40 protein-coding genes are annotated in these 44,627 nt (G+C 37.2%); 33 read left to right on the forward strand and 7 right to left on the reverse strand.

The genetic code is table 11. The annotated features are described in order from the left end of the window. On the forward strand, positions 1–89 hold an 89-nt coding region (locus ACNSTQ_RS19995; RefSeq protein WP_418201559.1), incomplete at its 5' end, for an IS3 family transposase. A 59-nt stretch (positions 90–148) separates the two neighbouring features. Here ACNSTQ_RS19995 and ACNSTQ_RS20000 read toward each other — a convergent pair. Beyond that, positions 149–1,732 carry a bifunctional metallophosphatase/5'-nucleotidase gene (locus ACNSTQ_RS20000; protein ID WP_418201522.1) on the reverse strand — a complete coding sequence of 528 codons (1,584 nt, stop codon included), beginning with the start codon at positions 1,730–1,732 and terminating at the stop codon, positions 149–151. A 207-nt stretch (positions 1,733–1,939) separates the two neighbouring features. On the opposite strand from ACNSTQ_RS20000, the gene ACNSTQ_RS20005 reads away from it, so the two are divergent. Continuing rightward, complete coding sequence (locus tag ACNSTQ_RS20005) at positions 1,940–2,437, forward strand: hypothetical protein (RefSeq protein WP_418201523.1); 498 nt, start codon at positions 1,940–1,942, stop codon at positions 2,435–2,437. A 96-nt stretch (positions 2,438–2,533) separates the two neighbouring features. On the opposite strand, the gene ACNSTQ_RS20010 is transcribed toward ACNSTQ_RS20005, so the two are convergent. Next, positions 2,534–2,959, reverse strand: a complete 426-nt coding sequence (locus ACNSTQ_RS20010; RefSeq protein WP_418201524.1) for a hypothetical protein — start codon at positions 2,957–2,959, stop codon at positions 2,534–2,536. Positions 2,960–3,340: 381 nt separating this feature from the next. Between ACNSTQ_RS20010 and ACNSTQ_RS20015 the strand changes: the two genes are divergently transcribed. The 20 genes from ACNSTQ_RS20015 to ACNSTQ_RS20110 all read left to right on the forward strand — a co-directional run bounded on the left by ACNSTQ_RS20015 (position 3,341) and on the right by ACNSTQ_RS20110 (position 23,816). Then, positions 3,341–3,526, forward strand: a complete 186-nt coding sequence (locus tag ACNSTQ_RS20015; RefSeq protein WP_418201525.1) for a hypothetical protein — start codon at positions 3,341–3,343, stop codon at positions 3,524–3,526. Positions 3,527–3,600: 74 nt separating this feature from the next. Then, complete coding sequence (locus ACNSTQ_RS20020; RefSeq protein ID WP_418201526.1) at positions 3,601–3,891, forward strand: DUF6509 family protein; 291 nt, start codon at positions 3,601–3,603, stop codon at positions 3,889–3,891. 271 nt (positions 3,892–4,162) lie between these two features. After that, positions 4,163–5,212, forward strand: a complete 1,050-nt coding sequence (locus ACNSTQ_RS20025; protein ID WP_418201527.1) for a fatty acid desaturase — start codon at positions 4,163–4,165, stop codon at positions 5,210–5,212. Positions 5,213–5,610: 398 nt separating this feature from the next. Next, a complete protein-coding gene (locus ACNSTQ_RS20030; protein WP_418201528.1) occupies positions 5,611–6,747 on the forward strand; it encodes a histidine kinase in 1,137 nt (378 codons plus the stop codon). Next, complete coding sequence (locus ACNSTQ_RS20035) at positions 6,744–7,343, forward strand: response regulator (protein WP_418201529.1); 600 nt, start codon at positions 6,744–6,746, stop codon at positions 7,341–7,343. The genes ACNSTQ_RS20030 and ACNSTQ_RS20035 overlap by 4 nt, the downstream gene beginning before the upstream one ends. 207 nt (positions 7,344–7,550) lie before the next feature. Further along, positions 7,551–9,635, forward strand: a complete 2,085-nt coding sequence (locus ACNSTQ_RS20040; protein WP_418201530.1) for a sigma 54-interacting transcriptional regulator — start codon at positions 7,551–7,553, stop codon at positions 9,633–9,635. Between the two features lie 299 nt (positions 9,636–9,934). After that, entirely contained in the window at positions 9,935–11,083 is a 1,149-nt protein-coding gene (locus ACNSTQ_RS20045; protein WP_418201531.1) for a thiolase family protein, read from the forward strand. A 65-nt stretch (positions 11,084–11,148) separates the two neighbouring features. Further along, positions 11,149–11,916 carry a 3-hydroxyacyl-CoA dehydrogenase gene (locus tag ACNSTQ_RS20050; RefSeq protein ID WP_418201532.1) on the forward strand — a complete coding sequence of 256 codons (768 nt, stop codon included), beginning with the start codon at positions 11,149–11,151 and terminating at the stop codon, positions 11,914–11,916. 90 nt (positions 11,917–12,006) lie between these two features. Next, a complete protein-coding gene (locus tag ACNSTQ_RS20055; protein ID WP_418201533.1) occupies positions 12,007–13,161 on the forward strand; it encodes an acyl-CoA dehydrogenase family protein in 1,155 nt (384 codons plus the stop codon). 221 nt (positions 13,162–13,382) lie between these two features. Next, entirely contained in the window at positions 13,383–14,792 is a 1,410-nt protein-coding gene (locus tag ACNSTQ_RS20060) for an MFS transporter (protein ID WP_418201534.1), read from the forward strand. Positions 14,793–14,967: 175 nt separating this feature from the next. Continuing rightward, complete coding sequence (locus tag ACNSTQ_RS20065; protein ID WP_418201535.1) at positions 14,968–15,141, forward strand: hypothetical protein; 174 nt, start codon at positions 14,968–14,970, stop codon at positions 15,139–15,141. Between the two features lie 224 nt (positions 15,142–15,365). Continuing rightward, positions 15,366–16,811, forward strand: coding sequence for a DEAD/DEAH box helicase (locus ACNSTQ_RS20070; RefSeq protein WP_418201536.1), 1,446 nt, complete (start codon positions 15,366–15,368; stop codon positions 16,809–16,811). A gap of 95 nt (positions 16,812–16,906) precedes the next feature. Next, complete coding sequence (locus ACNSTQ_RS20075) at positions 16,907–17,302, forward strand: DUF2203 domain-containing protein (RefSeq protein WP_418201537.1); 396 nt, start codon at positions 16,907–16,909, stop codon at positions 17,300–17,302. A gap of 136 nt (positions 17,303–17,438) precedes the next feature. Next, positions 17,439–17,621 (forward strand): hypothetical protein, encoded by a 183-nt coding sequence (locus ACNSTQ_RS20080; RefSeq protein ID WP_418201538.1) that lies wholly within the window; start codon positions 17,439–17,441, stop codon positions 17,619–17,621. 146 nt (positions 17,622–17,767) lie between these two features. Continuing rightward, positions 17,768–18,790 (forward strand): zinc-binding dehydrogenase, encoded by a 1,023-nt coding sequence (locus ACNSTQ_RS20085; RefSeq protein ID WP_418201539.1) that lies wholly within the window; start codon positions 17,768–17,770, stop codon positions 18,788–18,790. An 11-nt stretch (positions 18,791–18,801) separates the two neighbouring features. Then, positions 18,802–19,203 carry a MerR family DNA-binding protein gene (locus tag ACNSTQ_RS20090; RefSeq protein WP_418201540.1) on the forward strand — a complete coding sequence of 134 codons (402 nt, stop codon included), beginning with the start codon at positions 18,802–18,804 and terminating at the stop codon, positions 19,201–19,203. A 344-nt stretch (positions 19,204–19,547) separates the two neighbouring features. After that, positions 19,548–21,287, forward strand: coding sequence for an acyl-CoA dehydrogenase family protein (locus ACNSTQ_RS20095; RefSeq protein WP_418201541.1), 1,740 nt, complete (start codon positions 19,548–19,550; stop codon positions 21,285–21,287). A gap of 297 nt (positions 21,288–21,584) precedes the next feature. Then, positions 21,585–22,313, forward strand: coding sequence for a gamma-glutamyl-gamma-aminobutyrate hydrolase family protein (locus tag ACNSTQ_RS20100; protein WP_418201542.1), 729 nt, complete (start codon positions 21,585–21,587; stop codon positions 22,311–22,313). A gap of 60 nt (positions 22,314–22,373) precedes the next feature. Further along, on the forward strand, positions 22,374–23,000 hold the full coding sequence (locus tag ACNSTQ_RS20105; protein WP_418201543.1) for a hypothetical protein: 627 nt from the start codon (positions 22,374–22,376) through the stop codon (positions 22,998–23,000). 153 nt (positions 23,001–23,153) lie between these two features. Next, on the forward strand, positions 23,154–23,816 hold the full coding sequence (locus ACNSTQ_RS20110) for an NUDIX hydrolase (RefSeq protein WP_418201544.1): 663 nt from the start codon (positions 23,154–23,156) through the stop codon (positions 23,814–23,816). Between the two features lie 13 nt (positions 23,817–23,829). On the opposite strand, the gene ACNSTQ_RS20115 is transcribed toward ACNSTQ_RS20110, so the two are convergent. Further along, positions 23,830–24,660 carry an MBL fold metallo-hydrolase gene (locus tag ACNSTQ_RS20115; protein ID WP_418201545.1) on the reverse strand — a complete coding sequence of 277 codons (831 nt, stop codon included), beginning with the start codon at positions 24,658–24,660 and terminating at the stop codon, positions 23,830–23,832. Between the two features lie 144 nt (positions 24,661–24,804). On the opposite strand from ACNSTQ_RS20115, the gene ACNSTQ_RS20120 reads away from it, so the two are divergent. Further along, positions 24,805–25,239, forward strand: coding sequence for a hypothetical protein (locus ACNSTQ_RS20120; RefSeq protein ID WP_418201546.1), 435 nt, complete (start codon positions 24,805–24,807; stop codon positions 25,237–25,239). A gap of 108 nt (positions 25,240–25,347) precedes the next feature. Here the strand turns inward: ACNSTQ_RS20120 and ACNSTQ_RS20125 are convergent, their stop codons facing one another. Continuing rightward, entirely contained in the window at positions 25,348–25,497 is a 150-nt protein-coding gene (locus tag ACNSTQ_RS20125) for a hypothetical protein (protein WP_418201547.1), read from the reverse strand. Positions 25,498–25,675: 178 nt separating this feature from the next. On the opposite strand from ACNSTQ_RS20125, the gene ACNSTQ_RS20130 reads away from it, so the two are divergent. After that, positions 25,676–27,223 (forward strand): NAD(P)H-hydrate dehydratase, encoded by a 1,548-nt coding sequence (locus ACNSTQ_RS20130; protein ID WP_418201560.1) that lies wholly within the window; start codon positions 25,676–25,678, stop codon positions 27,221–27,223. Further along, positions 27,220–27,609 carry a VOC family protein gene (locus tag ACNSTQ_RS20135; RefSeq protein ID WP_418201548.1) on the forward strand — a complete coding sequence of 130 codons (390 nt, stop codon included), beginning with the start codon at positions 27,220–27,222 and terminating at the stop codon, positions 27,607–27,609. The genes ACNSTQ_RS20130 and ACNSTQ_RS20135 overlap by 4 nt, the downstream gene beginning before the upstream one ends. 365 nt (positions 27,610–27,974) lie before the next feature. On the opposite strand, the gene ACNSTQ_RS20140 is transcribed toward ACNSTQ_RS20135, so the two are convergent. Together ACNSTQ_RS20140 and ACNSTQ_RS20145 are read right to left on the reverse strand one after the other, a co-directional pair. Beyond that, complete coding sequence (locus tag ACNSTQ_RS20140) at positions 27,975–29,048, reverse strand: serine hydrolase domain-containing protein (RefSeq protein ID WP_418201549.1); 1,074 nt, start codon at positions 29,046–29,048, stop codon at positions 27,975–27,977. A gap of 136 nt (positions 29,049–29,184) precedes the next feature. Beyond that, complete coding sequence (locus ACNSTQ_RS20145; RefSeq protein ID WP_418201550.1) at positions 29,185–30,306, reverse strand: acyltransferase family protein; 1,122 nt, start codon at positions 30,304–30,306, stop codon at positions 29,185–29,187. A 361-nt stretch (positions 30,307–30,667) separates the two neighbouring features. On the opposite strand from ACNSTQ_RS20145, the gene ACNSTQ_RS20150 reads away from it, so the two are divergent. The 6 genes from ACNSTQ_RS20150 (at position 30,668) to ACNSTQ_RS20175 (ending at position 40,203) form a co-directional block, all read left to right on the forward strand. After that, positions 30,668–32,089 carry an efflux RND transporter periplasmic adaptor subunit gene (locus ACNSTQ_RS20150; protein ID WP_418201551.1) on the forward strand — a complete coding sequence of 474 codons (1,422 nt, stop codon included), beginning with the start codon at positions 30,668–30,670 and terminating at the stop codon, positions 32,087–32,089. A 19-nt stretch (positions 32,090–32,108) separates the two neighbouring features. Next, complete coding sequence (locus ACNSTQ_RS20155; protein WP_418201552.1) at positions 32,109–35,213, forward strand: efflux RND transporter permease subunit; 3,105 nt, start codon at positions 32,109–32,111, stop codon at positions 35,211–35,213. 296 nt (positions 35,214–35,509) lie between these two features. After that, a complete protein-coding gene (locus tag ACNSTQ_RS20160; protein WP_418201553.1) occupies positions 35,510–36,178 on the forward strand; it encodes a response regulator transcription factor in 669 nt (222 codons plus the stop codon). Between the two features lie 9 nt (positions 36,179–36,187). Continuing rightward, entirely contained in the window at positions 36,188–37,540 is a 1,353-nt protein-coding gene (locus tag ACNSTQ_RS20165; RefSeq protein WP_418201561.1) for a sensor histidine kinase, read from the forward strand. Between the two features lie 208 nt (positions 37,541–37,748). Then, positions 37,749–39,233 (forward strand): phospholipase D-like domain-containing protein, encoded by a 1,485-nt coding sequence (locus ACNSTQ_RS20170; RefSeq protein WP_418201554.1) that lies wholly within the window; start codon positions 37,749–37,751, stop codon positions 39,231–39,233. Between the two features lie 37 nt (positions 39,234–39,270). Then, a complete protein-coding gene (locus tag ACNSTQ_RS20175) occupies positions 39,271–40,203 on the forward strand; it encodes a D-2-hydroxyacid dehydrogenase (protein ID WP_418201555.1) in 933 nt (310 codons plus the stop codon). A gap of 181 nt (positions 40,204–40,384) precedes the next feature. Here the strand turns inward: ACNSTQ_RS20175 and ltaE are convergent, their stop codons facing one another. Further along, entirely contained in the window at positions 40,385–41,413 is a 1,029-nt protein-coding gene (ltaE, locus tag ACNSTQ_RS20180) for a low-specificity L-threonine aldolase (RefSeq protein WP_418201556.1), read from the reverse strand. 148 nt (positions 41,414–41,561) lie between these two features. Between ltaE and ACNSTQ_RS20185 the strand changes: the two genes are divergently transcribed. Further along, positions 41,562–42,503: an ABC transporter ATP-binding protein gene (locus tag ACNSTQ_RS20185; protein WP_418201557.1), complete on the forward strand. Its 942-nt coding sequence runs from the start codon at positions 41,562–41,564 to the stop codon at positions 42,501–42,503. A gap of 15 nt (positions 42,504–42,518) precedes the next feature. Beyond that, positions 42,519–43,964: an ABC transporter permease gene (locus ACNSTQ_RS20190; RefSeq protein WP_418201558.1), complete on the forward strand. Its 1,446-nt coding sequence runs from the start codon at positions 42,519–42,521 to the stop codon at positions 43,962–43,964. The last annotated feature ends 663 nt before the right edge of the window (positions 43,965–44,627 follow it).

Consider the following 44,627-nt stretch of genomic DNA (forward strand, 5'->3'; position numbering starts at 1 on the left):
TGACTTACCACAACAATCATAGATATCAATGGGGCTTAAAAAAGATGACTCCTGTTCAATACAGAAATCATCTTCTTGTAGCTGCCTAGTCTTTTTTAAAATGTCCTTGACAAGGGGTACAGTTTAATATAGGAGCCAGCCATTTCATTTAATCGTGAACCACTTTCCAGTTATGGTTTACAGTTGCGTCGATAACCTTGCGCTCTAAAATATAGTTGGCAAGAAGTTCAGAAACATCAAGTGGGATGTCTTGAACGACTTCTTTTCCTTGGAACATAATATAATCCCCACCTCCGCCGGCACGGTAATTATTCATGACAACATGATATTCTTGATCTAACTCAATTGGCTTACCTTGATAATCAAGTCGAACAATTCTTTCGCCAAATGGTTTAGAAATATTAATTTCGTAGTCAATCCCTTCCCACATATCGTAATTATAATGTTGAGGTTTCGGTGTTGTGAATTCAGGGTTAACCTCAATTTTTTTTCCATTATAAGTGGCAAAGTAGGCTGCAGAACGCTCTAGTGCATCTTTCATGTCTTGGCCTGTTATTTTTAGAACTTTTAACGTGTTTGGATAAATATAATTTGAGACGATATCTCGCATCGTTACATCGGAATGTAAGCCAGGTGCATCATCATTAAAGAGAGCGGTGTTAGAAATATCGACTTTGGCAACGTCCATTTGTACTTTATTGATAAACTCAATTAATGCATTGTCGCGTGTGCGAATTTTCAAAGGGTCGTCAACTAGCATATTGCCGTTAATTTTACCGATCGGTTGATCTAACCATTGTTGGGTTTGATCTTCGAATGACTTAATTAATTCAATGATACGTGAATCGGCCTCAACTGATTCATCGACTTTTATAAGTTCGGCGCATTTTTCAACGATTTGCCATTTATCCGTTTGTTTTTCCAAAGTGACAGATACGTGTCCTAATGCTTGCCCTTTATCACTCGGTTGAACGATTGCAACGTTGTTCACCTCACCCGCTAGTGAACGGTGTTGATGCCCTGTTAATAATACATCGATCCCTTCAACTTCTTTGCAGAGTGCAAAGCCTTGATTTTCCCCTGTTAAGTGTTCTGTAACTTCACCTGACGCAAGGTCACGCTCAAAACCACCATGATACGATACGATGACGACATCAACTTTTTCCTCATGACGTAATATAGGCACCCATTTTTTGGCTGTTTCTAATGCATCATCAAACTTTAACCCTTTAATATGATTTGGATTTTCCCAATTAGGTATGTAATGTGTTGTTAACCCTAAAATCCCTACTTTTATTTGATCATCAAGTTCTTTGACGATATAAGGCTTTCCGTAATAAGGTTCATTTGTTTCATTGTTTATTATATTAGCCGAAAGCCACGGAAAGTTAGAGTCGTTTATCGATTTTTGCAGTATGTCCTGCCCGTAATTAAATTCGTGGTTACCTAGTACGGCAGCATCATAACCAATATCGTTTAAGACAGAAATAATAGGATTTACTCCTTCACTATTAACGCGAGCATAGTAATAAGTTAGAGGTGTACCTTGGATCACATCACCGTTATCAATGAGAAGTGTATGAGACTTATTGGTCGATTTGTATTTTTTAATTAAAGTTGTTAATTTTGCTAATCCGACTTGGCTAGTTTCGTTATTACCATAGTTAATAGGAAGAATATTACCGTGTATATCACTGGTTTCGAGAATAGAGAGAGTAACTTTTTTGGACATTATCATACTTCCTTTCTTTATTGTGAAATCTCATGGTAATGAATAAAATCTAATCGCGCTAATCCTCATATTAAAACTGAGTTTTAGGATAGTGAAAAAATTAGGCTAAATTTATTTTCTTCTTATACCTTTTTCTGATCACTACAACTTTTACATTTAATAAAATGGAGGGAGATTATGTTTTAATAATTAACTAGAGGTTGTATTATGTCTATTCCCTGTAGTGGAGCAACGGCATCGAAACAAATTGACTTCGTGCTCTTACCGCTACCGATATATGTGTTAGTACATGATAATGAGACTCCAGGTGGATTCAGCAATCTTTACGTTATGGTTTTGAAAATTATGGACAATGGGAAGGTGAGCTCGTTGACTATTATAACTCAATGGTGGTCGGAAGAGAAGATGCGAATGGAAGATCTAGTAGGTAAAACGAATGGAGCGGAAAATGTTAATTTATCCGCTGGATATAAAGCCTTTCAAGAGCATAAGACACGTGAGATTGATCGGGAACAAGGTAAACATATACAAGGTTTAACGTATAGAGGCTATGACAAGGTGAATATTTCATTAATTAATGATGATGTATATGAGGTTGCTGTTTCCAATCCTCAAGAAACACAGTTGATAAGATCTTTACCAATCGTTTCAATCATACTTGCGAAGCCCTCTTTTCGGAATCTTGTTAGTAATAAAACAAGATGAGATGCGGAAATACACGCAAAATGAGGGCTTTTTTACTTTTAGTTATGAAGTGAATTCCTTGTGAAAAGAAGAGAGATAGTAACGTTTGTTTCATAATTAATTAATAGTTGGTTTATTTTCATTTCTTTCAATAAGGTCCTTTAAAATTTCAGTGTGTAAGGACGCCCATGCTTGTTCACGGTAGTGAAGTAAAATGAAAACAATCGCAAAGCATGTAAAGAAAGTAAGAAATATAAATATAAAAAATAAGTTTCCTTCAGCAGTTTCTTGGATTTGTTTTGAGAAGATTAATCCGAGCCAAGGTAAAATGGATATGAGTAAAGGAAATGTACCACTTCCGTTTTGTTCTTTGACCATTCGGTAGTGGATCATCTTTAATTCGTTGACGGGAAGGGTTTCGTAAAATTTTTGTATTGAATAAATTTCATCGATTTCTCTTATGTCCTTAACTTCGTATTGCTGATCGGTTGCTTTCTTAATCTTTTTATAAAATTTATGAGCATCTCCTCGGAACTGTTCCATCAGTACTCCCTCCTCATAACCTCTAGAACGTATTGCCTATTTAGGCAGAGTACAATAAATTGTTTCATGCTTCTGTCCCATTAGTCTTTTGTAAAGTAGTTATTTTATGCTTATTTATTTTGACTTTGTTAAAGCATTGTTGGAATTGTTGTGTTTTGTCTCTTTTTAGGATTGTTGAAGATTGCATAGAAGTTATAGTGTTTACCATTAGACTTAAATCTACATTTCTAAACTGAACATTACGACAAGAAAATTCAAGTTTTTATTATAAAACATTAGGCAAAAGGGAATGCTTCGTATAAAATAACAGATAGATATCATCTAGCTAGCGGTTGATAGCAAAGGGATTAGACTTGCAGAATTGGAATGGAGGGCGTAAAGTTGAGTGAAGAAAGTCGGGTTCAATTAAATGTTAGAATTAGTAGTGAAACAGCGAAACAGTTTGAAGAAATTGTCGAGTATTATCAAGAAAACACAAAATTAGGTAGAGTGTACAAAGGAGATGTTTTAACAGATATCATTGAAAAATCTTATCAAATTATGAAAAAACAAAAAGCATTAAAATAATTGAAAAGGCACACATTAAGGACTGGGCAACGATTGAAAACTAAGTTCGCTTGTTAAGAAGAAAGGTAGGATGAATGATGGAGATTACTGGGCATTCAGTTGAAAAGATTAATGATACGACAGGAATACTAGTCGGGGATCGCTATGAATTTACTATAGATATTGCCGTACCAGAGGACGATGATTTACATAGGGAAAACGGTCTGTATGTAAGGGTGATTTTCTCTCTTCATGAAAATGAGGGGCGGATAGTACAATACCATTTTTACGAAAAAACAACAGATGAATCTCTTGACTTCGCTTTAGAAGAAGATGAAGAAGCGCTAATTATTGATTATTGTAAACAAGTTGTATTGAGTGTATAACCATACTTCAATTAATAAAGATGCATTGAAATTCAGGCTGAATATAAATCGGTCTGTTTTTTTTTTTTTTTTTGGAGTGGTGAAATAAAGTGGTTTCAGTTCACTGGAGATTATATAAGTGGAAGTTGGAGATAATACCCAAAGTTGCCATCTGCCTCCTCAAACTATATGACATTTATCATGTTTTAACTATGACATGTATGACTACAATTGTTCTTTGAAAACGTTTATTCTAAATTTATAAAGAACCAATGAGGAAGTGAGTAAAAACATGTCAAAACAAAATCATAATCAATTACGGAAACAAATTGCTCCATATGAAAAATCAAGTACGAAGGAAAGTGTATGGCAAGTTGTTAATACGCTAGTTCCTTTCTTTGTGTTGTGGTTCCTGGCTTATCTTAGTCTTTCAGTTTCTTATGTGATAACGCTTGCCATTTCTGTAATAGCTGCAGGGTTTTTAGTACGAATTTTTATTATCTTTCATGACTGTTGTCATCAATCGTTTTTTAAGAACCGAAGGGCGAATCAAATCCTTGGAACAATCACTGGAATTATGACATTTGTTCCGTATGAACAGTGGAAGCATAGTCATTCTGTCCATCATGCGACGAGTGGTAACTTGAATAAACGAGGTACAGGTGATGTTTGGGTACTAACTGTCGATGAATATATGAATTCATCTTTTTGGCGTAAGTTGGCTTATCGATTGTATCGAAACCCGTTTGTTATGTTTGTTTTAGGTCCGATTTATATCTTCCTTATTGAATATCGTTTTAACGAAAAAAATGCTCGGATGAAAGAACGCATCAACACGTATATAACCAATTTTTCAATCGTAGCGGTCGTAGCGCTATTATGTTGGGCGATTGGTTGGCAGGCTTTTCTTCTAATTCAAGGTCCGATCTTTTTAATATCTGGTTCTTTAGGTATTTGGTTATTTTATGTTCAGCATCAGTTTGAAGACTCTTATTTCGAACATGAAGAACAGTGGGACTATGTAAAGGCAGCGTTAGAGGGTAGTTCTTATTATAAGTTACCTAAAGTGTTGCAGTGGTTAACAGGAAACATTGGGTTTCATCATATTCACCACCTTAGTCCACGTGTTCCTAATTATAAGCTTGAAGAAGTTCATAATAATCATCAAGTATTACAAGATGTTCAAACGATTACAATCCGTTCGAGTTTGAAATCGATTCACTTCCGCCTATGGGATGAAAAGAATAAGGCGTTCATTGGATTTAAAGAACTTAAAAGTATCCAAGCAAAACCGAAAGTTAAAACATCAAAGATTTCGTCGTCTGTTAAGTCAGAGTTATAAGATAATATATATTACGCCTCTCTTTTTTACTCGTTTATAATTTAGTAAAAAAGAAGAGGCTGCTTTTTTATCTTTTTAGCGCTGTTAAAGAGTATTGTTGATTTTGGGCTCATTCCTGAAAGAATAACCTGAAATTTTTTGAGGAAATGCATTTTCTCGTTCATTTCATGTTATTTTTTCAACCTTTCAGTTTCTGAAAGGCGTGTGAAAATAATAAAACTTCACACGATGAGCCCAAAATCAACGGATATCAACAGCAATATTTAACATAGCTATCTTTTTATTAGTGGAATAAGGAAGTATTAAAGGGGCTAGTTTTCATTAAATACTGAACGAGCGCCTACACTACTCTTATGATAAGATAGCGAGTAAGAGAATATATAAATGAGGTTACTACTATGTTAAAAAAGCTTAAAAGCTTTCAGAAGAATTCAGCTATTTCTCCCTATATTTGGAGTAGTTTCAGTATTCTACCGTTCTATTTTATTTTTCAATCTTCGTCCACTCCTGAGATTATTACTGGTATTACGCTGACGATTTTGTTTTTTCTTGCTTTACGGTTTGCATTTATGTCGAATGAATGGCCAGTTTATGTTTGGACATGTATTTTAATTGCAATTTCCATTACGATGACGATATTGTTCCAGTTCATTTATTTTGCATTCTATATCGCTTATTACAATGGCAACATAAAAAATCGAATGGCATTTTTAACGTTGTACATTATTCATCTAGTATTTACGACCATCTCAATCAATTACTCGATCCTCATGAAAGGTGATTTATTTTTAAAGCAATTGCCCTTTATCATTATCGTTTGGATTAGTGTGATTCTCCTACCATTCAATCTATATAATAGAAAGAAACAAGATCAGCTTGAAGAAAAGTTAGAAGATGCAAATAACCGAATTGCCGAGTTAGTTAAACAAGAAGAGCGTCAACGTATCGCTCGAGATCTGCACGATACGTTAGGTCAAAAGCTTTCTCTTATTGGACTAAAAAGTGATTTAGCAAGGAAGTTAATTTATAAAGACCCTGATCAAGCAAGAGTAGAGATCAAGGATGTACAACAAACAGCTCGGACGGCATTAAATGAAGTACGAAAGATGGTTTCGCAAATGCGTGGAATCCGAGTTAAAGAAGAAATTGTTCATGTTAAACAAATTCTTAAAGCGGCTCAAATTGAATTAGTTGTAGATGATGAGGTTCAATTAACGAATGTGTCTCTATTTATAGAAAACATTTTAAGTATGTGTATGAAAGAGGCAGTGACCAATGTTGTTAAGCATAGCCAAGCTTCCACTTGTCATATCTCAATTGAACAATTCTTTAATGGAATTTGTATTACTGTAAAAGATGATGGAATTGGTATAAAAAAAGACGAGGATCTCTATAAAGGTAGTGGTTTGCAAGGGATGAGGGAACGTCTAGAGTTTGTCAATGGCAGTTTAGAAATTGAAGCGATTGATGGAACGATGATTAAGATGAAAGTACCGAATGTAATTAAGTTGGCTGACAAGGGGGAATCGCTATGATACGCATTGTCATTGCTGAAGATCAGCAAATGTTATTAGGTGCACTAGGTTCATTGTTAAATTTAGAAGATGATATGGAAGTTGTTGGGAAAGCTTCAAACGGTAATGAAGCGGTTTCTCTCGTCTATAAACTAAACCCAGATGTTTGTATTATGGATATTGAAATGCCAGAAAAAAGTGGTCTAGAAGCAGCAGAAGAGTTGAAGGAATTCGATTGCAAAGTTATTATTCTTACTACATTTGCACGTTCTGGTTATTTTCAACGTGCGCTTAAAGCAGGGGTTAGTGGTTACTTGTTAAAGGATAGTCCAAGTGAGGAGTTAGCGGATTCGATTCGTGGTGTGATAGCCGGAAGAAGAATGTATGCTCCGGAATTAATGGATGACTTATATAGTGAGGAAAACCCCTTAACAGAAAGAGAAAAGGCTGTACTTGAGCTGATTGCTGATGGTAAAACGACAAAAGAAATTGCTCAAGAATTAAGTATAAAAACAGGGACGGTTCGAAATTACATTTCTACTATTCTAGATAAATTAGAAGTAAAAAACCGAATTGAAGCGATCACGCAATCGAAGGCCAAGGGATGGTTTAAATAATCTAAGCAAAAAGGAGAGGGGGTTCCCTCTCCTTTTATAATTCCCATCCAATTAACAACTAATGGTCATTGTTTGATTTCCGAACACTTTATAGTGTAGAAGTTAGCATAGTTATGTGATTATTCTTACAATTTTATGTTAATATGAAGGAAAGTGTAATCGTTACGGAGTATACATAGCACAAAATTGTTGAAGGGGAAGATTTATTTGAATTCAGTAGAAAACATCATGATTCCAGTCGAAGAGTGTTTGACTCCGGATCATTCGTTGAATGAAGCAATTAAGTTGATGAAAAAAACAAAATGGAATACGGTTCCTGTTGCTGATGAAAAGGGGAAATTAATTGGAGTTTTTACGCGTAGTGCTCTTTACCAGATGTTGCTATTACAGTTAGAGCAAAGGACACGAATTGAAAACTATATAAAAAAAGATATAGGGACGATTACTCTAGATACAACGTTTGAACAATTAGAAGAATTTATTCAAATTAGTGAAGTAAGTACAGGGGTGGTCGTTGATGATGACGGTAAGCCAATTGGTCTCATTACAACACCTTCAGCGGTATTAAGTTTTTTACATCGTACACAATTACTAAAAGGCCAATTAGAAACGATTTTACAAACATCGAACTTAGGGGCATTAATGACCGATGAAAGAGGAAAAATTATTTTTGTGAATGAAAAACTAAATGAAATGCTTCAAGAAACAGCAGAACGTTTGTTGTTTCAAGATGTACAACAGTTTATTCCTAATTGGGAACGCTCCAATCTGGATAAAGAAATTCACTTTCGAATAAATTTCGGATCTGACTACTTTGTCGTTCGCCTATCTACATATCTCATGTCGAACGGAAAAAAAGGATCAATAGCCCTTTTCCAGAACGTTTCAGAAGTAGAGAACATGGCTCAAGAATTACAATCTGTTAAAAAGTGGAAAAGTATTTTACAAACGGTCATTGATAACGCCTACGATGGAGTAGTCATGGTGAATGAGGCTGGTCATGTTATTTTTATTAGTCCCTCACTTATCGAATTATTCGAGCTTGATGGACAAATGATCGAACACTCTCCGGTCGATACAGTTTTACCACATCTTGAACTTACCCCAACACTCAAAACAGGTGTAGCGGATATTAGTGAATTTATGGAGATTAAAGGAATTAATTATATGGTCCACCGTATTCCGGTCTATCAAGACGATCAAATAATCGGTGTTATCGGAAAAATCGTGTATCGCCAATTACATGAGGTGCGGGAGCGTTTTAGAAGATATGAAGATATTGAAAGAAGAATGCAAGTTTCTAATAGAAGAACGGAAACATCTAGATTTACGTTTAAAGAGATCTTATCGCAAGACCCGCAAATGGAGAAATTAATGCGCAGTGGTATTAAAGCTGCTAAAGGACGTACGACCCTATTAATTCGCGGTGAAAGTGGAACTGGAAAAGAGCTTTTTGCACATGCCATTCATAGTTCTAGTTCTTTCGGACAAGGTCCTTTCATTACCGTTAATTGTGCAGCGATACCTGAGCATTTGCTCGAGTCAGAGTTTTTCGGATACGAAGAAGGTGCTTTTACGGGAGCTAAACAAAAAGGGAAGATGGGCAAGTTTGACCTAGCTAATGGTGGTACACTATTTTTGGATGAAGTTGGTGATATGTCGTTACAGCTTCAAGCCAAACTACTACGCGTTTTACAAGAAAAAGAGTTCTATAGAGTCGGGGGGACCGAACGAATTGAAGTAAATGTGCGAATTATTGCTGCAACGAATCGACCGCTTGAAGAAATGGTTGAAGCAGGTGAATTTCGTGAAGATCTATTTTATCGACTCAACGTCATTTCATTTGAAATACCCCCACTTCGGAAGAGGAAAAAAGATATTCTATTATTAAGTGAATCGTTCATTGAGGCATTAAATAAACAAAATGGGACAAGCATTATTGGATGGGACCCAATTGTACAACAAGTGATGATGGAATATGATTGGCCAGGTAACATAAGAGAATTGCGAAACGTCTGGGAACGAGCGATGGTTTTCTCAGAAAGTGGGAACGTGCAACTTGTGGATTTACCTGATTATTTATTGAAAAAGGTAGGATATGATTTATTAATAGATGAAGAGGAAACAACATCTCCTGAACACACTTTATTGGAAAAGGCTGAACAAATGGCGATACAAAAAGCGCTCATAAGCGCAAACGGTAATAAGAGTCAGGCCTGTAAGATGTTAGGGATTAGCCGGTCAGTCCTATATGATAAGTTAAAAAAATATGAATTCAACAAAGTGAAATAAGCTCTATAAATCTACTTCTATAAACGAGGAGGTAAACACAAACTAACGACTGAAAATGTTAGATTTTGTGCTTAGCTCTTTTTTTCTTTCATAAAATATTACAGTGCCTAGTAAATGGTAGAGGGTAAAAAAGTGATTTATATTGAGACACTCTAGCCATGTCTAGTGTACAGATTTCAGACACCGTTAATAGGTGTTACTAAAAAAAGACATCAATAGAGCGTAGTTAAACATGGCATGATTTTTGCATGTGGGAAATGAGTATACAATTGTATTTAGACCATTTAGGGGGAATGAAAATGCGTGAAGTAGTCATTGTTGAAGCAGTGCGAACACCTGTTGGAAAACGTAAAGGGCTTTTGAGTAATGTGCGCCCTGATGATATGGCAGCGAAAGTATTAAAAGAATTAGTCAATCGGATTGGAATTGATCCAGCACTTGTTGAAGACGTGGTGATGGGATGTGTATCACAAGTGGAAGAACAAGGAATTAATATTGCTCGAACAGCTGTTTTACAGGCTGATTTTCCAATTAACGTTCCAGGTACAACGATTGATCGGCAATGTGGTTCAGGCCAACAAGCTGTACATTTTGCAGCACAAGCGATTGCAAGTGGCGATATGGATATTGTCATTGCTGGCGGCGTGGAAAGTATGTCACGTGTTCCGATGGGTGCGACTCGACAAAAATCAGATTGGAGCGAGGAGCTCACTTCACGTTATGAGATGATTCATCAAGGACTTTCAGCAGAACGTATTAGTGAGAAGTGGGGATATACGCGTACCCAGTTAGACGAATTCTCATTAGAAAGTCATCGTCGCGCAATTCAAGCTCAAGAAGAAGGACGCTTTGATCGCGAAATAATGCCATTTGAAGTAACACTTGAGGATGGGACAAAAACGATAGTTACACAAGATGAAGGACCGCGAAAAGGCACATCTTTAGAAAAATTAGCTACGTTAAAACCAGCATTTTCTGAAAACGGTGTTATTCATGCGGGAAATGCGAGTCAAATGAGCGATGGTTCTGCCGCTATTCTTTTAATGTCTAAAGATAAAGCAATTGAGCTAGGTTTAACCCCTCGATTTCGTATCGTTGCTCGAAAGGTAGTCGGATCTGATCCAACTTTAATGTTAACAGGTCCAATTGAAGCTACCAAACAAGTACTTGATAAGGCAGGTCTTACGATTGAAGATATAGACCTTTATGAAGTTAATGAAGCTTTTGCCCCAGTTCCGATGTGTTGGTTAGATGAAGTAAAAGCAGACCCAGCAAAGCTTAATGTCAACGGTGGTGCGATTGCATTAGGCCACCCGCTAGGAGCAAGTGGAGCACGTGTCATGATTACTCTTATGCACGAACTAGAAAGAACAGGTGGAAGATATGGACTGCAAGCGATTTGTGAAGGTGGCGGCATGGCTAACGCAACAATTATTGAACGAATTTAATATTGAACGAAACCATTTAAATAAGAAAGTTCTATGATTTAAAACATTTTCAGGAGGTATGTTGTATGAAGATGCAAGAAACAATTGCAATTGTAACTGGGGGCGCTTCAGGTTTAGGTGAAGCAACGGTAAGAAATATTGTAGCCAATGGTGGTAAGGCGGCCATTCTTGATTTATCGGCAGAAAACGGTAACCGTCTCGTTGAAGAACTAGGTGGAAATGTGATGTTCGTCAAAACAAATGTAACACATGAAGAAAGTGTCCAAAATGCCCTGAATGAAGCGACTCAAGCATTTGGTAATTACAATACAGTAGTTAACTGTGCAGGAATCGGTCTAGCACAAAAAACAGTGAGTCGAGGGCAAGCTCATGATTTAGATAGCTTTGTCAAAGTAATTAATGTCAATCTAATTGGTACATTTAACGTTATTCGTTTAGCAGCAAAACAAATGACGGAAAATGAAACAAATAAGCAAGGTGAGCGCGGAGTGATCATTAATACTGCTTCTGTAGCAGCTTTTGATGGCCAAATCGGGCAAGTAGCTTATAGTGCATCAAAGGGCGGTATTGTCGGGATGACCTTACCAATTGCTCGTGATCTAGCGAAAAGCGGGATCCGCGTAGTCACTATTGCTCCAGGACTTTTTGAAACACCTTTATTTAACGGATTACCTGAAGAAGCAAAAACTGCATTAGGTAAGCAGGTTCCATTCCCGTCAAGATTAGGAACACCTGCTGAATATGGTCAATTAGCTCAGGCTATTATTGAGAACCCGATGTTGAATGGAGAAACGATCCGCTTAGATGGTGCGATCCGTATGCAACCTAAATAATAGCAGCAAAGCTAGTTATAACGAGGGTCTTGCTATTAAACAAGTATAAGGTCAAATAGCGACTCTATCCTATTAAAAAGGGGTGTCATAATGTCAAGAGCATATTTAACAGAAGAGCATGAAATCTTTAGAAAAGCATTACGAAAATATTTAGATAAAGAGGTAGCCCCTCACTTTGATGAGTGGGAAGAGGCGAGACAAGTTCCGAAAACATTTTGGAAGCAGTTAGGCGAACAAGGTTTTTTATGTCCATGGCTGGATGAAGAATACGGTGGTATGAATGCGGACTTTGCTTATTCTGTAGTGTTTACAGAAGAACTTGAAAAAATAGGAGCTGGAATTGGTGGTCCAGGTCTTCATAATGATATTGTAATGCCATACATCGATTCCTATGGATCCAAGGAGCAAAAGCAAAGATGGTTACCGCGAAGTGTAACTGGAGAAGTGATCTCTTCTATTGCGATGACAGAACCAGGGACAGGGTCGGATTTAGCTGCGATCAAAACGACAGCTGTACGAGACGGAGATCATTACGTTATCAATGGTGAAAAGATATTTATCACAAATGGTTATTCAACGAATTTCATCGTCGTTGTTTGTAAGACCGATACGAAAGCGAACCCTCCGCATAAAGGGATAAGCCTTATTGTTGTAGATACGATTGATGGGGAGGTGCCAGGATTTAAAAAAGGGAAAAAGTTAAAAAAGGTAGGTCAACATACGTCTGACACAGCTGAATTAATTTTTGAAGATGTAAGAGTTCCTGTTGAAAACCTACTTGGAGAAGAAGGAAAAGGATTTTACTACCTCATGGATAAATTACAACAAGAAAGATTAATGGTTGCGATTGGAGCGATCACTTCAGCTGAAAGAATGCTAGAAATTACGATTGATTATGTTAAACAACGTAAAGCTTTTGGTAGACCTATTAGCCAATTTCAAAATACACAATTTAAGCTAGCAGAAATGGCTACAGAAGTTGAAATCGGGCGAACGTTTGTTGATAACTTAATTGTTAAACATATGGCTGGAGAAGATGTTGTTACAGAAGTTTCCATGGCCAAATGGTGGGTGACAGATTTGGCGAAAAAGATGGCTGGAGAGTGTATGCAGCTACATGGCGGATACGGTTATATGGAAGAATACGAAATTGCTAGAAGATACCGTGATATACCAGTTTCGACGATTTATGCTGGGACGAATGAGATTATGAAACAAATTATTGCTAAAAATATGGGGCTATAATAAAAAGCGATAACAATTACTGAAATTATTTGCTGCTTTAACACATTAACTGAAATGTTTGCTTTCGGAGAAGGAATTCGTAGTTAAGGCAGCAAATACTACTAAAAGAGAATAATATATTGGTACAATATTCTATCTGATTGCTATCAATATGCTATAATCTGTCTAGTTATTATCTAGCAGATTATTAAAGGAGATGTTTGATAGCAATGGAGAACGAAATGAAATACTCATATTCGATATCTGACTCAGACAAGAAAAAACTCATGAGTATGTTGTTTATACTTGTTTTATTTTCGATTATGAATTCCACAATGTTTATGGTTTCTGTCCCTGATATCGCAGAGTACTTTGGCCTTTTACCTTCACAAGTAAGTTGGGTCGTTACTGGTTACATTATTTTGTATTCGATCGGTGCATTATTATACGGGAAGTTAGTCGATATTTTTCCAATCAAAAACCTATTAACGTTTGGAATTAGTCTGTTTGTCATCGGGTCCATCTTCGGGTTTCTAGCTCCAAGTTATTTGCTCGTTGTCCTTTCGAGAATGGTCCAAGCTTGTGGTGCTGCCGCTGTTATTGCGATTGTTTTTGTAATTCCGTCGCGCTACTTTCCACAAGAAAAAGGGAAAATGCTCGGAATTTTGTCTTCTGCAATGGCGTTTGGTGCAGGATTAGGTCCAGTGCTCGGAGGATTTATTGCGGGTTTTTTAGACTGGCACTATATCTTTTTGTTTTCTTTTTTTGTTGGTTTAACTTTGCCTTTTATTCGGGTACTATTACCGAAAGAAGAAAAGAAAAATGGTAAGCCTGACGTTATTGGAGCTTTACTTATGGCTGCTGGTGTTGCCTTATTTATACTATTTATTACAACTTTTTATTGGCCGTATTTATTGTTCGGTACAATTATTAGTGCAACGTTCTTTTGGTGGATTTACTATTGTAAGGATCCATTAATTTTACCTGAAATGTTTAAAAATAATGTTTATCGGATAACGGTCTCCACCTCTTTTTTCGGTACATTAATAATGTTTAGTAATCTATTCATTTTGCCACTTCTATTAAGGGATGTGCATGGACTTAGTACAGTTCAAATTGGGTTGGTTCTGTTTCCTGGAGCGGTACTCGGAGCTTTTGTTGGACGTCTTGCTGGAGGGTTTACAGATCGGTTTGGAAGTCAAATGGTCTGTTATTTTGCAATCATATTAATTTTCTTTGGATCAACGTTTCTTTCTAGCTTTATTGGCTTTGCTCCTTGGGTAATAAGTTTAATTTTTAGTATTAATTTCATTGCGTTTCCGATCTTTCAAACGTCCATGGCCAATTTAATCTCGACTGTGTTGCCAGATGAACAAATGGGTGTTGGAATGGGAGTTTACAATCTTGGTAATTTAATCTCAGGTGCGGTTGGCGGCGCAATTATAGGTAGAATTTTAGATTACTCATTTGTCGGAATTTCATTAAATCCCTTTGTTGAGAGTACTGGAGTTGTTGTTGTGTATAGCAATATTTTTGTCGGATTAGCTGTGCTAGCCATATTAATTGGGCTTTATTTTTATCTATCCAATCGTCGGCAGCAGATGTTGGTTCAAAGAGATAACGTTCAACATATTAAACAATTAGGTAGTTAGCAAGGGTCTGAGTCGGTTGATTTGGATAAATATAATTTAGAGAAAATTCAAAAAATAAAAAGGGTTTCTTATTTCGACATAGAATTAATATACTAAACCATTTATAAAGCGTTTTCATGTATATCCGGTAAAAAGATTTCGAAGTTAGAAAAATAATTGTACCTAGGGGGAAGTTATGAGCACAATTCGAAAAAGTGGAATTTATGAGAACATAAGTAAAAAGAGATGGGAATATTGGTTAGTTAAGAATAGTGATATTAAAATTATGGTTTCTTGGTTACAGTGGGGGTCGACAGACGAAGAATATAAAAAGTGGGAAGAAAACTGTTTAATAACGAAGGCTGGATAAATATGGTTTTTAATTAAGGGAAGGCTGACTTTGTGGGCTGATTAACGCCTGTTGAGTTAGCTTTTTTTGTGGAAAAATTAACTATAGTATCATTATCGCCTATCGGTGCCAAACAAGCATAACCCTTGCTTTCTCAATGACTGATACGTATCATTTACCGTACATTCATTACTTTTTAGCAATAGGGAATACTTAAATAAAATACATAAATGAGGTTTTTATTAATGAATTCAATACGTTTTCAGAACTATACATTAAGTACTGAGATTATAAGATCACTATCTAGCCTGAAATATTACGAACCGACTGAAGTACAGAAGAAGGTTATCCCTGTAGCTCTTGAAAAAAACGATTTGCTCGTTAAATCGCAAACAGGAAGTGGAAAAACCGCTGCTTTTAGTATCCCAATCTGTGAACTCGTGGATTGGGAAGAAAATAAGCCCCAAGCTTTAATTCTCACCCCGACGCGTGAGCTAGCGGTCCAAGTGACAGAAGAATTGATGAATATTGGGCGCTATAAGCGAATTAAAGCGAATGCAATCTATGGAAAACAGTCCTATGCTAGACAAAAGTTAGAATTAAAGCAAAAAAATCATGTTGTTGTTGGAACACCAGGACGCGTGTTAGATCATATACAAAAAGGAACACTTCCGTTAGAGCGTATTGATTATCTAGTTATAGATGAAGCAGATGAAATGTTGAACATGGGCTTTATCGACCAAGTGGAAGCGATCATTAATGAATTGCCAACGGATCGAGTAACGATGCTGTTTTCTGCAACGCTTCCAGCAGATATTGAAAACCTTAGCCAAAAATATATGAAAGATCCTGTTCATATTGAAATAAAAGCTACGGGTCTAACGACTGAAAAAATTGACCACTATGTAATTGAAGTAACCGAAGGAAATAAATTTGCTGTTCTGAAAGATTTAACGATTGTAGAAAATCCTGATAGTTGTATCATTTTTTGTAGTACGCAAGATGAGGTTGATGAATTGTATAAACAACTGAAACGTTCAAATTATCGTTGTGATAAAATTCATGGTGGCATGACACAAGAAGACCGTTTTTCTGTCATGAATGAATTTAAAAAAGGAAAGTTTCGTTATTTAGTAGCGACTAATGTTGCAGCAAGAGGCATTGATATTGAAAATATTACTCATGTCATGAACTATGACGTTCCTTTAGAGAAGGAGAGTTATGTACATCGAACAGGAAGAACAGGTCGCGCCGGAAAAACTGGAAAAGCATTTACACTACTTCGTCCTTGCGAACAGAAGGATTTACAAGAAATTGAAGATTACATTGGGTTTAATATAAAAAAACGACGTATCCCGTCACTAGAAGAGGTTGCGAAGATGCAAGTTGCTTTTGAAAGGAAAAATAAACAGCAACCAACCGTCAAAAAAGATAAAAGCGCTGACTTAAATAAAGGTATTATGAAGCTTTATTTTAATGGTGGTAAAAAGAAAAAGATTAGAGCTGTAGATTTTGTAGGGACGATTTCTAAAATACCGGGGATTACTCCTGATGATATTGGAGTTATTACAATTCAAGAAACGGCTTCATTTGTTGATATATTAAACGGTAAAGGTCCCATCGTTTTAAAAGCAATGAAAAGTAAGACGATTAAAGGAAAGCTATTGAAAGTTCACCAGGCGAAAGAATAACACTCTCATGTCTATTTGAGGAGGAAGCAGGAATTTTCTGCTCAATTAACGAAACTAATAAATGACTAGTTACGGAAAATGGAGAGGAGCTAGAGATGGAGAAAAAATATTTTACATTAGAAGAAGCAAATGAATTGCTACCATTACTAGAAGTAGAATTAGTAACTTTACAGCAGATTCAAAAGAATTTTCAATTCAAAATAAAGAAATTAAAGGAATTGAAGGCAAATCCAAATCAGCAACTAACCGAAAAGGACCGTATCTTCACATTAGAAAGTGAGCTTGAGTTTTTACAAATGGAGGCACAGCTTCATTTGCGCAATATTGAGTCCAAAGGTGCCCAACTAAAAGGAATCGATTTAGGGCTACTGGATTTCCCAGCCATACTTAATGGTGAAGAAGTTTTACTTTGTTGGAAACAAGGCGAGTCTAAAATTACACATTATCATAGTGAGCATGAAGGGTTTGCGGGGAGAAGGCCTATTAACTAAAGACGTTGATTTCTTATAAACAAATTAGTAAAACTATGAATTCACTATTTGAAACAGGATAGGCGTATAGAGACAAACAACCTGATTTTTAGAAGAGGTAATGAAGTTTTACTGATTATATTTAGGGGGTGGAATAATGGATGTGATAGCCATTTTAGGAGAAAGTTACGATAGTTTAGTTGAAGCAAGTGTCGATAAAAGTCCTGATGAGGTAGTCGTGACTAAGGATGATGAAGTGTTTTACATTGTTTCAGAAAACGATTATGAACAAACACTGGCGTCTTTAGGATATAAAATCATCGTTAATACAGGAGAGTAGTTCATCGCGCTCTCTTTTTTTTTGAGATACACTCTATTTTTCATAGTAGGTTAGTAGAAATGGTATAAATACTAGATCTTGCTGAACATGTATTCAATAACATCAGGAGCAATCGAATACGAATAGTAGACAAGGGGGATGAAAAAATGAAAGCAATTGTATTAAAAGATTTAATAAAACCAGGTTCGAATCAAAAAGCAGAATTATTTTATGAGGAAGTACCTACTCCAAAGCCAGGAAAAGGAGAAATTTTAGTTCGTCTTCGCACAGCTGCATTAAATCGTCGTGATATATTTATTCGTTATGGAATGTACCCAGGCATTCAAGTTCCTTCCATACCTGGGTCGGATGGTGCTGGTGTAATTGCTGAAATAGGTGAAGGCGTTGAAGGATTTGAAGCAGGCAATGAAGTCGTAATTAATCCATCAATGGATTGGGGTGAAAATCCAGCATTCCCAAACCCTACTTTTAGTGTGCTAGGGGTGCCGATTGATGGTACATACTCTCAATATATTAAAATACCAGCCGAAAATGTATTTCATAAACCGGATTACTTAACATGGGAAGAAGCAGCTGCCCTTCCACTAGCAGGGCTTACAGCGTATCGCGCAGTTGTGACGAAAGGCAATGTCAAAGAAGGAGACACGGTTATCGTTCCTGGAATCGGTGGTGGAGTGGCGACATTCGCACTGCAAATTGCTGCGGCTAAGGGAGCAAACGTATATGTCACTTCTAGTAGTGAAGAAAAAATCGCTAAGGCGATCGAGTTAGGCGCTGCTGGAGGAGTAAACTATCGCTCAGAAAACTGGGTTAAGGAATTGAAGAAAATATCTGGCGGTGGCGACTTATTAATCGATAGTATCGGGGGAGACACTTTCAATGACTTGATTAATCTAGCGAAGCCTGGAGGAAGAATTGTTTCTTTTGGAGCAACTTTAGGTACGGTCAATAATTTAGTCATGCCACGCGTGTTTTTTAAGCAACTTCACATTATGGGTTCAACAATGGGAACACCACAAGAGTTTGGTGAAATGCTCGCACTCTATGAAAAAAATAAAATTCAACCTGTCGTAGATCAAGTATTTCCATTGGAACAGGTCAACGAAGCACACTTACAAATGGAACAAGGCAGTCAGTTCGGAAAAATTGTACTAACCATACCTGAATAAAATTAGGAGAAATGATGGAAAGAAAAGAAAAGTACTCCATAAGTGAAATTGCATCGATGTTTGACATTACCTCCAGAACAATCCGCTATTATGAGCAGGTTGGCTTGTTAAAATCTGAAGAGCGTGAAGGACCTACGCACCAACGGTATTTTACCGATAGTGAGCGCCGGCGCCTGAAGTTGATTTTACGTGGTAAACGTCAGGGATTTAAATTAGAGGAAATTAAAGAAATGATTGATCTTTATGAGTCTAATCCCAATGGTGATAAGGAAAGACAGCGTATCTTACAATATGCCGATGAAAAAATCTCTGAAATTACGGAAAAAATAAATGACTTAGAAGTGATGAGGGCCGAGATTAAAATGCATCGGCAACGATTTTTAGAGGAGAAAGACAACGAGCAGAAGGAATGATGTCTTTCTATATGAAATTATGAGCTTTCCTTTTAAGTTAATACTAACTTAAAAGAGAAAGTTCTTTTATTATGGAATTGAACTATAATTTAGAAAGAATATTTTGACAAATGCAAAGCTGGGTGTTAAAATTTCATTAAGTTGACGTTAACGACAACTATAACTAGAGTGTTTTGTTTTTTATGGATGGTAAACTCTATAAATTTACTATTCTCTTGTTTTACAGAATGCAATGAAAGCGCTTTCCTTAATAAACTTAAAGAAGAAAAAGCATCTATCAAATGATTTCGTTATGTGCAATGTAAAGAGCTGGATTAAAGTAAAATTAAAGGAGATGTAAAAGTATGGGGAAAAACTTGATAGAAGAACAAAATCAGTTGGATTACGGGAAGTGGGAAAGTGGGAATGAAGCTAATTGGTATACCGATGATCCGATTTTGACTCGTTATGCGAAACGGTATCTATCAAGCGCAGTATTCAATTATGTTGAAGAAGCTTTTGAAAAAACTGGTGCTTTAGCAGCAGGTCCAATGGATAAACGTGCGGTACATACGGATCGTGAAGGTGCCCCTCGATTAAATCGCTACAATAAAAAAGGTGAGGAAATCAATGAAGTTTGGTACAACGAGGGATATAGGCAAACGGTCAAAGATGGATATGGAACCGGTGTCGTTGCATATCGTTACGATGAGAACGCTCCTGAGCAAATTCCTTTCTTAGTGAATGCAATCTTAATTTATTTAATGTGTGAAACAGAGCCAGGCTTCACTTGTCCGGTTGGACTTTCACAATCTGCTGCGTTTGTGCTTGAAAAATTCGGCTCTGATCAACAGAAGGCTGACTATTTATCATTACTTGCTTCTTGGGATCCAGAAACGCATCAAGAAGGCGCAACTTTTTTAACCGAAATTCAAGGGGGATCTGACGTCGGCGCTGCGACAACTGCAGCAGTTAAAAATGGAGACCATTATTTATTAACAGGTGAAAAGTGGTTTGCGAGTAATTGTGATGCCGAAGTAGCGATTGCTTTAGCTCGTGTGAACGATAAACCTTCGACTAAAGGGTTAGGGCTATTCCTTGTCCCGCGTACACTTCCTGATGGAACGCGAAATAACGTAACCATTCGTCGTTTGAAGGATAAGTTAGGCGTAAGGGCTGTTGCGAGTGGGGAACTGATCTTTAATAACGCAGTAGGCTATTTAATTGGAGATGAAGATAAAGGATTTAAATATATGGCTGAAGCGCTAAATGTTTCTCGTTTGGGAACAGGAATTTCTGGCATTGCACTAGCTAGACGTGCATTTCTAGAAGCAGCGATCTACACGGAACATCGTGAAGCGTTCGGGCAACGTATTAATCGTTTTCCGATGGTTCGTGAAACATTAGTCAAAATGATAACAGAAATTGAGGCGGGCTGGGCGATTTCAGCTCAGATGATCAAGTTATTTGATGACGTACACACGTTTGATAATAAAACAGATGAAAATTATGCTTTATTACGAATTTTACTATCGTTAGTGAAGTACCGTGGTAGTGAACTTGGAGTTTCCGCTACAAAGGATGCTCTAGAACTTTATGGTGGAAATGGATACATTGAGGATTATGTGACGCCACGACTGCTTCGTGATGCCGTCGTTAACCCAGTATGGGAGGGTACAGCCAACATTCAAGCATTAGAAATATTAAAAACGTTGCAAAAAGCAGGAGCTGGTTGCTTTATGAACGATTTACGTACAACTTTAAATGGAATTGACGATACGGCGTTAACAGATTACAAGGAAACTCTTCAGCAAGAAGTTGATCGAGTCGAGGAGTTACTCAATCATATGTTGAGCCAAGACGCATATACACAAACTGCATTAGCAAAAAAACTAGCTGATTTTATGTATGATGTTTATGCAGGTGTTCATTTACTAGAAGAAGCACAATATGATATTAAAATGAGTAGCGACCGCCGCAGGGTATTAGCCGTTGAACAATGGAATCGACTCGTCTTCGATCGCTCACCAGACCGCGGCATTCTAACAAATGAAACCATTTCCGATGAAGTGTTTGAAGCACTGATTTGCTTCGGTACACGTTAAGTTTTACTGTTATTCATATTGCATCACACTTCCTACAAACGCGTTTAGGTGTTAATAGGGGGGGTGGTGCTTTTATTTGGGTGATTGGTTGGGGCTTTTGTTTTGTTATTTTAAGTTTATGGATTAAGGGTTTTCGGCTGTACTTTCCCTAAACTACTTTCAATGGTTATTGAAACGTTCTTTCTGAAAGCTACCTCAAACAAAGGAAATGGCGATGTATGAATGAATTATTTTTAGTTCAAAATAGTTTGGATCTCAACTTTTTTATTCACTCATTTTGTTTGAGGAGATGATATCGTGTTACGTCCCAACCGGCCGGTCATTGGAATTACGAGTACGATTGAAAAGCATAATAATATACCTTCTGTGCATGTTCATGAGAAATATGTTCAAGCAGTCTTGTTTGGAGGTGGAATACCTCTAGTGATCCCGATTGGACCAGAAGAAATGGTACAAGAATGGGTTTCGATTTGCGATGGATTTATTTTAAGCAGTGGTGAAGATGTTGATCCTTACTATTACGGGACAGATCCACATCCTAGGTTACAAACAACAAACAGTAAACGGGACAAGATGGAAATTGACCTTGTAAAAAAAGCACAAAGTGAACAAAAGCCAATCCTAGCAATTTGCAGAGGGATTTTTATTTTAAACGTAGCTTTTGATGGTACACTTTTACAAGACATCGAATCGACTAACCCAAAAGCCATTAAGCATTTTCAGCTTGCGGAAAGGCCGGAGCCAACTCATCAAATTAAGATCAATAAAGAAAGTTGGTTGTATGAGGTTCTAATGCGTACATCTACACGTGTCAATAGTATGCACCATCAAGCAATTGAAAAGCTCGCACCAAATTTCAAAATCGTTGCTAGTGCTCCTGATGGAGTGGTTGAAGCAATTGAGGGAGTTGGGGACTCATTCATGGTGGGTATTCAATGGCATCCGGAGGAAATGGTCAGTGAGGACGTAAGTATGGGTGAGTTATTTAGAAACTTTATTTCAAAATGTACGGAGTCGATGGGATGAGGAAGAAGTCATCCTAATTATAAAGTAATTATCTTATAAAAGATGCGAGGAGTGAATGGATTGACACGAGATAAAAGGTACGTATGGTATGCAAGTTATGGTTCAAACTTAAGCACTGATCGGTTTTTATGTTACATACGTGGTGGTAAACCTGAAGGATCAGATAAAGAGGAAGTAGGCTGTAGAGACCAATCACTGCCTCTAAAACAACGGTCCCATATTATGAAATATCCATTGTATTTTGCAAAAAATTCCATTCGCTGGCAAAAGCAAGGTGTCGCATTTATTGGCCTTACTAAAGATGAAAAACATAAGACCTATAGTCGTAAATATTTAATTACAGAAGAGCAGTTTTTTGATGTCGTTAAACAAGAGAATAATGGAATTGACTTACAGATTAACTTAACTGAAGTAAAGAAAAGCCAGTATAAAACATTACGTGACTCATGGTATGGAACAATTTTATTTTTAGGAGAAGAAGACGGATATCCCATTTTTACATTTACAGCTGATTGGGATTTAGATGTTCCTTTTAAAAAGCCTTCTGAACAATACTTAAGTATGATTATTGAAGGTCTCCAAAGGAATGTAAAGCTTAGTCCTTCAGAAATCGTCGATTATTTAATTTTAAAACCAGGTGTTAATGGAAATTATAGTAAGGGTGAGATCGAGAGGTTAATTAGGTAGAGAGTGAGACGCTCATTATAAAGGCGTCTTTTTCTTAGTTTGAATGATTTATAACAAGGAAGGGAAACAAGTCGAGAAAATTGAATAGATATATAGTAAGAGTGTATTCGTTTAAATGACAATATATTAGTTAATGAAAAAAAGGAGGTTATAATGGCTGTCATTCCTAAACCCGCATCAACTGTAGTTTTAATGGATCATTTATCTCGAGTATATTTAACGAAGCGTCCGAAAACGATGAAATTTTTAGGTGGTTTTTATGTTTTTCCAGGTGGTACTGTTGAAACAGAAGACTACATAGTAGGAAGCGACTATATTAAGAATCATGATTCTATTGAGTCATTTAGTGTAGCCCACTATGTAGCAGCTGCCAGAGAGCTATTTGAAGAGGTTGGTGTATTTCTTGGCACGCGAAAGGGCGGACAGCCTGGCTATTTTACAGAAGAACAAGAGATGGCCTACCGTCGACAACTATTAGAAGGTAAAATTTCATTTCAAAATCTACTAAGTCAAGAACAATGTTATCTCAACCTTGATCATTTGCAATACTTTGGCTACCGGTTAACACCGAAAGCCAGTCCGATACGGTTTGATACGCGATTTTTCCTTGCTAAACTTCCGAAAGGACAAACACCTAAGCCGGATTTGCATGAAGTTGATGAAGCTTTTTGGATCAGTCCAAAAGATGCTCTAGCTTTATATGGGAAGGGTGAATTGCCGATGGTTTCACCAACTATTGTTTCGCTTCGTACACTAGTAAATCATCAAAAAGGTGATCCATTGATGATGCCAGAAAGACAGAAAAATAATGGTTAACATCAGCCACTAATTACTTGATTGAATAATGAATACCTCTTTGTATGACAGCATCTTCTGTTAAGAGTTTGATTAGGTGTGCTTCTATTGTTTTCGTTGCAACAAAAAAAACACTAGGATGAATCGTATTTTCATAGATTTTTTCAGTTAATTGAGTTGCTGTTTGTTGATTGTATTTCTTCAATAGTGTTTTGATTTGGTTTTCTCGTTGCAGTCGACGAGTTAAAACGAATTCAATTTGCTCATAAGGGTTTAGTACCCATTGCCCGTGACCAGGTCCAATTTTAGCAAGTTTGAGCTGTTTTAACCGATTTAACGTTTGCATATAGTCGCTCATGTTGCCTTCTGGAGGACCAATCCATGTCGTCCCTTCAGCAATGATATTGTCACCAGCCAGCAAAACCTCTTCTGAAGGTATGAATACGTTTAAGTGCCCAGCTGTGTGACCAGGGCCGTGAATAATCGTTAAGTCAACATCAGCTATTTGTAGAGTGGCGCCATCTTGTAAACAAGAAATACTAGTTATTGGTGAGATTGCTTTTAAGATGTCTTGTTTCTCATCTTCATGACAGTATACAGTAGGTGCCCAGTCACAGAATTGACGTACACCTGGTGCATGGTCACGGTGGGAATGGGTGAGGACGACTGCTCTTGGTTGGGCTAGGTTGTTTTCATTAATCGCTTTTACAATTTTGTCTCTTGTCTCTTTTCTATCATAGCCTGCATCAACTAGTAAGCTCTCATTCTCGTTTCCAATTAAATAACAATTTGTAGTCGTGTGTGGGTATAGTGTTGGAGTGGGAACAGGGACCTGAACAATTTTAATTTTATGGCCTACTTGCATAAACACCTTCCTTTCTAGTTAATTATTTTATCCGATAACAACTGATTCTCCTTTTCTCATCATATTCCTTTCAAAAAATTACTTACCAGTTAGCTAACTTTTTTTCGTTGGGTCATGCCCACTTTTATATAAGGAGTTAGACAAATGAATTTACATGTGTTAACTATGGTGTTTCCTCTTTTGCTTTTGCTGTATCAAGTTATTATTAATTTTGTAGATCTTTTCCCATTTAATGACATCAAGGCAAAGGATAAGCGGTTAAGGAAACTTGAAGTATTGGGGAATTATCCGCCGCTCATTATCATCGCGCTTTGTTTTTACTTTAATACGTCTTGGAGTGTGTGGGTTGGTTTTGTATTAACTAGTATTATTTTGATGATGCATTTCTTTGCTTGGTGGATGCCTTATTTAACGGGATATCCAAATGGGGTACAAGGTGATTACGAAAAATATTTCTCGCGGACATATAAATTTTTACCGAAAATTAAAGATCACATTGTTCCAGATGCAGAACATATTGGAATCGGTGTGTTACTCGTTGCCATCTTTATAGTTCAAGCGTTGTATCTTTTTGGTTGATGATAACAGAAAATCCCCTCGGAAGATGCATTTTTACGAATCTAAGGTGATCTTTAGGAGGGGATGAAATCTCTTATTGAAAGATGTTGGGGTGCAACTTAATTCGGATTATTGCTCTGAATTTTGACGTCCTGTTGGAGAAATTGCTTTTTCTAGCTCTTCTTTTGATAACGTGTTATCTGATGTCATTCCATCGTTATATGGATTACCTTTTTGACTACCGTTTTTCTGATTAATTCTTTTTTTGTTATTAGTCAATGTATTCACTCCTAGTTATGTCTTCACTAAATATGATGGCAATTTTAAAAGGAATTATGCTTTGTTTCTTCATTTAAGTTAATTGTACCAAGCAAAATAAATCTAAGAACGGACTACCACCATAAGTGGTAAATATTTTATGATAGTAGGTGTAGGTAAGAAAAGAGAAGGTGATCGTATGAGAATAGTTACTGCAGCTGAAATGTATAAGATGGATACATACACAATTGAGAAGATTGGCATTCGTGAAGATACCTTAATGGAAAGTGCTGGACAAGCCGTTGCAAATCTAATGATGAAGAAGCTAACTCCTAGTCAAAACATCATGATTGTTGCGGGTGCTGGGAATAATGGTGGAGACGGATTTGTTATCGCAAGAATATTAAAAAGTTACGGTTATCGGGTTGATTTGTGGATCATTCCACCGCCTGAAAAAATAAAGGGGGCAGCTAAACACGCTTTAGATGTCTACTTTCGATCGGGCTATGATGTCGAGTATTTCACCAAAAATGAAGAAAAATTCTTTAAGGTGATGTCTACATACGAAGTAATTATTGATTGTCTGTTAGGAATTGGCGTAAAAGGTGATTTACGTCCCCCATACAATCTAATCGTTCAAGAAGTAAATGGCTTGAAATCTGTCCAAGTCATTTCTGTTGATGTTCCGAGTGGAGTTGCAACTGACGGTGGAGAAGTAATTGAAGCAATTAAGGCGGATGCAACGATTACAATTCAAAATCCAAAAGTGGGTGCATTTACTTATCCGGCGGCATACTATTATGGGGCAGTTAGTGTGGCTGATATCGGTATCCCGCCGCTTGTTGTCGATGAGTGTACAGAACGAAAAGAATTGTGGACGGAGCAACATGTGTTGAAGCACTTACCAACAAGACTGCCAAACGTGCATAAAGGTACGAATGGTAAGGGTTTATTGATCGGTGGGTCTCGGCAAATGACAGGTGCTGTTATGCTTTCTGCAAAGGCTGCGCTCCGAAGTGGTGCTGGTTTACTAACTGTCGCAGTTCCAGACGTCATTCATCCGATTGTTGCAACTCATTGTTTAGAGGCGATGTATTTGCCTTGTGCTACTGAGAAGGGTCATTTTCAAGGTGAATTAGCTGTTGATTTTGGTGCATTTGATGCAGTTGCCGTTGGTCCAGGTATGGGAAGAACAATAGGTGGACAAAAAGTAGTCGGAGAGGTTTTAAAGCATGAAGCACCTGTTGTTTTGGATGCGGATGCATTATTCCATGTAAAAGATTTGTTACCCCTTTTAAAAGAGCGTAAAGACCCAACTGTGTTAACGCCACACACAGGTGAGATGGCTCGTTTATGCGGAATGCCTATTCTTGAAGTCGAACAAAAACGGTTTGAGTTATCTAAACAGTTTGCAGAAGAACATGGCGTTTATTTAGTACTGAAAGGGCCTTTTACAATTGTAACGACACCTCGTGGTGAGCAGTTTGTCAATCCAACTGGAAATGCGGGGTTAGCTAAAGGAGGTTCAGGAGATGTTTTAACGGGAATGGTCCTCGCCTTTATCATGCAGAAAGCGTCTATTCAAGCAGCGATTAGTAATGCCGTATTCGTTCACGGGAAAGCGGCCGATTTGTTACTTGAAGGTCAGCACACACTTACGGATATAATGGCTACGGATGTTATTGAAAAAATACCAAATGCTTTAAAATTGTATCAACTAGAGTATGGAGAGAGGTGTTCGTTTTGATTACATACAAGGAACTTCATCATGTTAGTTTACCGGTAACTAATTTAGAGAAATCTAAAACGTTTTATAGAGAGATATTAGGGCTAATAGAACTGGAGCGACCAAATTTTGATTTTGCTGGGGCTTGGTTTCAAGTCGGTAAGCAACAAATTCATCTCATCGTGTTTCCAGAGTCAGAGATGATTAGACAGGAACGAGAAATTAGTACGCGTGACGCTCATTTTGCCTTGAGAGTTAACGATTATGACAAAGCATTAAAATGGCTGAAGAAACATAACATCTCTTTCAAAGAAAACCGTTATAGTAAAAGCGGGTTTGCGCAAATTTTTTGTAGTGATCCGGATGGCCATATTATTGAGTTAAATGTGGATCAAAAAGATCTATAAAGGCAGTGAACGGTGAATGGCAAATAGATATAAAAAGGGACGTCTTGTGAAAAGATGCACTTACACGACGAGGCTGGTTATTTTAACAAAGATGTAATGTCCTTCATAGAAGTGATGAAGGACAAAACAAGGAAAAACTGCAAGGGAAGTGTTCTTCATAGAAGTGATGAAGGACAAAACAAGGGAGAACAGCAAGGGAAGTGTCCTTCATAGAAGTGATGAAGGACAAAACAAGGGAGAACAGCAAGGGAAGTGTTCTTCATAGAAGTGATGAAGGACAAAACAAGGAAGAACTACAAGGGAAGTGTCCTTCATAAAGCCGATGAAGGAACTCTTAGACTTGTAAGGTGTCCCTTTTTCGCTTTTTATTCTGATCCTTGTGCATCGAGGATTTTTTTTAATAGAGTTAATCTTTTTTTATTACTAACTTGATGAATGGTGCGGTTCAAAACATTATCTGAATTAACGCGGTGAACAAAGACTAGATTTTTTTCTGGGATGATATCGATCGATTGTCCGTACCTTCCGATCGCAGAGTAGAGACCTAAATCACTGAACTCATCAGTGTCTGCTACCCACCACATATACCCGTATCCATATTCTTCGATACCTAGAACTGGCGTATGAACGGTTGTACTTTCTTTAATCCATTCTTTAGGTATAATTTGCTCACCATCCCATACCCCATTTTGAAGAAACAATTGACCGAACCTTGCCATATCTCTTGCCGACATGCGAAACAGGTAAGAAGGGTGAATGGATCGGTTAACTTCTAACTTGTAAGACGTATCGTCTGTTGTATAATCTTCCATACCAATTGGAATAGCGATTCGCTGTTGAAATTCCGTAAATAAATCAGTGTTTGTTTTTTCTTTGAAAATGGTTCCTAATACATTGAAATCCCAATTGTTGTAATAAAAATGCGTTCCCGGTAAATGTAAGCCGCGATCTGGACGAGTCCACCTCATCCATAATGATTCTTCACCAGCCGTTAGGAAAACACCTGAACGCGATGTAAGTAAGTCAACGATTTTTGCTGCTTGTTCTTGCTCGGTCAGTTGCACATTGTCGATAACATCTAATTCTTTTAAAGTCGATTGAATATCAATGTTCCCTTCTTGTACGTGAATGCCGTAAAGAGCACTTAAGAAACTTTTTCTGACAGAATGAATATTGCTTTTTCTCGTCGTATCTCCCCAAGACACAAGAACTTTTCCGTCGTAAATGACCATCGCAGCAGTTGAACCTAAAGAATCGTAATAACGTTTTGCCTCTTCTAATCGTTCTGATGACCAGCCAGCACGTTCTGGCGTTTCATAATGTTGCCATGTTGAATGTGTAATGGTAGGTGTTGAATTTTTTGAACTTGTTAAAGTGTAAATGAATGTAAAAAAGATCCCAGAAAGGATAATAATTGGCCATTTCTTTTTACCGAGCATGATTAATTCATCCTTAATTAATAGGTTTCGTTCATTTTCTATTACCTAATTATGTTTTATATTAGTTGTTTTGTTTATGCACTTCCAAAAAGCAACAGTGGATGTAAAAAGGCGTAACGACTTTTGCGTGCAGCATTTAATTTAAGAACTTAGAAATGGAACGCATGGTTAGCGTTGATCGAGAAGTGTTCATCGTCGTTTTTTTTATGTCGACATTTCCAACTATATATTTACCAAATGGAAATAGATTAAATAAATAGATCGTATAAATAGAGGCTAGAATGCTACCGAAAAACAAGATCAAAATTGTAAAGATACCTAGATTAATTGAGGTCAGACTAAAGACCAAAATAAGTGCTGCCATATAGAGCGTGTGGAGCAAATAGATACCATAAGAATAGTTGCTGATGAGCAAGAAGATACTTGGAATTCGTTGCATCTTCATGGCTATATAAAGGACCAGTGCTATTATACTGATCGTATGAAACAAAATATCAATTCGTTTTGAGCTGTGAATGGTAATAAATTCACTGTGGTACAAAAAAAGTAGTAGGAGGCTCGTTATAACTGGAGCGCTGAATACGAAATATTTGTACTGATTAATATAAGTAGTCACTATTTGATAATGTCTTCCAGTGTAGTACGCGAGTGAATAATAAAAAATCCAACCTGGGAAGGGGATCCAATAGTATCGCTCCCAAATATAATCGCTAAACCAAACGTTCATGGAGTTCGTAAAATTAAATACCGATAAATAGATAATATTGATGATTAATGAACTTGTTATGACGAGGATTGGTGAATGTTTGTCAAACCACTTCTTGAAAAAGACAAACATGAGATAGAATTGGAAAATAATGAGTACAAAATACGCATGGAAATCACCAATCAAAGCGTTTAAAAATACCTTTAGAGTAAATTGCTCGAATGAGATCAGTAAAAACGGCAAAGCGTATAGGACAGCCATACATATATAGGGCAATAAAATAAATTTAATTCTTTTTAGCAGAAATGGCTTATAGTCAATTATTCTCTCTTTGTAACTATAACCGAGAATAAAGGCTGTTATAAAAATGAACACAGGTGTTCCGTAATATAGGAAAACATTCAAAGAGTCTAGTATGATCAATAGGAAATCAGGCAGTTTTGATAAAACCCGTATATGCTCCGTACCCCATGCAATTGAATGCAGAAGTACGATCGTTAAACACGCAATACTTCTTAAAAAAAAGATTTCGTTTACATGGTTTTTTTTCATAATAATTCAACATCTTTCTCTAGTTTCAAAGTTATACAACCGAATTTAACATATTTTTTCCATTTTTTAAAGCGACAAGCCTTTTGATAAGCTCAAGCGCCTCTGGTTTATAACTAGTTACCCTCAATATTTAATCTATAAACATGGTAGCAGGTACCTTTACTCTTTTACTGTAGTAAAGGTACCTGCTACCGTGCTTTTTTCTTACTTTTTTTACTATTTATTTTAAAAATTAGTTATAATATCGTTATAAAAATATTGAACAAATCGTTTAGTTCATATTCAGTTCATTTAGAGATGTTAAAATGGCTAAAGTTAATAAAAGTTATTTATTTTGATTATATAGATGGAGGTCAAGAGGATGAGGTTTAGAAAGCGTATTAGAGTTGGACTTCTAGCAACGACAATGTTAGTTGGACTTGGACTAGCTGGATGTAACTCTGAGACAACTAGTTCAGTAGAGGAAGAAAATGAGGAAGTTTCTTTTCCAGTTGAAATTAATGAAATTGAAAAAGGGGAGTTAGTTAGTGAACTAAAGCTTAATGGAAATGTCATGGCTGGTAAGGTTGTACCTGTCCTTCCGATGTTAACCGGCGAAGTTAAAGCTGTTCATGTTAAAAATGGCGATACGGTTAAGCGAAATGATGTCATCATTGAGATAGATGCTACTGACGTGGATTTAAATATCTCGCAAGCTCGTGCTGGTCTAGAAGCTGCTGAAGCGAATTTAAAGAGTGCTAAGTCAATGAGAGAACAAAGCATCAAGCAAGCTGAGTTACAGGTTCAACAAGCAAAAGATGTTCTCCACATGATTAATACGGCCAGCAAACCTGATGTTCCGCTCGATGATGTGCCTGAAGAACTGCAAGGTGTTGTTGATAGTTTACTAGATAGTAACATGCCAACTGAAAACGATAAAAAACAGGCTGAAAATGCAGTAAAGCAAGCTGAGATGGCATTGCAACAAGCGAGAGGTACGGATCAAATTTCGGCAGCTGAAGCTTCAGTAAAGCAAGCTAAGGTCGGCGTTCAAATGGCTGAACAGCAAAAAACACATGCTGTCGTGCGAGCACCGATGGCGGGAGAAATCAGTAACTTTAATGTGACCGTAGGGGAAATGGTGTCACCCCAATCACCATTATTACAAATTGTACAGATGGACGAACCAATCGTTCAACTTAACGTAAATGAATCAGTTCTAGCCAATTTGCAAATTGGCGAATCCGTTGACATTCATATTCGTTCATTGAACCAAACGTATGAAGGTCAAATTAAACACATTAGTATTCTTCCAGTAGAGCAATCACGCGCGTATCCAGTAGAAATTGCATTGACAGAACCGGATGAAAACTTACGCATTGGAATGCTTGCTGAAGTACTCATTAAACCTTCGTTCGCAGTTGAAGAAATCTTAGTCCCTGCCAGCGCTGTAACTATTGAAAATGAGGAAAGAATTGTTTATGTGACTTCTGATGGAGAGCGAGTTGAAAGACGAGTTATTACGATCAAGAATGAAACGTCTGAGATGTATAGTGTTGAAAGCGGACTAGCAGAAGGAGAATACGTTGTTGTTAGAGGAACTCATCAACTATATGATGGAGCGCTAATTAACATCCGTAATGATATTGGTCAATTGTTTGGACCTCAATCAGAAGAAAGTATAAATGATGAAGAAGAACAATCTGAAGATGAAATAAAAGACGACGATATTGATGATGAAGAAGAAAATGATGAAGATACTGAAGATGCAGATAATGAAGAAACAGAACAAAATGACGCTTAATCACAAACGGGGGTTCTAAATGAAATTAATTAAAGAATCGGTGAAACGGCCAGTTGGTGTTATCATCGTCGCTCTCGTTATGATTATGCTTGGCGGGGTGTCGTTATCTGGCTTAAAAGTAGACTTAATGCCAGATTTAGATTTACCAATTGCTGCTGTTTCCACTTCATATAATGGTGCTGCACCACAAGAGGTTGAAAATTTAGTCACAAGGCCGCTCGAAGGAGCACTTAGTGCAACAGAAGGTCTATCGACAATGCAGTCGATTTCTACCCAAAATCAGTCATTAATCATTTTAATGTATGACTTTAACACAGATTTAGATGCCGTCATGTTAGACTTGCGGGATCGGATCGATATGGTTCGAACGACTTTACCTGATGGTGCTGGAACACCAAGTGCGATGCGATTTGATCCAAATCAATTTCCGATCATACAAATGGGTATTTCAGCAGACATGGATTTAACAAGACTTACTAACATTGCTGAAGATACTATTATTCCGCGTATGGAACGTATTATTGGTGTTGCTACTGTTAATTTAACAGGGGCGCAAGAACGTGAAATTATTGTTGAGCCGGACTTAACGCTCATGCAAAACTACGGTTTAACCATTTCACAATTATCACAAATCATCGGTGGAGAGAATATAAGTGCACCGGCAGGAGAAATTAAACGAGGCGGGCAAGAAATGCCGCTGCGAATGATTGGGGAGTTCCGTTCGATTTCAGAGATTGAAAATATTAATCTTCCACTCCGTACAGGTGAAACTATTAAGTTAAAAGATGTTGCAGAAGTAAAAGATACGTTTAAAGATATGTCTTCATTTGCTTATGTTAACGGTGAACCTACATTAAGTCTTGATATTTCAAAACAAGGAGATGCCAATACAGTAGATGTAGCAGATGCTGTAAATCGAGAGATGGAAAGACTCCAAAGAGAATTACCCCAAGGTGTTACACTAACAATGATTATGGACTCTTCCATTTTTATTAAAGACTCGATCAAAAGTGTAACAATGAATATGATACTTGGTGGCGCCATGGCGGTGCTTGTCTTATTGCTGTTTTTAAGGAGTTTTAGAAGTACGTTAATTATTGGATTGTCAATTCCAATCGCAGTTATTTCTGCATTTACGCTGCTATATTTTGCAGGGGAAACCGTAAATATTATTACACTCGGTGGTCTTGCACTAGGGATTGGTTTACTAGTAGATAGTTCGATCGTTATTTTAGAAAATATTTATAAGTACCGAGAGCGAGGTTATAGTCGGAAAGAAGCTGCGATAAAAGGGGCTTCTGAAGTTTCGTCTGCTGTAATTGCATCAACGATGACAAGTCTTGTCGTTTTTGTTCCGATTTTATTTACGCAGGGAATCGCGGCGGAACTGTTCTTACCATTAGCGCTTACTGTAGGGTTTACATTGATCGCCTCCTTAGCTGTAGCTTTAACGATCGTACCAATGTTATCTGGTCTTTTATTACCGGAAATGAAAGTAGAAGAAGATACGAGAGGTTTAGGGAAAGTAAGTGTTAAAATTGGTGAATTTTTAGAAGGAATTAATAATAAATATCGTCGTATTTTGAAATGGTCAATCAATCATCGGAAAACCATTACATTTGGAACGTTGTTTTTATTAGTAGCCAGTCTTGGAACGGTTAAGTTCGTTGGACTTGAGCTAATGCCAGCGTTTGATCAAGGGGAGATTTCAGCAAGTTTTGAAATGCCTTCTGGAACGTCACTTCAAGAAACACAGGGTGTTGTACGTGAATTAGAAGAGTTCTTATTAGACACCGGTGTCACTGAAGTCGTCTACACTTCAATAGGAGGCGGCGGAATGATGGGAGCTGGCGGTGGTTCCAATAGTGGAAATTTCTATATTCGCCTCGTGCCAGCAAGTGAGAGAAATGTTACTACAAACCAAGTTATTCAAGACTTTGCCGAGTTTTCCGAGACACTTCCTGATATCGAAGTAAATGTTTTCTCATTTGAAAGTGATGGAATGGGAGGCAACCCGATTGAAGTCGAAGTAAGAGGTGAAGACTTTGATACGCTTAAGGTGATTGCAGATGATATTAGTGAGTTAATTAACGAAATTCCCGGTACAGCTAATGTGACGCATTCAATGGGTGAAACAAGACCAGAGATGCAAATTCATGTTGACCGTGATGTCGCTATTCAATATGGATTTACGTATGCTGAAGTGATGGACACTGTAAGAAGTAGTGTGAGCGGACAAGTTGCGTCGCTTATGCGAACTGAAGGACAGGAAATAAACATTACGGTAATACTGCCTGAAGAATATCGAGAAAATTATACGCAGTTGCAAAACTTACCGCTAGTCACTCCAGCCGGAGATACGGTTCTGCTTTCTACAATTGCTGATTTTGTTCAAGCTGATGGACCGAATGTTATTAATCGACAAAATCAAACGCGTGGTGTCGCTGTAACAGGAGACATCATGGAACGTGACTTAGGTAGCGTTATAGCCGATGTTGAAGCTGAACTAAATCAGTACATCTTCCCTGAAGGGTACGATTATCAAATTGGTGGAGACTATGAAATGATGATGGAGGCGTTTTTTGATTTAGCGCTTGCCCTAACATTAGCCATATTCTTAGTTTATGCAGTTATGGCGTTCCAGTTTGAGAAAGTGTTGTATCCATTTATCGTCATGTTTAGCCTTCCAGCAACATTTATTGGTATCATGGCAGGATTTTTAATAACAGGACGTCCATTAAGCGCCCCTGCTTTTATCGGAGTCATTATGCTCGCAGGTATTGTTGTAAATAATGCGATTGTTTTAGTTGATTATATTAACAAATTGAGAGATCGCGGAATGACAAGAGATGAAGCGATTTTGGAAGCTGGACCAACTAGGTTACGTCCGATCTTAATGACAATGCTGACAACTGTATTAGCGATGGTACCATTAGCGATCGGAATTGGTGAAGGTGCTGAGTTACAAGCCCCAATGGCAACCGTAATTGTTTTTGGTTTAACATTCTCAACGGTTATTACGTTAGTCCTTGTTCCAGTTATCTACATCTATACAGATAACTTTACAAATTGGTGGAAAGGCATATTTACTCGCCGTAAAGAAAAAAATGAAATCGATGTGTAATAACTCGTAATTCTTAGCAATAAAAAAAGGATAGAGCAAACAAAGGGTGGATTCGTCCATCCTTTGTTTATATACAAAGGGTGAAGCCTGAAAGCAAAGGGGATCCGAAAAAACGGTAATCAAAAAGCTGGAAGAAGGCCAAAATCCAAGAGGGTTCGAAAAACACAGTAATCAAAGAGCAGGTTGAAGCCCGAAATTCAGGGAAAACTTAAAAAACAGTAGTCAAAAAGCTGACTGGATAAGATTACTGTCACGATATAAGTAAGTAAAGCATGAAAAGAAAGTTGGAATGTCCAATGAACACAATTCTAGTAGTTGACGATGATGCGCATATTCGTAAATTAATTAGATTATACCTTGAAAATAACAATTTTTCGGTTATTGAAGCCTCTGATGGACGAGAAGCGTTAGAAATTTTAGCTGAGCATCAAGTGGAGTTAGCGATTGTTGATGTGATGATGCCTCATGTGGATGGAATTGAATTAACAGAAGATATTCGTTCATTTTTAAATATACCGATTTTGATGGTAACCGCAAAAGGGGAATCACAAGATAAGGTCAGAGGATTTAAAGCAGGAACAGATGATTATTTGGTCAAGCCATTTGACCCAGTAGAACTTATACTAAGAGTCAATGCTCTCTTAAAACGTTACAATTCTAATTCAGAGAGAGTAATTAAGTTCGGATCTACATCAATTGATCTAGAGCGACTTATTGTACAAGCTTCAGATGAAACCGTCTATTTAAAAAGGAAAGAATGTGAGTTGCTGTTTGAATTGGCACGTTCGCCCGGTAAAATTTTTACTCGAACTCAGTTGATCGAGAAGATTTGGGGCTATGACTATGATGGTGATGAAAGAACAGTCGATGTCCATATAAAAAGGTTAAGAGAACAAATAGGCTCTTTTCCTGATTTAACGATAACTACAGTTAGAGGATTAGGTTATCGTCTGGAGGAGATTTAATTGTTAAAAATGAGTCTCTACTCACGAATTGTAATGACGTTTATTAGTGTTGTCATCATCAGTTTATTTATCTCTTATTTGATCAATTCACTTTTTTTTCACCGTGAACTGTTTATAGAAGAGGAAGTTACGAAACATACGACTGGTGTTGCAGAACTTGTTGAAATTACTCAAGTTGAAAAAATCCCTGATTTAATTGAGACGTTAAGCGAATTTAATTTTGAGCTTATGCTTATAAATGAAGAAGGAATTGTTCATTCATTTGCTGAACCTTCATTTACAATCCACCCAGAGACAATCGTAATGGTCTTACAGTCATTCGAAAAGGAACCTTACTTTCTTCCTCAAAATGAAGTGAATGCGACGACGAGGATTGTCGGTAAACCTGTCGAGGTTGCTAATGAAAGATATGCTCTGTTTGTTCGAATTAACTTTGAAGAAGAGTTGTTTGCGATTAAACGAGTGATCTTTTTTACACTGTTTCTCGTTCTTTTTATTGGAAGTGTATTAATATTGTTTGCTTCTAGATATTTCGTCAACCCTATAAAAAAGTTAACTGATGCAGCTAGAGAAATGGCGACAGGGAATTTTTCTGTTCGATTAAAGAGTAAAAATAAAGATGAAGTAGGGGAATTGATCACGAGTTTTAATTACATGGCTTCGGAGTTAGGGAAAATTGATAAAATGCGTGAAGACTTCGTCAGTAACGTCTCTCACGAAATTCAATCACCTCTTACTTCTATTCGAGGATTTACAAAAGCATTAAAGGACGACGTAATCCCTAAAGATCACCAAGAAGAATATTTAGATATTATTTACCAAGAAACAGAACGTCTATCAAGGTTGAGCGACAACTTATTACGACTTGCATCGTTAGAGTCAGAGCACCACCCCTATCATCCTGCAAAGTATAAGCTTGACGAACAAATTCGTAGAACCGTGCTTGCTACCGAACCGTTGTGGAAAAATAAAAATCTAGATATCCATTTAGAACTGGAATCGTATCAAATATTCGCGGATCAAGATTTATTTGAACAAGTTTGGTTAAATCTCATTACGAATGCAATCCGTTATACAGATGAAAACGGGATGATTGAGATTTCCTTGAAGGAACAAGCAAATGAACTGAATGTCAGCATTAAGGATACAGGGAAAGGCATTCCACAAGAGGCGCTTCCTCACTTGTTTGAACGTTTCTACAAAGTAGATAAAGCAAGAAGCAGTTCCGTAAAAGGAAATGGACTTGGATTATCGATTGTTAAAAAAATCTTAGCTCTACATGGTTGTTCCATTCGTGTGGAAAGTGAAGTAGGGATTGGGTCAACGTTTATTGTTCGTATACCACTATTGGAAAATGAGTAGACAATAAAGGTGTGAAATTTAATTTCACACCTTCGTTTGTTTATAGATGACTTAATAAAAGGCTCTCTTCTCAAAGGTTGTTGCTCCTTGCTTTTGGACCGTAGCCAAGGCGTATACTTGGCTCTTCACGATTAAAAGATAGGTTTCATACCAGGTACATGCATGAAGTGATTAGAAAATCGATATTATTTGGTAAATGTTGAATTAAATGAAAGGCAATGAAAAAGAGGTGATTGTTATAAAGAGGAGAGCGTTTAAAACGGGTATCATAGTAACGGTTATACTAGTTGTTATCTATGGTTTATATGCGTTTATTTCTGGGGTATTGGCTTTTAGGTTTCACCAACCACAGCAAAGCGATTATATTTATGAACTTAACGTTGATCGTTTCTATGGAAATGAGCATTCACAAGACAGGGTTGCGTTAGTGGAGGATCCTTTTGATGCTGGTCTTGCTCGTGTGAACCTTATCGAAAGTGCAAATCATTCCCTTGATATTTCTTATCATGTACTGCATGAAGGCAAAGCAAGTGATGTATTTTTTTCAAGTATTATTAGTACTGCAGACCGGGGAGTTCAAGTTCGTGTTTTACTAGATGGGATGTTTCATAATTTAAGAGGCTCGATGAAAGATATACTTTACGTATTTACGGACCATCCTAACATTCAGCTTAAATTTTATGAACCGATTGATCCCCTTCGACCTTGGACTTGGAATAATCGCCTTCATGATAAAATGATCATTATTGATAAAAAGTATGCGATGATTGGTGGGCGAAATATAGGTGATAAATACTTTGCACCAGAAGGTTATGAAGGAGCATCAAATGATCGCGATGTCGTAATCATTAACAAGAATCAAGACTTATTTAATGAAAGTGTTATTTCTCAAATGAAGGAATACTTTGATGATGTTTGGGATCATGAATTTTCTAAAGTTCCATTAAACAAATTATCAAAAAGACAAGAAGTGGCGGCTAAAGAAAAGTTAAATCTACTACGGCAGTTCCCTAAGACTTTTTATAGCACTTATCCAGAATTTATTCAAAAGGATATAAATTGGCTCGAACAATCCTTTCCTACCAATCAAATTACATTCATTCATAACCCGATTAGCCGGATGAATAAAGAACCATGGGTATGGTATGAGTTAACAAATTTAATGGAATATGCTGAAGAATCGATATTCATACAAAGTCCTTATATTATTCCTAACCATGAGATGATGAAACATTTAAATATAGATGATGTTACTGCCGATGAAATCCACATCTTAACGAATTCCTTAGCTGCGACTTCAAACATTTTTGCTTACTCAGGTTATATGAAATCAAGAGAAGGTATTGCGGCCACTTCGACTGTTGATTTATACGAATTTCAAAGCATTACCAGACAATTGCATATGAAGTCATTTTTATTTGACAGCCGGATCAGTGTTGTAGGTTCATTTAATTTCGATCCACGAAGTACATTCCTTAGCACGGAATCTATGGTTGTAATTGATAGTGTGGAGTTTGCTTCAGCGCTCCAGAACGAAGTTGAAACAGTCCTTACCGAGCAGAGTTTATTAGTAGATTCTAATGGTTCTTATGTTCAAAATTCACAGGTTGAAGTAGAGGATACTCCATTTTTAAAAACGGCAATTACTAAAATACTATCTATTCCTATGCGTTTTTTCCAATATATGTTGTAATAGTATAGGAGAAACTATTGTAGTTGAGGTGAAGCTAATGAACATCAATAATATTGTTGTTGTAAGTCCGATGCATAATGAGATTAAAACGCTTATAAATAATAGAAACTTAGCGTATCACTTTCGTTTCTTACCTGAAGAAAAAGTGACCACAGGTGATCTAGAGTGGGCCGATGCATTTGTCGCCTTTAATACAAAAAAGGATTATGACTATAGTCAAGTTCAGTGGGTTCATTCTCTAGGTGCAGGTGTCGATCGGTTTTTATTTAAGAAAAGCTGGCCTGAAGGCGTTCTGTTAACGCGGACGATTTGTTCGTTCGGTCAACGAATTGCTGAATATTGTTTAAGTTATATTTTAAAAGATGTACAGTTCCACGATTCGTTTCAACAGCTGCAAACCAACAAAACGTGGGAACCGATTACGCCTCGGTTACTTAGTGAACAAAAAGTGATGATATTTGGAACAGGAGAAATTGGCCAAAAAACAGCTGAAGTCCTATCAACATTTGGGATAGAGGTTTATGGTGTGTCACTAAGCGGAAAAAATAAAGCGTATTTTAAAGAGGTTCTGCCTGTTGGTTCTCTTGAAAAGCGGTTAGGTGAAGTTAACTATGTTATTAATACATTACCGTTAACTGAGAAAACAGAGAAGCTGTTTGATCGTCAAATTTTTAATTCCTTATCTAACGCAGGGTTTATTAATGTTGGCAGGGGCGCATCAGTTGATGAAGAAGCATTGCTTGAAGCGCTTGACCGAAAGCACGTGAGATTTGCGGTACTTGATGTTTTTGCTGTAGAACCACTCCCGCGAGAACATCCATTATGGAACCATCCAAGTGTAACGATCACACCACATATTTCAGCAGTGACAACACCTAATGAAGGTGTCGATTGCTTCGTTGATACGTTACGGAACATTGAAGCAGGCAATTCTCTTCGTAATCAAGTTGATATTGGCAAGGGATTTTAATAATAGCTTGCGAAGATTAACTTTAACAATAGTGTACAATGGAAGCTAATCATAGCAAAAACACAGCCCTCATGCCGACTTTATTCGTATGAGGGTTGTTTTTCGTAGATTTTAAAATGTGGTTAGGTGAGTTTGTCAATGTTATTGTCACTAGAAGCTTTGTCTTACAGTACATAAAGGATTATAAGATCTCACTAATCGTCTCTACTGCACGTTGAACCATGTCACTTGATACTTCACGATGAGTGACAAAACGGATAATTCCGTCATCGAAAGGAACAGCTAGAATGCCTGCATCTTTTAGTTTACTTAGAAATTGGTCGTTGGAAAGGCTTGTTTCTTTAATATTACAAAGAATGATGTTCGTTTCTACTTCTTCTATACTTACTTGAAGTTGAGGAATGGTAGATAACCCTTCCGCTAACAGTCGAGCATTTGCATGGTCTTCTGCTAGACGATCAATCATTCTTTCTAATGCAATAATGCCTGGAGCCGCAATTACACCAGCTTGCCGTAAACCACCTCCGAGACGTTTTCTCCACTTTCTTGCTTCTTTTATAAACGATTGACTACCTGCTAAGATGGAACCAACCGGTGCTGATAACCCTTTCGATAAACATACTTGAACGGTATCGACATACTGTGTTAACTCCGAAGCGGGTACACCTAATGCTACTGCGGCATTAAACAGTCTAGCACCATCAAGATGGACTGGTACGTCTTTTTCTCTAGCAATCTCATAAATCTCTTTCATCGTTTGAAGCGGTACGACTTTTCCTCCTGCTTTGTTATGTGTATTTTCCAAACAAATTAAACCTGAGTAAGGATAATGAATATCGTCTCCTCTAATCGCTTTTTTTACTTCTAGCGGGTCCAGCGCACCCCGCACACCTCGAATTGGTCTTGTTTGAACACCAGCAAGTGCGGAAGAAGCACCACCTTCATATAAGAAGATGTGAGATTCGGCTTCTAAAATTACTTCATCTCCTGGACGACAATGCGTTAAAACGGCAACTTGATTTCCTTGTGTACCGCTAGTAACAAATAATGCAGCTTCTTTTCCTAGTATATTAGCAGCCAATGCTTCTAGACGATTAATGGTAGGGTCTTCACCATAGACGTCATCACCAACTTCTGCTGTTAACATCGCTTGTCGCATCTCTTCTGTTGGTTTGGTCACTGTATCACTTCGAAAATCAATAAAAGTCATTTTTTCTCGCTCCCATGATGTTGTTTTACGTACATTATACAGGAGAAAGGTGTTGCCGTTAATTATTTTGCTGTTTACCAATCATGTCTGTATGACTGTATTTAAATATGGAAAAAATATCTAAAAAATATAAAAAGGAGCACCACCTATGAACATCATTGAATTAGAAAATGTTGAAAAGGAGTATGCCCAGAGAAAGGCAGTAAACGGGATTAGTTTAAGTATAAGAGCAGGAGAAGTATTTGGGATCCTTGGACCGAATGGGGCGGGGAAGACGACGACTCTTCTAATGCTTAGTGCACAACTCCGACCGTCGAGCGGGGTTGTCTGGTTTAACCAGATGGACTTAATGGAAAATATGAAAAAGGTGAAGTCATTTGTAGGTGTGGTACCGCAAGATATTGCTTTGTATAGTGAACTCAGTGGTTTTGATAACTTATTCTTTTTTGGATCCTTATATGGAATAAAACGTAAAGAATTAAAAAAACGAGTCCTTTCGCTTTTAGATTTAACAGGGCTTAGTGACCGTGCAAGAGAACCTATTTCCCAGTATTCAGGTGGAATGAAACGAAGAATAAATATCGCTGCAGCTCTCTTGCATGACCCTAAAGTCGTTTTAATGGACGAACCAACGGTAGGCATAGACCCGCAATCTCGAATTAAGATTTATGATCTTATTGAAATACTAAAAAGAGAAGGAAAAACGATCATATATACAACGCATTATATGGACGAAGCGACATCCCTTTGTGATAGAGTAGCGATTATCGATCATGGAAAATTGTTAATGCTAGATAAAGTAGCCAATTTGATCAATACTGTTTCTGCCGGTATTGTTGAATTTCAATTGCGTTCTCGAGACCAATTAGAGCTAGCACTCCTTTGCATAAGCAAACTGTCATTTGTAAAAGAGGTTGAATCAAGTGAATTAAAAATAATGGTTGTTGTAACGACAAATATCCAAGAAGCAATCGGAACGTTAATGAATGTACTCCAAGCTAAGAAGATCGTTATTGATGATTTGGTTATTATGCCACCTAATTTGGAAACCGTATTTTTACGATTAACTGGAAAAGCACTAAGAGAATAATTGGAGGAGCAGGCCATGTCGTTTTTAGCTATTACTAGAAAAGATTTAAAAATTCTATTACAAGATCGTGGGGCTGTCGTTGTTTTGTTTTTACTGCCAATTATGTTTATTAGTATTATGAGCTTTGCATTAATGCCAATGTATAATCTAGCTGGAAAAGATGTTGAAGTTCTTGTGGTGAGCGATGATTCGAGTGAAGCCTCTACTCGTTTTGTTGAAACATTAAATGAAGTAGACGGACTCAGGGTAGTTACTACGTTCGAGGGACAGAAGTTATCAGAAGAACTGGCACAGTCTCTCGTTTTAGATGGAAAATATCCACTTTCAATAATTATCCCTAGTCAATTTAGTCAAGCATTGAGCCAGCAGGAAGCTATTGAAATTACGACGTATCAGGATGCAGCACAACGAAGTTCAACTTCTGTACTAGAAAAAGCGATTGAAGGTGTTACTCAGTCCTTTTCGATGCAATACACAATTAATCGTATGGTCGACAATCAAGTGGAAGTGATTAGCGAAAAACTGAATAGTGAGTTAGCAAAAATGGAGGCGAAATACGAACAAGAGTATGAGCACCTGTTACAAAGTTTGAATGCGAGTATATTTTCTCTTGACCCGATTGAAAGCCAACTATTCGCAAATGATATTGAAAGAAATTCGCTATCACTAGATGAGATGAAGAACGAATTAAAGATAGAAGCACAAGAGGCATTCGATCATCCAAATATAAGTGTTCATTCTTTGACAGGAGCCCACCGACGGTCAACCCAACCAGACCCATTTCAACAAAACGTCCCCGGTTATACGGTCATGTTTGCATTTTTTATAGTAACTTTTGCCGGAAGGTCTTTCTTAAATGAGAAAAGGTCAGGAACGTTGCAAAGAATCTTATCAGCTCCTGTTTCTGGTTGGAATTTACTGATAGGTAAATGGGTTCCGTTTTACTTGATCGGCCTTACTCAAGTCGCGATCCTTTTCGGTTTCGGTCATTTCGTTTTTGGGATGTCGCTAGGAAGTTCGATATTCGCCTTACTTCTTATTAGTTTAGCATTAGTGTGGGTTAGTTCTTCTTTAGGGATGTTAATTGCCTCTATCGTTCAAACGGAATCGCAAATTACAGGGTGGTCTGTGATGGTTATTTTAACAATGGCAGCGCTTGGCGGAACGATGGTCCCTCTATTCGTCATGCCGGACTTGATGCAACAAATTGCTTTTATTACACCTCACGCATGGGCGTTGACTGCCTATCAAGATATTTTAGTCCGAGAGCTCGGGTGGACAGATATATTAAAAAAATTATTCGTACTTGTAGGGTTCGGTGCAGTATTTATGCTGATTTCAATCTGGAGGATGAGAACCTATATTTCAGGGGGGCAACAGTCTAGGAAGCAAAAGGTTATTTCTAGAAATGTATTTGTTGAAAAGGCAACTGATAATAGAGAAGGTAGTGGGCCATTCTGAAATTTAGATTATAGAGACAAAAATGGTTGCACATAAACAGCATACCTTATCGGACAATGAAGGTTAATTGAAAAACTAACAGGAATGGGTGGCGTTAATCTTGTACTTAGCGTTTTATCAATGAGGGCGGGAAGCGACGGTATTAAGAAATTACTTATAGAATAGAAAGAAAGCTAGCAAAACAAATTACCAATCATTTCATAATAATAAATGGTTGTAATGCAATATTTTATTTGGTATATTATTAATTGTCGTTTTTTGCGAGTGTCGTACAAGTAAAAAACAACAAGTTTAAATGACTTAAAAATTAACTGTTGTGTTAACTAAGTTATTTTGATATAGTTTATCTTATCGCTTTTGAAAGACCTTTTTACCAATAATTGTACATTGATGAAAAGGAATTAGCGTGATAAGATTAATATCCAGTCGTTAACACGACGAAAAAAGTTCTTTGAAAACTGAACAAAAAGCCAAGCGAAATAAATGAGATACATGATATCTCGTCAATGTTTTAAAACGTCACAGTGATGAATGAACTTCGATTAAGAACGCAACGTCCTGTTGCAACATCGAAGCCACCACATCCTGTGGAAGTGAGCTATATCAAACACTTTTATGGAGAGTTTGATCCTGGCTCAGGACGAACGCTGGCGGCGTGCCTAA

The organism is Alkalihalobacterium sp. APHAB7 (assembly GCF_048323755.1).
Classification (GTDB): domain Bacteria; phylum Bacillota; class Bacilli; order Bacillales; family Bacillaceae_F; genus Alkalihalobacterium.

Coding starts and splice junctions, on each gene's coding strand:
- ACNSTQ_RS20000 (WP_418201522.1), bottom strand. CDS start 1,732: ATGTCCAAAAAAGTTACTCTCTCTATTCTCGAAACCAGTGATATACAC.
- ACNSTQ_RS20005 (WP_418201523.1), top strand. CDS start 1,940: ATGTCTATTCCCTGTAGTGGAGCAACGGCATCGAAACAAATTGACTTC.
- ACNSTQ_RS20010 (WP_418201524.1), bottom strand. CDS start 2,959: ATGGAACAGTTCCGAGGAGATGCTCATAAATTTTATAAAAAGATTAAG.
- ACNSTQ_RS20020 (WP_418201526.1), top strand. CDS start 3,601: ATGATGGAGATTACTGGGCATTCAGTTGAAAAGATTAATGATACGACA.
- ACNSTQ_RS20025 (WP_418201527.1), top strand. CDS start 4,163: ATGTCAAAACAAAATCATAATCAATTACGGAAACAAATTGCTCCATAT.
- ACNSTQ_RS20030 (WP_418201528.1), top strand. CDS start 5,611: ATGTTAAAAAAGCTTAAAAGCTTTCAGAAGAATTCAGCTATTTCTCCC.
- ACNSTQ_RS20035 (WP_418201529.1), top strand. CDS start 6,744: ATGATACGCATTGTCATTGCTGAAGATCAGCAAATGTTATTAGGTGCA.
- ACNSTQ_RS20045 (WP_418201531.1), top strand. CDS start 9,935: ATGCGTGAAGTAGTCATTGTTGAAGCAGTGCGAACACCTGTTGGAAAA.
- ACNSTQ_RS20050 (WP_418201532.1), top strand. CDS start 11,149: ATGAAGATGCAAGAAACAATTGCAATTGTAACTGGGGGCGCTTCAGGT.
- ACNSTQ_RS20055 (WP_418201533.1), top strand. CDS start 12,007: ATGTCAAGAGCATATTTAACAGAAGAGCATGAAATCTTTAGAAAAGCA.
- ACNSTQ_RS20060 (WP_418201534.1), top strand. CDS start 13,383: ATGAAATACTCATATTCGATATCTGACTCAGACAAGAAAAAACTCATG.
- ACNSTQ_RS20065 (WP_418201535.1), top strand. CDS start 14,968: ATGAGCACAATTCGAAAAAGTGGAATTTATGAGAACATAAGTAAAAAG.
- ACNSTQ_RS20070 (WP_418201536.1), top strand. CDS start 15,366: ATGAATTCAATACGTTTTCAGAACTATACATTAAGTACTGAGATTATA.
- ACNSTQ_RS20075 (WP_418201537.1), top strand. CDS start 16,907: ATGGAGAAAAAATATTTTACATTAGAAGAAGCAAATGAATTGCTACCA.
- ACNSTQ_RS20080 (WP_418201538.1), top strand. CDS start 17,439: ATGGATGTGATAGCCATTTTAGGAGAAAGTTACGATAGTTTAGTTGAA.
- ACNSTQ_RS20085 (WP_418201539.1), top strand. CDS start 17,768: ATGAAAGCAATTGTATTAAAAGATTTAATAAAACCAGGTTCGAATCAA.
- ACNSTQ_RS20090 (WP_418201540.1), top strand. CDS start 18,802: ATGATGGAAAGAAAAGAAAAGTACTCCATAAGTGAAATTGCATCGATG.
- ACNSTQ_RS20095 (WP_418201541.1), top strand. CDS start 19,548: ATGGGGAAAAACTTGATAGAAGAACAAAATCAGTTGGATTACGGGAAG.
- ACNSTQ_RS20110 (WP_418201544.1), top strand. CDS start 23,154: ATGGCTGTCATTCCTAAACCCGCATCAACTGTAGTTTTAATGGATCAT.
- ACNSTQ_RS20115 (WP_418201545.1), bottom strand. CDS start 24,660: ATGCAAGTAGGCCATAAAATTAAAATTGTTCAGGTCCCTGTTCCCACT.
- ACNSTQ_RS20120 (WP_418201546.1), top strand. CDS start 24,805: ATGAATTTACATGTGTTAACTATGGTGTTTCCTCTTTTGCTTTTGCTG.
- ACNSTQ_RS20130 (WP_418201560.1), top strand. CDS start 25,676: ATGAGAATAGTTACTGCAGCTGAAATGTATAAGATGGATACATACACA.
- ACNSTQ_RS20140 (WP_418201549.1), bottom strand. CDS start 29,048: ATGCTCGGTAAAAAGAAATGGCCAATTATTATCCTTTCTGGGATCTTT.
- ACNSTQ_RS20145 (WP_418201550.1), bottom strand. CDS start 30,306: ATGAAAAAAAACCATGTAAACGAAATCTTTTTTTTAAGAAGTATTGCG.
- ACNSTQ_RS20150 (WP_418201551.1), top strand. CDS start 30,668: ATGAGGTTTAGAAAGCGTATTAGAGTTGGACTTCTAGCAACGACAATG.
- ACNSTQ_RS20155 (WP_418201552.1), top strand. CDS start 32,109: ATGAAATTAATTAAAGAATCGGTGAAACGGCCAGTTGGTGTTATCATC.
- ACNSTQ_RS20160 (WP_418201553.1), top strand. CDS start 35,510: ATGAACACAATTCTAGTAGTTGACGATGATGCGCATATTCGTAAATTA.
- ACNSTQ_RS20165 (WP_418201561.1), top strand. CDS start 36,188: ATGAGTCTCTACTCACGAATTGTAATGACGTTTATTAGTGTTGTCATC.
- ACNSTQ_RS20170 (WP_418201554.1), top strand. CDS start 37,749: ATGAAAGGCAATGAAAAAGAGGTGATTGTTATAAAGAGGAGAGCGTTT.
- ACNSTQ_RS20175 (WP_418201555.1), top strand. CDS start 39,271: ATGAACATCAATAATATTGTTGTTGTAAGTCCGATGCATAATGAGATT.
- ltaE (WP_418201556.1), bottom strand. CDS start 41,413: ATGACTTTTATTGATTTTCGAAGTGATACAGTGACCAAACCAACAGAA.
- ACNSTQ_RS20185 (WP_418201557.1), top strand. CDS start 41,562: ATGAACATCATTGAATTAGAAAATGTTGAAAAGGAGTATGCCCAGAGA.
- ACNSTQ_RS20190 (WP_418201558.1), top strand. CDS start 42,519: ATGTCGTTTTTAGCTATTACTAGAAAAGATTTAAAAATTCTATTACAA.